This window comes from Leifsonia sp. AG29, from assembly GCF_009765225.1.
In the GTDB taxonomy this organism is placed as follows: Bacteria; Actinomycetota; Actinomycetes; order Actinomycetales; family Microbacteriaceae; genus Leifsonia.
Map to the genome: position 1 here is coordinate 1 of NZ_VMSF01000002.1, position 41,920 is coordinate 41,920.

General features: G+C 66.9%; 34 protein-coding genes, 1 tRNA gene, 4 pseudogenes and 1 other annotated feature. Of the genes and pseudogenes, 13 read left to right on the plus strand and 26 right to left on the minus strand.

Annotated features, from left to right (window positions below):
- The 5 genes and pseudogenes from FPT20_RS17590 to FPT20_RS17610 all read right to left on the minus strand — a co-directional run.
- Window positions 1-138 (minus strand): annotated as a pseudogene (locus tag FPT20_RS17590) (L-rhamnose isomerase); the annotation flags it as partial.
- Between the two features lie 40 nt (window positions 139-178).
- Window positions 179-2,446: an alpha-L-rhamnosidase gene (locus FPT20_RS17595; RefSeq protein ID WP_233265672.1), complete on the minus strand. Its 2,268-nt coding sequence runs from the start codon at window positions 2,444-2,446 to the stop codon at window positions 179-181.
- Between the two features lie 105 nt (window positions 2,447-2,551).
- A complete protein-coding gene (locus FPT20_RS17600) occupies window positions 2,552-3,421 on the minus strand; it encodes a carbohydrate ABC transporter permease (RefSeq protein WP_158868398.1) in 870 nt (289 codons plus the stop codon).
- A complete protein-coding gene (locus FPT20_RS17605; protein WP_233265673.1) occupies window positions 3,418-4,380 on the minus strand; it encodes a carbohydrate ABC transporter permease in 963 nt (320 codons plus the stop codon). Before FPT20_RS17605 ends, FPT20_RS17600 begins: the two co-directional genes overlap by 4 nt.
- Before the next feature lie 61 nt (window positions 4,381-4,441).
- The gene (locus FPT20_RS17610; protein ID WP_158868400.1) at window positions 4,442-5,698 is read right to left on the minus strand and encodes an ABC transporter substrate-binding protein; all 1,257 of its coding nucleotides are present in this window, start codon (window positions 5,696-5,698) and stop codon (window positions 4,442-4,444) included.
- Window positions 5,699-6,035: 337 nt separating this feature from the next.
- Here FPT20_RS17610 and FPT20_RS17615 point away from each other — a divergent pair, with 337 nt between their 5' ends.
- The gene (locus tag FPT20_RS17615; RefSeq protein WP_158868402.1) at window positions 6,036-7,034 is read left to right on the plus strand and encodes a LacI family DNA-binding transcriptional regulator; all 999 of its coding nucleotides are present in this window, start codon (window positions 6,036-6,038) and stop codon (window positions 7,032-7,034) included.
- 432 nt (window positions 7,035-7,466) lie between these two features.
- Here FPT20_RS17615 and FPT20_RS17620 read toward each other — a convergent pair whose 3' ends face one another.
- The 3 genes from FPT20_RS17620 to FPT20_RS17630 all read right to left on the minus strand — a co-directional run bounded on the left by FPT20_RS17620 (window position 7,467) and on the right by FPT20_RS17630 (window position 12,610).
- Complete coding sequence (locus FPT20_RS17620; protein WP_158868404.1) at window positions 7,467-9,545, minus strand: glycoside hydrolase family 36 protein; 2,079 nt, start codon at window positions 9,543-9,545, stop codon at window positions 7,467-7,469.
- 212 nt (window positions 9,546-9,757) lie between these two features.
- Window positions 9,758-11,620, minus strand: a complete 1,863-nt coding sequence (locus tag FPT20_RS17625) for a hypothetical protein (RefSeq protein WP_158868406.1) — start codon at window positions 11,618-11,620, stop codon at window positions 9,758-9,760.
- A gap of 699 nt (window positions 11,621-12,319) precedes the next feature.
- Entirely contained in the window at window positions 12,320-12,610 is a 291-nt protein-coding gene (locus FPT20_RS17630) for an integrase core domain-containing protein (RefSeq protein WP_158868408.1), read from the minus strand.
- 43 nt (window positions 12,611-12,653) lie between these two features.
- Between FPT20_RS17630 and FPT20_RS17635 the strand changes: the two genes are divergently transcribed.
- The 4 genes and pseudogenes from FPT20_RS17635 to FPT20_RS17650 all read left to right on the plus strand — a co-directional run.
- Window positions 12,654-12,980 (plus strand): transposase, encoded by a 327-nt coding sequence (locus FPT20_RS17635; protein ID WP_267902733.1) that lies wholly within the window; start codon window positions 12,654-12,656, stop codon window positions 12,978-12,980.
- Window positions 12,941-13,054, plus strand: a sequence feature (AL1L pseudoknot). It overlaps the preceding gene by 40 nt.
- Entirely contained in the window at window positions 12,980-13,729 is a 750-nt protein-coding gene (locus FPT20_RS17640; protein ID WP_158868412.1) for an IS3 family transposase, read from the plus strand. Its footprint overlaps the feature before it by 75 nt. The genes FPT20_RS17635 and FPT20_RS17640 overlap by 1 nt, the downstream gene beginning before the upstream one ends.
- 200 nt (window positions 13,730-13,929) lie before the next feature.
- On the plus strand, window positions 13,930-15,000 hold the full coding sequence (locus tag FPT20_RS17645) for an IS110 family transposase (protein ID WP_158868414.1): 1,071 nt from the start codon (window positions 13,930-13,932) through the stop codon (window positions 14,998-15,000).
- A gap of 16 nt (window positions 15,001-15,016) precedes the next feature.
- Window positions 15,017-15,256, plus strand: a pseudogene (locus FPT20_RS17650) (integrase core domain-containing protein); the annotation flags it as partial.
- A gap of 13 nt (window positions 15,257-15,269) precedes the next feature.
- Here the strand turns inward: FPT20_RS17650 and FPT20_RS17655 are convergent.
- The 7 genes and pseudogenes from FPT20_RS17655 to pheA form a co-directional block, all read right to left on the minus strand.
- Window positions 15,270-15,506 (minus strand): annotated as a pseudogene (locus tag FPT20_RS17655) (leucine zipper domain-containing protein); the annotation flags it as partial.
- Between the two features lie 208 nt (window positions 15,507-15,714).
- Window positions 15,715-15,799: transfer RNA gene (locus tag FPT20_RS17660), tRNA-Ser, on the minus strand.
- 216 nt (window positions 15,800-16,015) lie between these two features.
- A complete protein-coding gene (locus tag FPT20_RS17665) occupies window positions 16,016-17,326 on the minus strand; it encodes an LCP family protein (RefSeq protein ID WP_158868416.1) in 1,311 nt (436 codons plus the stop codon).
- A 175-nt stretch (window positions 17,327-17,501) separates the two neighbouring features.
- On the minus strand, window positions 17,502-18,356 hold the full coding sequence (locus FPT20_RS17670; protein ID WP_158868418.1) for an HAD family hydrolase: 855 nt from the start codon (window positions 18,354-18,356) through the stop codon (window positions 17,502-17,504).
- Window positions 18,353-19,618: a serine--tRNA ligase gene (gene serS / locus FPT20_RS17675; RefSeq protein WP_158868420.1), complete on the minus strand. Its 1,266-nt coding sequence runs from the start codon at window positions 19,616-19,618 to the stop codon at window positions 18,353-18,355. Before serS ends, FPT20_RS17670 begins: the two co-directional genes overlap by 4 nt.
- Before the next feature lie 83 nt (window positions 19,619-19,701).
- Window positions 19,702-20,316 carry a hypothetical protein gene (locus FPT20_RS17680; protein WP_158868422.1) on the minus strand — a complete coding sequence of 205 codons (615 nt, stop codon included), beginning with the start codon at window positions 20,314-20,316 and terminating at the stop codon, window positions 19,702-19,704.
- Window positions 20,317-20,361: 45 nt separating this feature from the next.
- Window positions 20,362-21,360, minus strand: a complete 999-nt coding sequence (gene pheA / locus FPT20_RS17685) for a prephenate dehydratase (protein ID WP_158868424.1) — start codon at window positions 21,358-21,360, stop codon at window positions 20,362-20,364.
- Window positions 21,361-21,426: 66 nt separating this feature from the next.
- On the opposite strand from pheA, the gene pgm reads away from it, so the two are divergent.
- On the plus strand, window positions 21,427-23,046 hold the full coding sequence (gene pgm / locus FPT20_RS17690; protein WP_158868426.1) for a phosphoglucomutase (alpha-D-glucose-1,6-bisphosphate-dependent): 1,620 nt from the start codon (window positions 21,427-21,429) through the stop codon (window positions 23,044-23,046).
- A 19-nt stretch (window positions 23,047-23,065) separates the two neighbouring features.
- Here pgm and FPT20_RS17695 read toward each other — a convergent pair whose 3' ends face one another.
- From FPT20_RS17695 to FPT20_RS17720, 6 genes are all read right to left on the minus strand, one after another.
- Window positions 23,066-23,476, minus strand: coding sequence for an ATP-binding protein (locus tag FPT20_RS17695; protein WP_158868428.1), 411 nt, complete (start codon window positions 23,474-23,476; stop codon window positions 23,066-23,068).
- Window positions 23,469-23,801 (minus strand): STAS domain-containing protein, encoded by a 333-nt coding sequence (locus FPT20_RS17700; protein ID WP_158868430.1) that lies wholly within the window; start codon window positions 23,799-23,801, stop codon window positions 23,469-23,471. Before FPT20_RS17700 ends, FPT20_RS17695 begins: the two co-directional genes overlap by 8 nt.
- The gene (locus FPT20_RS17705) at window positions 23,798-25,750 is read right to left on the minus strand and encodes a glycosyltransferase family 2 protein (RefSeq protein ID WP_158868432.1); all 1,953 of its coding nucleotides are present in this window, start codon (window positions 25,748-25,750) and stop codon (window positions 23,798-23,800) included. The genes FPT20_RS17700 and FPT20_RS17705 overlap by 4 nt, the downstream gene beginning before the upstream one ends.
- A complete protein-coding gene (locus FPT20_RS17710) occupies window positions 25,747-26,922 on the minus strand; it encodes a PP2C family protein-serine/threonine phosphatase (protein ID WP_158868434.1) in 1,176 nt (391 codons plus the stop codon). Before FPT20_RS17710 ends, FPT20_RS17705 begins: the two co-directional genes overlap by 4 nt.
- Window positions 26,923-26,964: 42 nt before the next feature.
- On the minus strand, window positions 26,965-27,804 hold the full coding sequence (locus tag FPT20_RS17715; protein ID WP_233265675.1) for a M15 family metallopeptidase: 840 nt from the start codon (window positions 27,802-27,804) through the stop codon (window positions 26,965-26,967).
- 68 nt (window positions 27,805-27,872) lie between these two features.
- Window positions 27,873-28,763, minus strand: coding sequence for an amidase domain-containing protein (locus FPT20_RS17720; protein ID WP_158868436.1), 891 nt, complete (start codon window positions 28,761-28,763; stop codon window positions 27,873-27,875).
- Window positions 28,764-29,063: 300 nt separating this feature from the next.
- On the opposite strand from FPT20_RS17720, the gene FPT20_RS17725 reads away from it, so the two are divergent.
- From FPT20_RS17725 to FPT20_RS17735, 3 genes are all read left to right on the plus strand, one after another.
- Complete coding sequence (locus FPT20_RS17725; protein ID WP_158868438.1) at window positions 29,064-31,121, plus strand: MDR family MFS transporter; 2,058 nt, start codon at window positions 29,064-29,066, stop codon at window positions 31,119-31,121.
- A 93-nt stretch (window positions 31,122-31,214) separates the two neighbouring features.
- The gene (locus tag FPT20_RS17730) at window positions 31,215-32,264 is read left to right on the plus strand and encodes a lipoate--protein ligase family protein (protein WP_158868440.1); all 1,050 of its coding nucleotides are present in this window, start codon (window positions 31,215-31,217) and stop codon (window positions 32,262-32,264) included.
- 105 nt (window positions 32,265-32,369) lie between these two features.
- Entirely contained in the window at window positions 32,370-32,741 is a 372-nt protein-coding gene (locus FPT20_RS17735; protein WP_199246077.1) for a hypothetical protein, read from the plus strand.
- On the opposite strand, the gene FPT20_RS17740 is transcribed toward FPT20_RS17735, so the two are convergent.
- Window positions 32,701-32,985 carry a GNAT family N-acetyltransferase gene (locus FPT20_RS17740; RefSeq protein ID WP_158868442.1) on the minus strand — a complete coding sequence of 95 codons (285 nt, stop codon included), beginning with the start codon at window positions 32,983-32,985 and terminating at the stop codon, window positions 32,701-32,703. The two genes, FPT20_RS17735 and FPT20_RS17740, sit on opposite strands and share 41 nt — an antisense overlap.
- A 56-nt stretch (window positions 32,986-33,041) precedes the next feature.
- Here FPT20_RS17740 and FPT20_RS17745 point away from each other — a divergent pair, with 56 nt between their 5' ends.
- Together FPT20_RS17745 and FPT20_RS17750 are read left to right on the plus strand one after the other, a co-directional pair.
- Window positions 33,042-33,947, plus strand: a complete 906-nt coding sequence (locus FPT20_RS17745; RefSeq protein ID WP_199246079.1) for a DNA-methyltransferase — start codon at window positions 33,042-33,044, stop codon at window positions 33,945-33,947.
- Between the two features lie 49 nt (window positions 33,948-33,996).
- Window positions 33,997-34,821 carry a phosphatase PAP2 family protein gene (locus FPT20_RS17750; RefSeq protein WP_158868444.1) on the plus strand — a complete coding sequence of 275 codons (825 nt, stop codon included), beginning with the start codon at window positions 33,997-33,999 and terminating at the stop codon, window positions 34,819-34,821.
- A 15-nt stretch (window positions 34,822-34,836) separates the two neighbouring features.
- Here the strand turns inward: FPT20_RS17750 and FPT20_RS17755 are convergent, their stop codons facing one another.
- The gene (locus tag FPT20_RS17755) at window positions 34,837-35,718 is read right to left on the minus strand and encodes an alpha/beta fold hydrolase (protein WP_233265676.1); all 882 of its coding nucleotides are present in this window, start codon (window positions 35,716-35,718) and stop codon (window positions 34,837-34,839) included.
- A 72-nt stretch (window positions 35,719-35,790) separates the two neighbouring features.
- On the opposite strand from FPT20_RS17755, the gene FPT20_RS17760 reads away from it, so the two are divergent.
- Complete coding sequence (locus FPT20_RS17760) at window positions 35,791-36,222, plus strand: MarR family winged helix-turn-helix transcriptional regulator (RefSeq protein ID WP_158868446.1); 432 nt, start codon at window positions 35,791-35,793, stop codon at window positions 36,220-36,222.
- Between the two features lie 5 nt (window positions 36,223-36,227).
- Complete coding sequence (locus FPT20_RS17765) at window positions 36,228-37,526, plus strand: MFS transporter (RefSeq protein ID WP_158868466.1); 1,299 nt, start codon at window positions 36,228-36,230, stop codon at window positions 37,524-37,526.
- 627 nt (window positions 37,527-38,153) lie between these two features.
- On the opposite strand, the gene FPT20_RS17770 is transcribed toward FPT20_RS17765, so the two are convergent.
- From FPT20_RS17770 to FPT20_RS17780, 3 genes and pseudogenes are all read right to left on the minus strand, one after another.
- Entirely contained in the window at window positions 38,154-39,683 is a 1,530-nt protein-coding gene (locus tag FPT20_RS17770) for a rhamnulokinase (protein ID WP_158868448.1), read from the minus strand.
- Window positions 39,680-41,716 carry a bifunctional aldolase/short-chain dehydrogenase gene (locus FPT20_RS17775; protein WP_199246081.1) on the minus strand — a complete coding sequence of 679 codons (2,037 nt, stop codon included), beginning with the start codon at window positions 41,714-41,716 and terminating at the stop codon, window positions 39,680-39,682. Before FPT20_RS17775 ends, FPT20_RS17770 begins: the two co-directional genes overlap by 4 nt.
- 5 nt (window positions 41,717-41,721) lie before the next feature.
- Window positions 41,722-41,920 (minus strand): annotated as a pseudogene (locus tag FPT20_RS17780) (L-rhamnose isomerase); the annotation flags it as partial.

The window sequence follows — 41,920 nt, forward strand, 5'->3', positions numbered from 1 at the left end:
GACCTTCTCGAACGGGTCGCGCGCGGTGCCGGGGGTGCCGAACACGCGGAAGCGCGTGCCCGAGTTGCCGAACGCCCAACTGGGCAGCTCGATCGCCTGCCGCGCCAACCGGTCGCGGATGTTGTCGGCGAGAGTCATGAATTCGCTTTCTTTAGAGCGGTGGAACGGTGGGAGGTTGTCAGACGCCGGCGGCGACGACGGCGGGCAGGTCGGCGGTCGCCGTGACCTGGCCCGCGCCGATGGCCCGCTCCGTGCCGTCGGGGAGCCGCAGGATGCCGTCGACGCCCTCGGGCAGCTCTGCGTCGACGGTGAACGAGCCGTCCTCGACGCGCCAGCTGACGGATACGCGGCCATGCGGCGTCTCGAGCGAGGTCGCCGCTTCGGTCAGTCCGCCGCCGGGCTGCGGGGCGATTAGCACACGGGCGTACCCCGGGGCCAGCGGCGCCAGGCCGCCGACGACCCGGTGCATCCAGTCGGCCACCGCGCCGAGCGCGTAGTGGTTGAAGCTGGTCATCTCGCCCGGGTTGATGGTGCCGTCCGGGCGCATGGAGTCCCAGCGCTCCCAGACCGTGGTCGCGCCCATGGTCACCGGATAAAGCCACGACGGACACTCGGTCTGCAGCAGAAGTCGGTAAGCATGATCCAGGTAGCCGCTTCGAGTGAGAGCATCCAGGACAAAAGGGGTGCCAGCGAATCCTGTCGAAATTACGAAGCCCTCTTCCTCCACTAGATGCGCAAGACGTGCAGCGCATTCTGCAGAGTCGGCAGGTGAAACAAGATCAAATTCGATCGCGAGCGAATACACAGTCACGCAGTCGCTGAGAATTGTGCCGGCATTCACATAGTGTCGATTGAAAGCTTCACGCAAATTCGCCGCAAACTTGCCGAACTCGGCTGCGTCAGATTCACGGCCTAGGAGTTCCGCAACCTTCGTCACGATGGTTGCCGAGCGGTAAGCGCAGGCGGTTGCCACAACCCCGGAGTCAGCTTTTCCGGCGCCTGGATCGTCCGGGGGCGCATCGGGGTCCAGCCAGTCACCGAATTGAAATCCTGTGTCCCACACACCACCCGGCGACAACAGCGTTGCCACCTTGCGCAGATGGGCCACCATTGAGTCGAACTGTTCGACCAGGACGCTGCGGTCGCCGTAAGCCTGGTAGATCGCCCAGGGAACCCAAACCGCTGAGTCGCTCCATAGCGCTGCCGTTTCCTGCGATGGCAGGTTTCCTCCCGATCCGACGAGCTTCATAACGTCGGGTACCACATAAGGAACTACTCCGTCGTGATGATCTTGTTCCAGCGAGAGATCTCTCAACCAATCGCGGAGGAACAACTCGCTATCAAAGAGGTAGCACGCCGTCGGGGCAAACACCGCAATATCGCCGGTCCAACCCAACCGTTCATCTCGTTGGGGGCAATCAGTAGGGATGCTGACGAAATTGCCCCTCGTGCCCCAGACGATGTTCTTGTGAAGCTGATTCAGCAACTCGCTCGAACTTTCGAAACGACCGATTCGACGCAAGTCAGAACCTAGGGCTATGGCCGTGAGATCCTCTAATTTAAGCTCGCAAGGCCATCCAGAAACCTCGGCGTATCGAAAGCCGTGGAAGGTGAAGGTTGGTTCGAATGTGTCCTTTCGACCACTCAGAATATAGCGGTCGGTAGCGAGCGCGCTTCGAAGCGGCCTCGTTTCTAGTTCACTATTCTCGATCACTTCGGCATGACGGATTGTCACGACGGTGCCGGCGGGACCCTCGATCGTCACACGGATCCATCCAACGAGGTTCTGACCAAAGTCCACCAGCGTCTTGCCAGACGCGGAGCGCCATGAGCTTTTTGCTTTGACTTCTTGCTGAGGCCGCACGGCGGGGGCAAAGGCTGCTTGAAGCGTGTTGTAGTCGAAGTCGACGAAGTGGACTCCTACCCAGTCCGCGTCGTCGAACTCGGTGTTTAGCCAGTCCGCACGGCGACGGGCATCAATGGTTTGGCCATCGTAGAGGTCGTTCATCAGTGTGGCGCTTGGTCCCGCTTTCCAAGTCTCGTCCGTACACACCAGCTGAGTTGCGCCGTCTTCGAACTCGATTCGAAGTTCTGCCATGGCAGCAAGCTCGTCACCGTACACGTGAGAGCGACCAGTCCAGCCGAGCCGCCCACGGAACCATCCATTTCCCAACGCAAGACCTACAACCGATTGTTCTGTCAGTAAGTTCGCAACGTCATACACTTCGTACCGTGTACGCCACTCGTAGCTGGACCATCCAGGAGTTAGCAGGTCAGTTGACACGCGCTTGCCATTGAGCCACGGTTCAATTAGACCTTGGGCGGACAACATCAGGTGCGCGGCAGTTATGCCGCCATGACCCGACGTAACGGTGAACTTCTTGCGCAGAAGGGGTGCGCCCGAGAATTCATGATCGGAGGCGATCATCTTCGCAGTCCACTGCATAGCTAGTTTTCCTTACTATTTCCGGGTACCTGCGCCGTCGCCCGCCAAGGGCCCCGGCGGGAGCAGGGTTGATAACTTAACGCCGATGGGTCGCGCGGGCTGGCGCTACTTGAGGGCCCCGCCGAGCAGACCGCCGACAATTCTTCGTTGTGCGATTACGAACAGCACAAGGAGTGGAAGACTCACCAGCAGGACCTGGGTAAAGATCAGATTCCAGTTGAGCGTGTACTGAGTAGCGCTCGCAAAGTTGTACAAGCCCAGCGGCATAGTCTGCTGAGAAGGATCCGACAGCAAGAAGAACGGCGTGAGGAAGTCGTTCCAAATCAATAGTGCCGAGATCACTGCCGTCGTCAGAAGTACCGGCCTGAGTGACGGAAGTACGATCGACCAGTAGACGCGGAGGGTGCTCGCTCCATCGACTCGAGCGGCCTCTTCTATCTCAATGGGGATGGACTTGACGAATCCCGTCATGACGAACACGGCCAGACTCAGCTGCGTGCCGAGATAGAACAGGATGAGAGCCGGTCGACCCGACAGACCAAGACTGCTCATCACTCGAAGGGTTGCCACGATGGCCGGCGGCAGCAAAATACCGCTAATCGCTACAAAATACACAGCGCCGACCGTCCGGGTGCGCCCTCGAGCGAACACCCAAGCTGCCATAGATCCAAAAAAGAGTATGAGAGCGATCGAAGGAACCGTAATCAATACACTGTTGACGAAGCCCGTGATCGTGTTGCCTTCTTGAATCACGGTGGCGATGTTGTCGAATAGAGCGAACCGTGATGGCAAGGACGCGCTGACGGAGGTGGCCTCTCCGGTCGGTTTAGAGGCGTTAACGAGTAGCAAGCTGAGCGGGGCAAGCACAACGACGGCAGCTGTAAACCAGAGGGCTGTTACCCGGGCGACTGAGACAACTTTGACGGGTGGGAGTCCGATCCGCCGAACGGTGCTAGGACGGCTATAGGTGCTCATGCTTCGATCTCCCGACGACGCAAGTATGTGATCAGCGGCAGGGCTATACAAACCACCGTTAGAAACAGGACCAGAGACATCGCGGTGGACACTCCGAAAGCTCCCGAACCGAACTGTTGGAATACGAACATGTTGAAAACCTGCGTTGTCGTGCCGGGGCCGCCGCCAGTCGTGGCGAGAATGACGTCGAAAGCGTTCAATGACCCGATGAGGGTCAGCGTGATGTTGACGGTTACAGCGGGAGCAAGCAGACGCCATTTGATGTACCAGAAGGACTGCACACGAGAGGCGCCATCAAGTCTGGCTGCCTCGTCGAGCTCTTCCGGTATTGCTGCCAAACCGGCGATGTAGATCAGCATCGTCAAACCGAAGTATTTCCATGAGTGCACGAGTGCAACGACGATGATCGTCCATGTCTCGGATTGAAGAAACGGAATATGAACAGGGTGTCCAGCCAGGGCCGTCAAGAAATGGTTCAGGGGACCGTCATAGCCCAAGATGCCTTTGAACAAATACCCGGTTGCCAGCGGAGATACGAGAACCGGCACAAAGAACACGGCCCTCAGCACTCCGTTATTCCTGGTGGTTCGTTGAAGACCGAGTGCAAGTAGCAGACCGAGGGCGTTCTGGATTATGGCCACTAACGACGCAAAGACGAGAGTGACCCGCAGGCTATTGAGCAGGGTCCCGTCATTCCACAGTCCAGCGAAGTTGTCTAGTCCAACCCACTTGACATCATCAGAATACGAATTCCAATTTGTGAGACTGAGGACGAAATTTAGGACATTAGGAAGTAGGAAAAAGACCGTGAACAGCGACAGAGGCGCGGCCAGCAAAGCAATTTGCTCCCGTCCGGTCAAGCGGCCCAGGCGAGCTCTACGACGTCCGGCTCTTCGCTTGTAGTTCGACCGCTCCGGATCGTTTCGCGGAGTCGCTGTTCTTTCATCGAGTTTGCTCACGTGAGCGTCACTTTCTCTGAATCGAGCGGGAGAGTGATTGCGCACTCTCCCGCTCGACTGTTCAACCCTGCAGCTTGCGCAGCTTGTCGAATGCGTCCTGATACTGACTAGCGAACTCCTGCGCCGTCAGGGATCCCGTCACCAAGGCCAGTGACAAGTCGGCGCGGTTGGATGGGCCGTAAGCGAGCTGGGTGTCCAAGCTGGGCAGGCTTTTGCCGCCAGCAAAAAGCGACGCCGCTTCCTTGAGGAGCGGGTTCACCTTTTCGGGATCAGGAACCCCCTTCATGATCGAAGGGCTGCCGAGCGCGGCATTGAGCGTCTTGTACCCTTGCCCGACCGTGATGTAGTCGACGAATTTGCGGGAGGCCGCCTCACGGGCACTGTCACCGGTTTTGGGGAGCTGCACTGATGCCACATTCCCTGACTGATACTGCACTGCCTCTGAAGTGGACGGCCAGGGGAAGAAGCCAATATCTGAGGTGTCGGTGAATGTGCCCGCCATCCAGGACGCCATCGGGTACATCGCCACGCTGCCCGCCTGAAGCTGCGCCGGCATTGCCGCGTACTGAGCAGACTTGTAATCCGGGTTTACCCACCCCTTGCTCACCCAGCCAGGGGCGACGCTGAAAGCATCGATCCATTTCGCATCGGTGAACTTCTCGGAGCCGTTGTTGATCTTCTTGACATCTCCGGCGTGAACAAGGTCGGTACTAGCTTCCATGAACGGGATTTGAGTACTCCAGTTGTCGCCGCCGGTCACGCCGAACGGAACTACCCCCTTTGCCTTCAGTGTGGCTGCGGCTGAGTCCAGATCGGCCACCGTTTTTGGGATGGCGATGTTGTTATCGGAGAAGACCTTCTTGTTGTAATAGATCCCGAAAACGGAAGGGAAGTCATATGTCGCGGTGTAGTGAACGCCGTCCATAGTTCCTGCGTCAGCCAACCCGAACTTGGTTTGCTGGACGAACTTCATGTCTCCGAGGTCCTGGAGATTTTTCTTGGCATTGAGGTTTGCGAGAGATGAAGGCGCAGGCTGGTAAAACAGGATATCGGGACGCTGCCCAGCTGCCCACTTCGTCTGCAAATTCTGTTCAAACGAGTCTGGAATCGTGACCACGTTCACGGAGATTCCGGTCGACTTCTTGAAGCCCTCCAATACTGACTTCATCGCGGAAGGGGTTGACTGGGCTTCCCATAGCGTCAGCGATTTGACTTCTGCGGTACTTCCATTTTCGGCTGCCGAGCATCCTGCTAGGCCTGCCGCCAGAATGCCGAGACCTCCCAGAACTGCGGCAGCACGAACAAATTTGAATCGCACGGGTACTCCTCTTTGAATACTGATCCGGCGGCCTCTGCTAGGTGCAATGGTTACTGTGGACGCCGGCCCCTCAGGGCGAGGTTGGCAGCACTCTACACAAGCGAGTTATTCGATTCAATAGTAGAACGGGATTCACTCGGAGGACTCTTGAGTAAGCAAACACGGGCGTACGGGCCGAATGATGCGTATCACAGCGTCGCTGATCTCGAATGTAAACTTTAACCGTTACAACGCGGGCATATGCTTCTGCGTGTGGGAGTTACCCAAACGCTCCGGTCCAACTGCTATCGAAGTGCTCTAGGGTGAGTCAGAGGGAGAACCTGTGCGTACAGTTCGTATGAGGGACGTAGCAGAACACGCGGGCGTGTCTACGGCTAGCGTGTCGAACTTTCTAAATAACCCCGGCCGCCTAACGGAAGCGACCAGAACCAGAATTGACAAATCAATTCAGGAGCTCGGCTGGGTTCCGAACTCGGCGGCGCGACAGCTGCGAGTCGGAACGAATTCGACGGTTGGCTACGTGACCTTCGAACTCACTAATGCGCACTCGGTCGAGATAGCCAATGGGATCGAACGCACCCTTGCGGCGCACGGTATGTATCTCCTCATCGCCAACGATAATGGTTCCTCAGAGCGAGAATGCGATTACCTCAAGATGTTCGAGATGCAGCGGGTTCGGGGCCTAATTGTAGGACCGATCGGCGATATCGACGAGCAGCTCGAACAGATGCGTCGGAGAGGTACCCCCAGCGTGTTAAGTGGGCGGCAATCGTCTAACCCCAACCAGCCTTACGTCTCGATCGATGATGTTCTGGGCGGTGAGCTCGCTGTGAGGCATTTGCTCGAGACTGGAAAACGACGAATCGCTTTCATTGGGTCGTCGCTTGACCTTCGTCAAGTTGGGGACAGAATGCGGGGGGCGCTTCGCGCCGTACAGACGGTGCCCGGCGCGTCCTTGCAGTTCATCAGTGCAGCTGAACGAACCGTCCAAAACGGTAGGCAAGCAGCATCTGAATTGTTGTCTCGCCCCAAAGATACTTGGCCAGACGGCATCTTCTGCGCAAACGACCTGCTTGCTATAGGGGTGCTCCAACACATCGCACTCGACTCGAGCGTGCGTGTACCTCACGATATTGCAGTCGTCGGGTATGACGACATCGAGTTTGCCGCCTCAAACCTCATACCTCTCACATCTATTCGCATTCCGCACGAGCAGCTAGGCAAGGCGGTCGCAGACATTTTGCTCAACGAGCTCGCCGACACGCCCATCGCGGATGGGGTTCGTCAGATTGAAACGCAACCTGAGCTAATCGTTCGCGAGTCCTCCCGCGCATAGACGCTTGCCTAGACGACCCGTTGTTCAGGAGCCTATCGCCCGTCCAAACCGACGTGCTCAACCCGCATCAGTCGCCTGTCTGCCCAGCCGCTGGCCCACGGACCCAAGGATAATGTCGCGACGGGGCACCCGAGGGCGCCCCAAGGAAGACTGGAACCGGGCGCGCCGGCGCGGCCAGCAGGTGGGCGAAGGGTAAAAACGTCCTCTCGCACTGAGCCACATTTCAGCTGCTGCCGTCGCACTACCACCAGGTACGACGGGATTTCTCGACTCCAGTCCACACAGTCGTGCCTCGCGGACCTCACCGGAGCTCTCAACCCCTCGCGATTCCATTCATGGTTGCGCCAGTGCGCCTCCGGCTCAGCTTACCTGCCAATGGGCAGAGCGCTCACGGCAGCTCGTCCCGGTCCGGTTTCCGCAGGGATACAACTTCTACGCCATCTCCCCGTGTACGACAAAGGTGCGCGCGTCCAATCCGGCCGGAATCGAGACACCCACAGAGCGCCCAGTAGGCAGAATATTGAGCTGCCATGGATGCAGCGAGGTGGGAAAAATCGGCTCGATCGAGTGAAGGCTTCCCGACACATCGATGTCTAGCACCAGCGATGTTGGCCGCTCAGATCTATTCCAAACAGTGACGAAGTGGTCGCCGCCGTCTCGCAAGCCGAGGACGATAACGTCGTCGCTCCAACCAGCTAATCCGAGCGGCCAGAACGGCTTCGCCCGTGCCAATTGATCGCGCACACCCTTGTATGCCTTGACCGCGGACTGTACGGCAGCGAAAGCCGGCGCGTGCAATTGATCTAGAAACCCTGAGAAGAAGAAGTTCCCCAGCATGGAGGTGCAGAGGCTGAATGTCAATTCCTGCGGACTGTCCTCTTTAGTTGGCACTGCCCAATTGCCGGCCGCCTCAGGAGGCATCATCATGGGTGCCGCGCAAGCAATAGGTGGATACAGCGCCGCAATCTGCTGATCGCTTGTTGACTGTAGATCTGTGCGCTGGATGAGCACGAAATCTTCCCGCATACCTCCTGATGCGCAATTCTCGAGGATGAGAGTGGGGTGTCTAAGCCGCAGGCGATCGAGCCATGCCGCCTGCGCGTTTGCGCTCTCCTGCAGTGCGGCCCCAAGGCTAGCGCTTCCTGGCGAGCCCCCATTGCTCGGGTCTACGTTGTCATCAAATTTGAAGTAGCCAATATTGAGGTCCGCGATGAGTGCGTCGATGGTCGCATCGAGGTAGTCGGAAACTTTGGGATTGGAGTAATTCAGGCAGTATCTCCCGTGCTCGACGACTGGCTCACCGTTTCGGCATAGCACAGCGTCTATCCCCAGAGCGCGGATGACCTCACTTCGGACGCCGAGAACCCCTGGTTCCATCCAAATTCCCGGCACCATGCCAAGCTCTTCAATGTATCGAGTGATGGCTTCTAGCCCTCTCGGGAATCGAACGAGAGATGGCTTCCAGGCGCCGACGGTATCCCACCAGCCGTCTCCATCCGAGTACCAACCGGCGTCGATGCAAAAAACCTCGGCGCCGGCTTCGGCGGCTGACGCGATCAGCGGTAAGAGCTTCTCCTCCGATGGGTCCGCCATCAATGTGTTCAAGTAGTCGTTGTACACGACCTTTGGTGTGCGTAGAACGCCGTGCTGTGCGCGAACGCGTCGACGGTAGGAGGTCATCGCTGCGGACGCCTCGAAGAAGGAGTTCCCAAATGAGATCGACGCCCGTACAGTCTCGAACTCATCTCCTGGGGCGAGCCGATAGTATGCCGAGTGATTCTCGTCAGTAGGTCCGGCGAGGACCGCAAAGGCCCCGGCGGAGTCCTCGCCTATGTCCCAGCGCCACGGTCCGTTGTTCTCGATCTGCCACATTCGAGCTCTCTTGCTTGACTCAATAACGGCGACGGGAAGGCTCGCCGAAGTAGACCAAGGTCCATAGCCGGCGCGGGTTATCGTGGCGTGACTCGCCGCAACGCGGTGCTCCGCGATCCCAACCTGCGGCAGTCCCGCGTCTCTGAGCGGCACCGTCTTCCATCTTCCCTCGGAGAGCCACGAGTTCTCGCCTGCGGTCAGTTTGAGCTCCTCTATGGTCTCATCTGCATGGACGAGACCAAACGCAAGCGACGAGGCCGACAGGACTGTCACCTCCCTGAATCCTTCACGAACCTCGACTTTGACCCATCCAACCATCGCAGACTCGTTTGGGTAGGTGAGCAGATTCAGAGTCGCGACTACTCCAAACTCGGCGTCTTCCGTGACCACCCTCAGTCGAGACCATCCGTCTATCACATCTGCCACGTGATCGACGTAGCGGAGTTGCGCGCCGACTACCGTTCGCGAGAGTGAGCGGCCCCAGGATCGGCCCGCGGATGCGATGCTGATTTCGATAGCCGGCTGTTCTGAAAGTAGCGGAGGATCGCCCGGTAGCCCCAAGCGCACGAACTTCATCGGGCTCGTCGGAGTGGTGGTCAGCTCGACACTCAGTTGATCGTGGCCCCAGACAAGCGTCACTGAGCGCCTCCAAGAAACGTGGATTGCTCAACGAGTTGGGGTGTCAGGGTACGCAGTCGCGTTGTTCCCTTTGAAGAGCTACCGTGCGTGATTTTCGGGTGACGTGACATATCTTCTTTCTGACGTGGGTGATCGTGCGGGATTAGTGGTGCACTAGGGGCCATTCGCAAAGCCCCTCGCACTCGACCGCGAATTAGGCCTCACCAATGTGACTACGGAAGGGTGACATTGATATATTTGACTCCGGTTGCATTGCCGGCATAGAACAACACGAACGACTTTCCCGTGTCGAAAGGGTTGCCGGTGGTGGCGGTGTTTGCTGGGGTGACGTAATAGCCGTACCCAAGATCGCTTTGTGCGGTGCCCGGAATGAACGGATTGGGCAATACAGGGACGGACGAAGACCACGTGACCAGATCCGTGCTGAAACTCACTTGCGGGATCGCAAGCGCGGCCGACTGTCGCGCTAGCGAATTGTTGTACGTGAACATCATGTACTTGCCGAGATAAGAGTTATAGCTGACGTGCGGCTGGAATCCGCCCTCAAAAAGCGGAGTCTCCTTACCTGCATTGGCGGACTCGGTCCAGCCACCGTTGTAGTACTTGGTCCATGTTCCCGGAACCTTCGCGCTTGAGAGCGGTGCGCGTGCCACATAGACTGCTCCGCCACCAGCCTGCGCGGAGCTGCTCACCATCGGGCTGTGCGCGATGCCGTAGTACATGTAGAGGTACGAGGAAGTTGCGTAAAGGCTGAAGTCTCCAGCACCGAGTTCAGCGGCTACGTCGGACGGCTGTCCTACGCCGAGCCCGGCGTCGGGGACGTATGCGTTGGTCCAGCTCTTCTTCTCGGCAGTAAGCACCCAGCTGTCAAAGGACCAGCTCTGCCCTTGATTAGTGGATGTAGCGAGACCTACGTGGCGAAAGTCTGGTTCGCTTTCGCCCGGGCCGGTGGTTGTGTAGCCCGTGCCTCCAGCTCCCCAGCCCGTTTCGTTGTGGAAGTAGAGGTAGAACTTTCCGTTGTTGTCGATCCAAAGCCCCATGGGCCAGATCGAGCCCCGCGACCTGGGTCCGTCTGGGTAAGTAACGCTATTGAAGGCTGTTCCCGCGGCGCCCAGCTGGAAATTCAGCGTCGGTTCGTACTGGTACGTCATGTTTGTCGATGTGGCGCCCTTCCAAACGGAAAGCTTGTAACGCGTGGTGCCTGTCTGCAGGCTGGTCTGCCCCATCACGGACCACAGGTTGCCGGCGCTATCGCGGGCCATAGCTTGGCCTCCGTCTTGATAGACAGTGTTCACGGCCTGATATGGGGTGTCGTATGACTGGTTGCTCGCGGTCCACCCCGCACCAACCATGGAGGAATCTTGCGCGTATGAATAGGTCACAATCGGGTTCCAGTTCGTGCGGTCGTTAGAATTCGTTGAACCCGCGCTAACGATGAACCGGAGCACGTCCCCGCGAGACACCCAGGCTCGGACGTCATGGCTCTTGCCGGTCGTATCTCCGGCGCTAATAGTCTGACGCCAAAGTATGAGGTGGTTCGGGTTTGAGGAGTACGCCTCGGTGATAGCTGCCGTTACGCCATCCCCACCGGTGCCGGCCATTGCGGCTGTTCCGGTGATTGCAACCATTCCGTCGTCGGGGGCTGTCCAGCTTCGGGCCACAGCGGAGGAGGCTCCAGGGTTCACCCAAGAAGAACCGACGAGAGCCTGCGGATCCGTCCCTTTCCAGCGCGTATTGGCTGCGTCGTAGGTCATTGGGGACCAAGAGGAGACTGTCTCGAAGGAACCATTTCCAGCCTCATAGCCCCACTGATACCAACCCTGATTGCTGGAGAAACCGGTAGACGCGAGCCAAGTATCTCCTGGTGCTGCGTAAACGTAAGTGAGTTTAGGGTCCCAGTTCGTGGTGTCAAACGAATTCGTGGTCCCCGGATCAACAACGAACCTGATAACGTCGCCTGCCTGGACTCTGACGCGCAGATCATAACCTCGGCCCACCGTGTCGCCGGCGGATAGGGTCTGCTTCCACAAGTTGGTCGTCGCGCTTCCTGACTTCACCGTGATGGCGGCGGTCACGCCGTCCCCGCCAGTGCCAGCCATTGCGGCTGTCCCGGTGAGTTCTACCGAACCATCGGTTGGAGCTGTCCAGCTACGCGAGACCGCGATCGAGGAGCCCGGGTGCTCCCAGTTCAACCCGATGAGAGCCAGCGGGTCCGTCCCGCTCCACCGACTATCTGCGCTGTCATAGGACATAGCGGACCATGAGGTCGCGGTGGCGAGTGGCCCGTTAGCTGTCTCGTACCTCCACTGGAAATATCCCTGGGTGCTCGAGAATCCTGAGGACGCCTGCCACGTATCACCCGGAGTGGCCGATGCGGGCAGAGCGCCGACAGCGATGATGGCCGCGATGCTCGCGAAAACGCCGACCGCGCGTGCCGCTGACTTTTTCACCGATCTCCCTTGATCAGAACAACCTAATTTGAGGCGGCGGGCGTGAAGATGCTCGGCGTCTAGGCGAAAGACTAGGACAGATTTTGCATCGGTTCAATAGAACGCATCGCCCAGCTTGCGTTACTTTAGACTGAATTGAAGCCTGTTTCGAACTCCGAAGGTTTAGCTCAAAGGGAAAGGATTTATCGATTAACCGTGATCCGGAGCTAGGTCCCGAGGGACAAGGGTCGACCCTGTGTCGGATCCGTACTGCTCGGTCGCTACAGGGGTAGCGAGGATCGCACCATTTGAGGAGCCATGATTTTTTGCGCTATCACTGGGGGACTAGATGTAGTTCCCCGTGAGGTTGTGAACGCGGGCTGCGGGTGTTGAGCCGCCGATGCCGGTGTGGGGTTGGTGGTGATTGTAGTGATGGAGCCATCGGTCGTAGTCGGCCGCTCGGGCTTCGTCGCTGCTGTAGGCGCGGGCGTAGGCCCATTCGGTTGCCTGGGTGCGGTTGAACCGCTCGACTTTGCCGTTGGTCTGTGGCCGGTAGGGGCGGGTGAAGCGGTACCGGATCGGGCCGAGTGCGGCGGCGAAGTCGCGTGAGCGGTAGCAGGCGCCGTTGTCGGTCATGTTGCGCCCCGGGTCTGGTGGAGGCTCCTGACATCCCGAAAGGATGAGGGGTACGCCGAAGTTGAGGAAGTATCCGCCTGAGTTGAAGGAGCGGGCTGTGCGGCTGGTTCTGGCCGCACGTGATGAAGATGGTGGCCGTCGTGGCGCGTGCACGCGGGTCGGGCAGCAGCTCGGGATCCCGTCGGACACGCTTCGCGGGTGGGTCCAGCGGGCCGAGGTCGATGGCGGCTTGCGGCCGGGCCGCTCCAGCGACGACGCGGAACACATTGCGAACCTTGAACGCGAGGTCCGCGAGTTGCGTCGGGCGAACGCGATTCTTCGCAGCGCGTCGGCTTTCTTCGCGGCGGAGCTCGACCGCCCACACAGCTGATGGTTGATTACATCGACGCGCACAAGGATGAGTTCGGGGTCGAGCCGATCTGCGAGGAACTGCCGATCGCCCCGTCGACGTATTACGCCGCGAAGACCGCGCCGCCGTCCGCGCGGGCGCTCAGCGATGAGCGCGCGTTGACTCAGATCCGCCGGGTCCATGCAGAGAATCTCGGCGTCTACGGGGCCCGGAAGGTGCACGCTCAGCTGCGCCGCGAAGGGCACACGCTCGCACGGTGCACCGTCGAACGGCTGATGCGTCGCGATGGGCTGCGCGGTGTCACTCGAGCTCGCGGCCCGCGCACGAAGATCGCGGGTGACCCTGCCGCGCTGCCCCTGGATCTGGTTGAGCGCGCCTTCACCGCAACACGCCCCGACCAGCTCTGGGTCGCGGACATCACTTACATCCGCACCTTCGCCGGCTGGGTCTACGCGGCGTTCGTGACCGACGTGTTCTCTCGACGCGTGGTGGGCTGGCAACTCTCCACCAACCTGCGCACCGATCTCGCTCTCGACGCCTTGGAAATGGGTATCTGGACGCGGGAACACGACGGCCACGACACCACCGGGCTCACCCATCACAGCGACCGAGGAGTCCAATATCGAGCGATCCGCTACACCGAACGTCTCGCCGAAGCCGGCGCGGTCGCCTCGGTCGCCTCGGTCGGCTCCCGCGGCGACTGCTACGACTGTCAGTCTGTTTCTACCGGATCCCGCGAGGATCGGGTAGTCCTGGCCGGCGCGGTCTGACCCGTGCTTATGACTGACCCAGATGGTGTCTTGGCGTTGATCTGTCGACCGCCCGGCCGGGCATGCAAGAACCGCTGCCGCCGGACGGGCGTGACCTAATAGGAGCCTGGAGCAGACTTTTGAGAGCGTCCCCGTGACAGTCCTGTCCACCCGCCGGCGACAGCGTGACATCAACGCTAACCGGCAGGAGACAGCACGCTATGACAGCCCTCGAAACGGCCCGCTCCGGGCACGTCGTTATCGGCATCGACACACATAAGCACATTCACGTCGCCGCCGTGATGGACACCATCGGAGGGATCCTCGCAACGCTGACGATCACGACCGACCAGGCGGGATTCAAACAGGTGCTGGAATGGGGTGCGTCGTTCGGAAAGATCCTCGCGCTCGGCATCGAGGGGACCGGCTCCTATGGGGCAACCTTGACATCGTTCCTGCGCCGCCACGGACACAAGGTCGTCGAGGCGGGACGACCCGACAGGCGGTCCCGACGAGTGAACGGCAAATCGGACACCCTCGATGCGGAGAACGCCGCCCGATCCGTTCTGGCCGGGTTCGCGACCGCGACACCGAAGACCGCGGACGGGACGGTTGAAATGATCCGTCAGCTCAAGATCGCCCATGATTCCGCGGTCACGGAGCGCTCCGCGACGATGGTCACGATCAAAGCAATGCTCGTCCACGGAGCCGATGAGCTGCGCCGGGAAACCAGCCGCAAGTCCCAGATCATGCTCGCCCGCCATCTCGCTGCGCTACGCCCGCGAGCGTTAGACACCCCCGACGACGCGCTGCGACACTCGCTGCGCTCCCTCGCTCGCCGCTGGCAGAACCTGGACGCCGAAGCAAAGGAACTCACCGCGATGATCGAGCAGCTCGTCACCAACACCGCCCCGCAACTGGTCGAGCAATTCGGCATCGGCATCGACACCGCAGCCGAGATCCTCATCGTCGCCGGCGACAATCCCGAACGCATCCGATCCGAGTCAGCATTCGCGAAACTCGCCGGCATCAGCCCCGTCCCAACAGGCTCAGGCATGACCAGCGGCAGGCATCGCATCAACCACGGCGGACACCGCCAACTCAACGCCGCCATCTATCGCACGGTGATCGTCCGAATGCGGTTCCACGAGCCGACAATCGCCTACGTCGCTCGCCGCACCGCCGAGGGCAAGAGCAAACGCGAGATCATCCGGTGCCTCAAGCGCTACGTCATCCGCGAGGTCTATCACCTCGTCAAAGCCAACCCGACGACCGGCGAAATCGGAAGTTGACAACTATAGGAGCGTCAACGCCCTCGCCGAGGCGTTCAACTCGCTCTTCAAAGCCGAACTCGTCCGCCACCGCGGCCCTTGGAGATCGATCGAGGACCTCGAGTTCGCCGTCGCCGAATACATCGACTGGTTCAACCACCGACGCTTGCACTCAGCGATCGGGATGATCCCGCCCGTCGAACACGAACAGCAGCACTACGATTCACACCGAACCCCCGATCGCAACAGCGAACGGGTCACCGCGAGCCTCCGATAAACCCGGGGCGCAACAACGCGACAATCCGATGCTCCAACCGCCTCGAGCACCGGTTCGGCGAGGACCGTGGCCGAGAAGACGGATCCGTCATCGACAAGCCTGAGCGAGCACGATCGACCCAGCGTTTCGCCGTGGCCGGCGAGCACTGGAACCGCTCCGCCGCCCGCCGCAGCGACCAGCCGCTCTCCAACACGAGCTCGACCAGGCGTCGGCGCCCCTCCGGCGTCAAGGGTGCATTAGCGTGAGTCACGAAGACCTCCGTTGGTGACTGTGAGTGTGGTAACCCACATCCTCCACGGAGGTCTTCGCCTACCTCAGCTGTTCACAACGTGTCGAGGAACTACACCTAAGTGCTCGGACTCGTTTGTTGTCAGTTTGTTGTCAAATCGTCTCGAACCAGAGGTTCGGCTGGGGGTGGATCCCGGCAAACAACTGGGATCGCGCCCCCTGATTCACTGCGGAGGGCGTGGGATTCGAACCCACGAGACATTTCTGTCCACCAGTTTTCAAGACTGGCTCCATCGGCCGCTCGGACAGCCCTCCCGGCGCCGGAGAACCGGCGTCGCCCGATTCTAGCGAACGGGGCCGACTCGTACGCGGACACCTCGGCGGGACGACCTCGGTCGCCGATTTATCCACAGCCGCCAGCAGGTCTCGGGCGATGAGCCGTCACTAATGGCCCCCTCAGGCCGCGAAATCGGGCGCGAAGGGGCCATTGGTGACGTCTCACGCGCCGGCCCCCGCGCCGCGCGGGCGGCTCTACTCCGAGAACGGCTTCGAGCAGGTGTACTGCGCCGCGGTCTGACCGTGAACGTCCGACGGCAGCTGCACCGTCCCGTCCGCCGCAGTCGCCCCGGAGCCTGACCCGGAACCGTCGGCGGAACCCGACCCCGTCCCCGGCGTCGCCGGCGCAGCCGACCCCGACGGCGCAGCCGGCGCCGGCGTCGCCGCCCCCGCCCCACCGGGCGCATTCGGGTCCGCCTCCGAGCCGATGCCCGTGTCACCGGTCAGCGACACCGGCCGGTCGTTCTTCAGCGCCGTGATGAGCGTGTCCGCCGCGTCGACCGTCGGCGCGACGCCTCCGTCGACGTAGTGGTTCGGATACTGCACGAACACGACCTTCGACACGTCGATGTTCTTGAGCGCCATGGCCATGGAGGCGATGGTGGTCGGGTTGTTGAGGCTCTCGGAGAGCGTGATGTTGCTCGTCGCGGCCTTGGCGAGGGCGTACACCTTCACCGGGTTCGCGAGGGTGTCCGCGCTCTTGATGGTGCGCACCAGCGAGGAGAGGAAGACCTGCTGGTTGCTGATGCGGCCGAGGTCGGAGCCGTCGCCCACCCCGTGGCGGGTGCGGAGGAAGGCGAGCGCCTCGGCGCCCTGCAGCGTCTGCTGGCCGGCCTTCACGTTCAGCCCGGTGTACGGGTCGTTGATGTTGCCCGCGACGCAGACCGGGACGCCGCCGACCGCGTTCGACATCTCGATCACGCCGTCGAACTCGATGACCCCCGCGTACGGGATGTCCAGCCCGGTCAGCTTCTCGACCGTCAGCACCGTGCAGGCGAGCCCGCCGTAACTGAGCGAGTTGTTGATCTTCTGCCTGCTCATCGCGTCGAAGCTGCCGCCCTTGGGGTCGGGGCAGGACGGGATGGCGACGAACATGTCGCGCGGGAAGCTGATGACGGTCGCGTTCTTGTGGTCGGCGGAGACGTGCAGCAGCATCGTGACGTCGTTGAGCGCCTCCCCGCGGGTGCCGTAGGCCGGGTTGCCGTCACCGGAGTCCGAGCCGGCGAGCAGCACGTTGAAGGCGCCGTCCATCGCGCCGACGCCGGGCGTCACCTCCTGGCCCTTGCTGTCCACGAGCTTGACGGACTTCTTGAAACTCGTGGCCACGTCGACGGCGGCGTACGCGCCGAGGCCGATCCCGCTGACCCCGATGACGGCCACGAGCGCCGCGACCACGGCCAGGACCGTCTTGAACGGGTGGTGGCGCTTGAGTCGTCCGTGCCGGATGGAGGGTCCGGCCGACTTCTCCTGGGCTCGCGCCTGGGCGCGGGTCGGGGTGTCGCTCATTCACTCCCTTTCGACGGGGCGGCATCGGCGGGCGGGCAGGCGCTATCGCGCTGTGACGCCGGCCGCTGCCCGTGGGGAGGACGATGACCGACGACGAAGGCGCGCGCCTGTGGGAGAGCGCACACCTCGAATCAGGATGCCACGGGAGACTGGCAGAAATCTGGACGGGGTGCCCTCACAGCGTGTCGAGGAGGTGTGCGACCCCGTCCTCGACGACGGCGCCGGTGACCCGGGAGGCGACCGCCTTGACCTCGTCGGGCGCCTGTCCCATCGCGACGCTCAGCCCCTCCTGACCGGCCCACTGCAGCAGCTCGATGTCGTTCCGGCCGTCCCCGACGGCGACGACGTTGCTGCGGGGGATGTCGAGCGCGTGCCGGACCCGCTCCATGGCGGTCGCCTTGTTGACGCCGTCGGGCGAGATGTCCAGCCACGCCGTCCAGCCGATCGAGTAGCTGACCCGCTGCAGGCCCATCCGCTCCACGATCGAGAGGAACTCCTCCTCGTCGTGCTGCGGCGAGACGACGACGACGCGCGTGGCGGGGCGCTCGAGGAGCTCCTCGAACGGCACCTCGGCGGCGTTGACGAGCTCCCAGTCGGTCATGCCCGCCGTGTAGTGCCGGAAGCCCGTCGGCCCCTCGACCATGAAGCTGCCGGTCGGGAGGTGCCCGCGGATCGTGCGCAGCACCTCCGCGGGGTCGAACACCTCGATGAACTCGCGCCGGTACCCGTCCGGCTGAGACTCGTCGCGCTGCATGGTCAGCGCGCCGTTGGCGCAGACGACGAACTCGCTCGTGAGCCCGAACCGCTCGTGGATGGGTCGAGCCGTCTCCCAGCTGCGACCCGTCGCGAGCATGACCTCGTGGCCGGCGTCGCGCACCCGCGCGACCGCATCGCGTACCGCATCGCCGACCGTCTCGTCCTCGTGGATGAGCGTGCCGTCCACGTCGAGTGCGATGAGGAGGCGCCCGTCGGCACCCCCGGGACGCCGCCCCGGGAGGGATTCGGCCGCGACCTGCGCCTCCTGCGTCACGGGGCGACCGGCTCCAGCACCTCGAGGCCGCCGAGGTACGGGCGGAGCGGCTCCGGCACGACGACCGAGCCGTCCGCTCGCTGGTGCGTCTCGAGGATGGCCACGAGCCACCGGTCGGTCGCCAGCGTTCCGTTGAGCGTCGCGACCGGCGCCGTCTTGCCGCTCTCGGTGCGGTAGCGGATCTCCAGTCGGCGCGCCTGGAAGGTGGTGCAGTTGGAGGTGGAGGTCAGCTCGCGATAGCGGCCCTGGGTCGGGATCCACGCCTCCACGTCGTACTTGCGGGCCGCGCTCGAGCCGAGGTCGCCGGCGGCGGTGTCGATGACGCGGTAGCTGAGGCCGAGCGCCTGCATCATCTCCTCCTGCCAGCCGAGGAGCCGGGCGTGCTCCGCTTCCGCCTCCGAGGGGAGGGTGTAGACGAACATCTCGAGCTTGTTGAACTGGTGCACGCGGATGATGCCGCGGGTGTCCTTGCCGGCCGACCCGGCCTCGCGCCGGTAGCAGGTCGACCACCCGGCGTAGCGGAGGGGCTGCGCCACGTCGATGATCTCGTCGGCGTGGTATCCGGCGAGCGCCACCTCGCTCGTGCCCGTGAGGTACAGGTCGTCGGCGGCGAGGTGGTAGACCTCGTCGGCGTGCGCGCCGAGGAAGCCGGTGCCCTGCATGATCTCGGGCTTCACCAGGGTCGGCGTGATCATCGGCACGAACCCGTTGGCGACGGCCTTGTCGAGCGCCATGTTCATCAGCGCGATCTCGAGCCGGGCGCCGACGCCGCGGAGGAACGAGAACCGCGCGCCGGAGACCTTGGCCCCGCGCGCCATGTCGATGGCGCCGAGGAGCTCGCCGAGTTCGAGGTGGTCGCGCGCCTCGAAGTCGAACGCGGGGATCCCGCCCACCGTCTTGAGCACGACGTAGTCGTCCTCGCCGCCGGCGGGCACGCCCTCGACGATGGGGTTGCCGATGCTCCGGAGCACGCGGTCGAACCGGGCCTCGGCGTCGTTCGCGGCGGCCTGCGCCTCCTTGACCCGGCCGGCGAGCTGCTGCGCCTGGGCGACGAGCTCCTTCTTCTGCTCCTTGGGCGCCGCCGCGACGGTCTTGCCGAAGGCGTTCTGCTCGGCCCGGAGCTCCTCGAAGGCGGTGATCGCGGCGCGGCGCTCGATGTCGGCCTGGATCGCCTCGTCGACGAGCTGCACGGAGTCGCCGCGCGCCTCCTGGGAGCGCCGGACGACGTCAGGGTTCTCACGGAGCAGGACGGGATCGATCACCGTCCCAGCTTATCGACCGGCGGGGAGGCGGGATGGGCGCAGCGGGTGAACGCCCGGCGTCGGCGCGGGAACGCCCCGGAGCGTCACCCTTCGCCGCCGCCCTCGGCCTCCGCGGGCGCGGCCTCGGGCCTGCGCCCGGCCACGGCGGTGAGGAAGAGCAGCCCGACGATCGTCACGAGCCCCACCGTGATGAGCGGCCCGGCGAGCATCCACCCGAGCTGCGCGAAGACGAGCGATCCGACGTCCGAGTTCGGCGTCGGGCCCGCATAGGAGACGGTGACCGACACGCAGTAGAGCACGATGCCCACGACCACGAAGCCGGCGCCCACGATCCACAGGGCGAGCATTACCGGGTTGCGGCGCGGCGACAGCTCGATCCGGTCCAGCAGCCCCGGGGCCGCGACGACGACGGCCGGAGCGGGCTCCCTCTCCGGCTCGATGGCGCGGGCGGGCTCGGCCGCCACCTCGGGCAACGACGCGATCGCCATCGACGGGCTCTCCGCGGCGTCGAGCTCGTCGTCGCCGAGGCCCCAAGCCGGCCGGGAGGGGCGGGGCGGCTGATCGTCGAGCGGGAGCGGCCTCCTCCGTGTGCGCGGCGACTCCCCGGGCAGAGCCCGGTAGCCGCGCTGGAACGCCGGGTCGTAGCGCGGGTCGAACCCCTCGGCGCGGCCGGAGGCCTGCTCGTCGTCTGCGACCATGCGTCCTCCCGAAGGGACCGTTCCTCCGGGCCCTTTCTGCGCAGCCTACCCCTGAGCGGGCGCGGCCGGACCGGTCTCTTCGGTGAGCGACGCCAGCCATTCGCGCGCCTCGGTGAAGACCTCGTCGCGGTAGCGCGGGTCGAACTGGATCCGCTCGCGATCGGCGCGCGGGTACGACCCGAGGAAGATGACCGACGGACTGAAGCGCCGGAGACCGAGCAGCGCGTCCGCCACCCGCTCGTCGCCGATGTGACCGTCCGCGTCGATGACGAACCGGTACCGGCCGAGCGCGTCGCCGATCGGCCGCGACTCGATGAGGCTCAGGTTGATGCCGCGCGTCGAGAACTGCTCGAGCAGTTCGAGCAGACCGCCGGGGCGGTCGTCGGGCAGCTCGGCGATGAGGCTCGTCTTGTCGGCGCCGGTCGGCGGCGGCACGGCCCGCGAGGTGCTCACCAGCACGAACCGGGTGACCGCGTTCGGGTTGTCGCCGATCTCGTCGGCCAGCACCTCCACATCGAGCCGGTCGACGATGCCGGGAGGCGCGATCGCGGCGTCCGCGGTGCTGCCCTCGAACAGGGAGGCGGCGGCCGCGACATTGCTCGAGGCAGGGAGGTGCGCATGGCCGGGCAGCGCGCGGTCGAGCCACTGGTGGCACTGCGCGTACGCGACCGGGTGCGCGTTGACGGTGCGGACGTCGGCGAGCGCCGTCCCGGGGCGGCCGACGAGCACGAACCGGACGGGGACGAGGTACTCGCCGATGATCCGCAGGCCGGGGATGGTGGCGAGGGCGTCCTGCGCGACCGAGACGCCGCCGTCGATCGAGTTCTCGATCGCGATCATCGCGGCGACGCTGCGGCCGGCGACGACATCGGCCAGCGCCTCCCCGACGTTGTTGACGGCGCGCCACTTCTTGCCGCGGGCCTCGGGGACCTGCGCGAGGGCCGCCTCCGTGAACGTGCCGGACGGCCCGAGGAAGCTGTACACCTCGTCGACGGAGGCGGGCAGCTCAGCGGTCGGTTCGGCGGGGCCGGGGGCGTCGGACATGGCGTTCAGCTTAGCGACGCGAGCCGCCCCTCCCCCGTCGCCGGACCTCGTGGAAGAGTAGTGCTCATGACCGATCGAGCAGGCACCCCCGCGCAGCCCTCCGACCTCATCGACGTCGACGCCCTCCGGCGCGCGTACTACGAGTTGAAGCCCGACGTCTCGATCCCCGAGCAGCGGGTCGTGTTCGGCACCTCGGGCCACCGCGGCTCGTCGCTGAACACCGCCTTCAACGAGGACCACATCGCGGCGACGACGCAGGCGATCGTCGAGTACCGCAACTCGCAGGGCATCACCGGGCCGCTCTTCATCGGTGCGGACACGCACCTGCTCAGCGACTTCGCCACGACGACCGCCCTCGCCGTGCTCGTCGGCAACGACGTCCGCGTGCTCGTCGACGAGTTCGACGACTACGTGCCGACCCCGGCGGTCTCGCACGCGATCATCAGATACAACCGCGAAGGCCATGACGACCGCGCCGACGGCATCGTCGTGACGCCGAGCCACAACCCGCCCTCCGACGGGGGTTTCAAATACAACCCGCCGCACGGCGGCCCGGCCGACACCGATGCCACGAAGTGGATCGCGGACCGCGCCAACGAGATCATCGCGAACGGCATGCGGGAGGTGCGCCAGGCCGAGCCGAGCGGCGTCGAGACGTACGACTTCCGCGGCGCCTACGTGGCCGATCTCGAGAACATCATCGACGTCAAGGCGATCCGCGACAGCGGCATCACCATCGGCGCCGACCCGCTCGGCGGTGCGAGCGTGCACTACTGGCAGCTCATCGCGGAGCACTACGGCCTCGACCTCACGGTCGTGAACCCGGAGGTGGACCCCACCTGGAGCTTCATGACGCTCGACTGGGACGGGAAGATCCGGATGGATCCGTCGAGCCCTTCGGCGATGGCGTCCGTGGTGGCGCGCAGCGGCGACTACGACATCCTCACCGGCAACGACGCCGACGCCGACCGGCACGGCATCGTCACGCCCGACGGCGGCCTCATGAACCCGAACCACTACCTGGCCGTCGCGATCGACTACCTGTTCCGCACGCGCACGGGGTGGCGGAAGGACGCCGCGGTCGGCAAGACCCTCGTGTCGTCCTCGATCATCGACCGTGTCGCCGAGTCGCTGGGCCGGCGCCTGTGGGAGGTCCCGGTCGGCTTCAAGTGGTTCGTCCCGGGCCTCATCGACGGGACCGTCGGGTTCGGCGGCGAGGAGAGCGCGGGCGCGAGCTTCCTGCGGTTCGACGGCACCGCGTGGACGACCGACAAGGACGGCATCCTGCTGGCCCTCCTCGCGAGCGAGATCCGGGCGGTGACCGGCAAGTCGCCCTCCGAGCTGTACCGCGAGCTGACCGAGCGCTTCGGTGACCCCGTGTACCAGCGCGTGGACGCTCCCGCGACGCCTGACCAGAAGGCGGCTCTCAGCAAGCTCGACGGCGACGCCATCACCGCGACCGAGCTAGCCGGCGAGCCGATCACCGCCAAGCTGAGTCGCGCGCCGGGCAACGACGCCGCGCTCGGCGGGGTCAAGGTCCAGACCGCCCGCGCCTGGTTCGCCGCGCGGCCGTCCGGCACGGAGGACGTCTACAAGATCTACGCCGAGTCGTTCGACGGGGAGGACAACCTGCGCGAGGTCCAGGAGGAGGCGAAGCGGATCGTCGGCGACGCCCTCGGCGCCTAGCTGCGGCCGCCCTCGGCGTTCAGCCGCGGGCCAGCGTCCAGCGGTTGCCGGCCGCGAGCGGCTCGTGCTCGAACCGGTCGACCAGCAGGCCGATGAGCGCGAGGCCCCTCCCCGACTCGCCGAGGTCCTCCGGGTCCGGCATGGCCGCGTCCGCCACGGCGAGGTCGACGGGAGGCGCGTCGTCGGTGACGACCGCCTCCAGCCCGCCCGGCGTGGTCCGGATGAGGAGCTCGACCTGCACCGGCCGCTCCTCCTCGCTGTGCTGCACGACGTTGGTGACGACCTCGACCACGGCCAGCTCGAACGCGCTCCGGAGGTCGCCGGTCAGGTCGGGGCGGCGCTCGGAGAGGCGCTCGAAGATCTCGTGCACCCGGCCGATGGACGCGAGGTCGGCCGGCGCCCGGAACGACTCGCGGAACGGCTCAGTCACGGTAGGCGTCGTCGGCCGAGGCGTGCACCCGCAGGATGCGGTCGAGGTTCGTGAGCCGCAGCACGCTCGTCACCTGATCGGCGGCCCCGGCGATGCGGAGGTCGCCGCCCGCCATGCGGGCGGTCTTCAGTCCGCTGATGAGCGCCCCGAGCCCGGATGAGTCGATGAACTCGACCGCGGTCAGGTCCATGGCGATGCGTGCGTGCCCCTCGTCGACGGCGCGCTGCACCTCGCGGCGGACCTCGGGCGCCGTGACGAGGTTGATGCGGCCCTCCGCGGCCAGCACCGCCACGCCGTCGGGACGGACGGTGGTCGTGATGTTCATCGGTGGAAGTTCTCCTTTCGCGCCGTGTGAGCGGCCGGTCCCCGGTAGAGCGCGGCCCGGGGGATGATGCTGAGCACGACGAGGTCGTAGACGACCCAGACGGTGTTGACCAGTGTGCCGACGCCATCGGCCGTCCCGGCGATGACGCGCAGCACGCCGACGACCGAGGCGATGACGAGGACGGCCATGGCCGTCAGCTGCGGCCAGATCTCGCGCCACGGGACCGGGGCGCGGCCGTTCCGCTCCTTCGGCGTGACGACGAAGCCGAGCGGCCGCCGGAACCAGACGTTGGCGGCCGAGGTCCAGCACGCCTTGATCCACAGCGGGAACAGCGCGAGGGCGTACTGCTGGCCGCGCCAGGTCCGGACGCCGTGCGCGGCGATGAGGAACATGAGCTGGCTGAGCACGAAGTACGGGATGAAGCGGGCGAAGAAGTCCACGCTCCACGCGGTCACGGGCATCACGCCCGCGAGCAGGTAGATCGCCGGGGCGGCGAGATAGACCACAGCGGCGAATCCGGCGAGGTAGCTCCACATCGTCGCGAAGTACATGATGCGCTGACCGGCGTCGAGGCCCCGCTTCGCGAGCGGGTTGTCCTTCAGCATCACCTGGAGGGTGCCCTGGGCCCAGCGGAGGCGCTGCTTGAGCATCGTGCCGAGGTCCTCCGGGGCGAGGCCCCGCGCGAGCAGCTCGTGGTGGTAGACGCTCCTCCACCCGTTGGCGTGCAGCTGCATGGCGGTGGCCATGTCCTCGGTGACCGAGATGGTGGCCATCGGCATGACGGGCTGCGCCTGGTCGGGCCGGTCGACGGCGAGCGCTTCCGTGATGCTCTGCACGGACTCGATCGCGCCGAGGGGCGACCAGTCGCGCTCGGCGAGCCGATCGAGCGCCGCGTCGTCGACGACGAAGGCGGGAAGCTCGGAGTCCTGCTCGAACGGGAGCTGAGCGATCGCGGCGAGGTCCTCCTCCATCGCCGTCAGGTGGCCGCGGACGGCGGCGCGGGAGATCTCGTCGACCTCCGAGCGGAGGCGGAAGGTCACCTCGCCCACGCTCTCGCCGGCGCGCAGCCGCTCGCTCGCTTCGTGCACGCGGGTCCGGAGCTCCGCGACGAGCTCCGCCGCCTCCGGCTCGGAGCGCGACGACCGGGAGGCGCGCGCGAGCATCCGCTCCGCCGTCCGGAGGGAGTCGCGCACCGTCTGCTCGACGTCGCGCACGTACCCCGAGATGCCGAGCTGCATGAGCGCCTCCCGGCGGAGCACGGCGTTGGAGCCGCAGAAGAAGGCGGCGTTCCAGCCGTCCTTGCCCTGCTGGATCGGGCCGTAGAACAGGGGCGCCTGGTTGCCGAGCAGGTCCGCGTCGTCGACGTTGGTGAAGTACTGGGGCGTCTGCACGAGCGCCACCTCGGGGTCGGCGAAGTACCCGAGGGTGCGGTCGAGGATCTGCGGCTCGGGGATCTGGTCGGCGTCGAGGATCAGCAGGAACTCGCCGTCGGTCTGGAACAGCGCGTTGTTGAGGTTGCCCGCCTTCGCGTGCCGCGGCTTATCGGTCCAGTCCTCGGTGCGGGTGATGTAGCCGATTCCCTCGCCCTCGGCGGCGGCGCGCATCTCGGGCCGGTCGCCGTCGTCGAGCACCCAGGTGGTGTGCGGATAGCCGATCCGCTGCGCGGCCCGCGCGGTCGCCATGACGAGCGGGATCGGCTCGTCGTAGGTCGTGATGAACACGTCGACGGTGCCGGCAGGAGGCGCGTCCGGGCCGCTCCTGACCCGGAGGCGCCACATGGTCATCGCGAAGAAGAACGTGTCGACGAGGCTGTACGTCTCGGCGATGACGAGCGGTACGGCGATCCACCACGCCTCCCAGTTCACCGATGCGAGCCAGCGCCAGACGACGTAGTTCAGCCCGGCGAGCACGGCCAGCAGTGCGACGACGCGGAGCAGCGCGCCCCTCACCGATCGCCCCTGCGGACGACGACCGCTGTCATGTCGTCGATCGGGAGGCCGGCCCGGGCCGCGCTCACGATCCGCGACACCGCTCCCGCCGCGGTCGCCGAGCTGCGGACGATCGCCTCCAGCCGCGGCAGCGCCCGATCGCCGCCCAGCGCGTCGAGGATCCCGTCGCTGAAGCAGACGAGGGCGTCGCCGGGTGCGAGGTGCGCCTGCCCGGTCTCGCGGGGCTCGCCTCCGGGGATGCCGAGGGGCATCGACGTCGCGTCGAGCCGGTCGAACCGCCCGGCGGCGCGGACGATGAGCGCCAGGCCGTGCCCCGCGTCGACGAAGCGCACCGACCCGTCGACGCCGACGCGCGCGTGGAAGAGCGTGACGAACGTGGACAGCTGGTCGAGGTCGTCCTCGACCACGAACGAGGCCGCATCGACAGCGCCTCCGACATCGGAGACGCTCATGGCGCCGCGAAGCGCTGTCCGGACGGAGGCGGCCACCATCGCCGCCGCCATCCCCTTGCCCATGACATCGGCGACGGTGACGCAGAAGTCGTCGCCCATGTCGTACCAGTCGTAGAAGTCGCCCGAGACGCCGCGCGACGGCTCGCAAGCGGCGGCGACGTCGTACCCCAGCGCCCTCGGCTTCCTGCGCGGGAGCAGCGCCTTCTGCGCGACCGTGGCGCGGTCCAGCTCGTCGTCGCGCTCCAGCTCGGCCTGGATCCAGTCGGCCAGATCACGGAGGACCCCCAGCTGTTCCGGGCTCAGCTCCCGGGGGACGGTGTCGAGCACGCAGAACGTCCCGACGGCCTCGCCGCCGGGCGCGTGGAGGGGCTCCCCGGCATAGAAGCGCAGGTGCGGGTCGCCCTGGACGAAGGGGTTCATCCGGAACCGCTCGTCCGCGGCCGCATCGGGGACGACGAGCGCCGCATCCTGCTGGACCGTCGCGTCGCAGAAGGCGCCCTCGCGCGGCGCCTCGGTGGAGAGCCCGACGTGCGACTTCCGCCACTGGCGCGGGCCGTCGAGGAGGGTGATGCTGACCATCGGCACGCCGAACAGCTGCTGCGCGAGTCTCGTGACCCGGTCGAACCGCGCCTCCGGCCCCGAGTCGAGGATGCCGAGCCCGGCCAGCGCGCGCTGCCGCCGGCTCTCTGTCTGCTGTAACGCCTCCGCGTCGACGACCATGGCTCCCACTGTACCGATCCGTCTAGTCCCGCCGCTGCCCGGTCAGCGGTATTCGGTGCCGCCCGGGAGCCCGAAGAACTCCTCCAGCGTGGTCACTCCCGTGGCGTGCAGCTCGGCCGCCAGCGACGTCCCGATGTAGCGGAAGTGCCAGGGCTCGTAGGTGAAGCCGGTGACGGCGACCTTGTCGGCCGGGTACCGCAGCAGGAAGCCGAATCTCCAGGCGTTGGCGGCCAGCCATCGGCCCTGCGGGGTCGTTCCGAAGCAGGCGTCGAGCGAGCACGCCGCGGGGACCGCGCTGATGTCGACGGCGAACCCGGTCTGGTGCTCGCTGTGGCCCGGGCGGGCGGTGTCGCCGTCGGCATACGCCTGGCCGTGCTGCGCGACGTCGGCGTCGTACACCCGCTTCTGCGATTCGAACGAGCGGTAGGCGCTCTGCACGGAGAAGTCGAGCCCCGCCTCCGCCTTGCCGGCGCGGAACATCGCGACGAGCGCCGCGGCGGTCTCAGCGCGCATGGGCTGATGGTTGATGTTCGGGAGATCGGGGTACGTCAGGTCGGCCGGCGCGTAGTCGAGCGGGGACAGCGGGCGCTGCTTGTTGACCACGACCCACGGACTGCGCGGGTCGCTCACCGACGAGGCGTACCGGTCGAAGGCCGGCGTGGGGGACGCGGTCGGGGTCGGCGTCCCGAGAAGGCGCGACTCGGGTGTCGGCAGCGCCGTGCGTCCCGCTCGGTGGGGAGGGAGGGAGGCGTGCGACGGGCTCTCGGAGCTCGCAGCGCTGCAGCCGGCCAGCACGACGGCGACGGCGAGAGCGGCCGCCACGCAGGAGCCGCGCCGCACGAGCGCCCGTCGGTACCCGGCGAGCCCGGTCACCGAGATCACGCGATGAGCCTAACCCGCGGAGGAGTCGCCTCCGTACCGCGGCACCCCCCTCTTCGGGGGCGTCTGCGTTACTTGGAAAGGCTCCAGAAGTGCCCGGTGCCACCCGGGTGGTCCACCGTGATCGCCTCGTCGAGGTCGCGGTAGTCGCTGTCCTCGTTGTGGCCGGCCATGAGGATCTTGATCTTGCCGTTCACGTTCTGCACGCCGGACACGATCTGGACGTGGTCGAGGGAGTCGTTGTTGTTCCAGTCGAACATGACGATGTCGCCGACCTTGATCTTGTCGCGCTGGTCGAACGAGTACTCGGTGAGCCCGAGCTGGGCCGCGTTCTCGCGGAAGTAGTTGTCCATGGCGGGCACGTAGCCCCAGGCCGGGCTCCAGCTGGCGGCCGCGTTGCGGTTGTACCACTCGCCGTTCATCTGCCACCCGCGCGCGAGGAGCGTCTGGCTCACGAAGTTGGCGCAGTCGCCGCCGACCGGGTTGAGGTCGCCGAACTGCGCGGTGTTGTAGTTCTTCCAGTATGTGAGGGCGTACTGGAGCTGCTTGTCGACCGGGGTCTGCACCTGGTAGTCGTACGTCTTGCCGTCGGTGGGGACGGGCTTCCCGTCCTTGGCGGTGACCGTCACCGGTACCTGACCCGGCTGGAAGTTCTGGGCCGCCGGGACCTGCGCCACGATCTTGTCGGCGCTCGTCTCGGTCACCGTTGCCGGCTGGCCGCCGATCTGGACCGCTCCGATGGAGGCGAGCCCGCTGCCCGTGATCGTCACCGTGCCGCCCGACACGCTGCCTGCGGCGGGCTCGATCGACGAGACGGCGGTGCTCTGGGGCGTCGGCGTGGTCGCAGCGTGCGCGATGGCCTTGGTGACCGGCGAGGGTTCGCCGGCGCAACCCGTGAAGACGAGAGCGACCGCCGCGGCGACGGCGGCCGCGGAGAGGATGCGGGTTCTGAGAGGACTCATACGACCTTTGGGCGAATAGACAGACACGGGTACGGCCGCGCCCACGGTACTCCCGCTTCCTTTGCGCCACCTGGATGGGGGACGCGGCCGGGTGTACGACGGTGGTGCCGCCGCGGGAAACCGCGGGTCCACGGGCCCGTTCGCCCCTGGCGAACGGGCCCCGGAGGCGGGGTTCACGCGTTGCTCGACAAGGCGCACTGGGTGTAACTTTGCAGTCTCCGCAATTTTCTTTCGGCCCCACACCGGTGTGACGCCCCGCGTGCTTCGGGCGTCCCCTGACGACTCTCGACTCGGAGACTGATGTCCAGCGAAACACGAGCGGCGACCGCCGCACCCCAGCCGATCATGTCGCACCGGGAGATCCTCTTCGTGATCTTCGGTCTCATGGCCGGCATGTTCCTCTCCGCCCTCGACCAGACCGTGGTCGGCACGGCGATCCGCACCATCGGCGACGACCTCCACGGCCTCAGCCAGCAGGCGTGGGTGACCACCGGCTACCTGATCCTCTCGACGATCTCGACGCCGATCTACGGCAAGCTCTCCGACATCTTCGGTCGCCGGCCGCTGTTCATCATCGCGATCGTCATCTTCATCGTCGGCTCGATCCTCGCGTCCTTCTCCACCTCGATGATCGAGCTGGCCGCCTTCCGGGCCATCCAGGGCCTCGGCGCCGGCGGTCTGATGTCGATGCCGCTCGCGATCATGGGCGACATGCTAGCGCCGCGCGAGCGCGCCCGCTATCAGGGCTACTTCCTCGCCGTCTTCGGCATCTCGAGCCTCGTCGGCCCGCTCGTCGGCGGCCTCTTCGCCGGGGCCGACCAGATCCTGTGGATCGCCGGCTGGCGCTGGGTGTTCCTCATCAACGTGCCGATCGGCATCATCGCCCTCGCCATGGTGCTGCGCTTCCTCCACCTGCCGAAGCGCTCGCGGGGGTCCGCCCGCATCGACTGGTGGGGCGCGGCCGGCGTGATCGTCGCCCTCGTCCCGCTCCTCCTCGTCGCCGAGCAGGGCCGCGAGTGGGGCTGGGCCAGCGCCGCGTCGATCTCCTGCTACGTGATCGGCGGGATCGGCATCATCGCCTTCATCCTGATCGAGATCGCCATGAAGGACGACGCGCTCATCCCGATCAAGCTGTTCCGCTCGAGCACCTTCTCGATGGCCACGGTCATGGGTGTGCTCGTCGGCTTCGGCATGTTCGGCGCCATGCTGACGCTGCCGCTCTACCTGCAGATCGTCCTCGGTTCGACGCCGACCGTGTCGGGCCTCCAGCTGCTGCCGATGATCCTCGGCCTCATGATCTCCTCGATCGCCTCCGGCCAGATCATCTCCCGCACCGGCCACTACCGCCAGTTCCCGATCATCGGCACGGCGATGCTCGCGGGCGGGTTCTTCTACCTGACGTTCCTCAAGTACGACAGCTCGTACTGGTTCGTCGCCGGCGCGATGCTCCTCATCGGCCTGGGTCTCGGCCAGTTGATGCAGACGCTGACGATCGCGAGCCAGAACTCGGTCGGGCTGCGCGACATGGGTGTGGCGACCAGCGCCTCCACGTTCTTCCGCCAGATCGGTGGAACGCTCGGTACGGCCGTGTTGCTCTCCCTCCTGTTCACGGTCTTCCCGGCGAACATCCAGGGCTCGCTCGCCGACAAGGGGACCCTCAGCGACGCGCTCGACGCCGCGCTGACCCCGTCGGTCGCGAGTGCCCCGGAGAACAAGCAGATCATGGACACGATCTACTCCAAGTTCACGGTGCCGATCGAGAAGAACGCCCAGGCCGCCGCCCACGCGGCCGGTGTCCAGCAGGCCGTGGCCAAGGGCGTCCCGCAGAGCGTCGCGGAGCAGGCCGTGCCGGCCGAGCCGATCGACTTCTCGAACGAGACGCAGCGTCAGGCCGTCGTCGACAAGGCCGTTCCCACCATCCAGGCCCAGTTCGACAAGGCCGGGACGTCGTCGAGCACCAGCTCGTCGATCAACGACACGTCGTTCCTGAACAACGCCGACCCGCGGCTCACCAAGCCGTTCCTCGTCGGATTCAGCGAGTCGGCCGTCCAGGTGTACTGGGTCGCCATGGTCGTCGTGCTCCTGGCCTTCATCCTGTCGCTGTTCTTCAAGACGCCGCCGCTGCGTGCGAAGTCCGCGCTGCAGGAGGCCGCCGACGACGCCGCGTCCGAGCGCGCTGCCGCGGAGGATCGGGACCGCGTTCCCGTCGGTGCGGTGGCCTCGGCTGCCGACGACGACGAGGAGTACGACACCGGCATCCTGGCGAATCGCGCCGCGAACGAGCTCGGTGCGCTCGTGGAGCCCGGAGCCGACACCGCGTCGGTCCGCGCGCAGCGCCCGCGGCCCGCGATCGACTGAGCCGCACCCCTGCGGAACGGCCGTCACCCCTCGCGGGTGGCGGCCGTTCCCGTTTGCGCCCGACGAGCAGCGCAGCGGTCGTAGGCTGATCCCATGCACGGTGAGTACAAGGTCCCCGGGGGCAAGCTCGTCGTCGTCGACCTCGACGTGGTCGATGGCCGGATCGCCGACTTCCAGCTCGCGGGCGACTTCTTCCTCGAGCCCGACACGGCCCTGGAGGCGATCAACGGCGCGGTGGAGGGCCTCTCCGCCGACACCGACGCGAAGACCATCGCGGCGGCCGTCCGCGACGCCCTCCCCGACGGGGCGCTCCTCCTCGGCTTCTCGCCCGAGGCCGTCGCCGTCACCGTCCGCCGGGCGCTCGCCCGCGCGACGAGCTGGCGCGACTACGACTGGGAGATCGTGCACTCGAAGGCGGTCTCGCCGCAGATGCACCTGGCCCTCGACGAGGTGCTCACGAACGAGGTCGGCGAGGGCCGGCGCGGTCCCACCCTCCGCATCTGGGAGTGGGAGGAGCCGGCGGTCGTCATCGGCAGCTTCCAGTCCGTCAAGAACGAGGTCGATCCCGAGAACGCCGCGAGGTACGGCATCCAGGTCGTGCGGCGCATCTCGGGAGGCGGCGCCATGTTCATGGAGGCGGGCTCGGTCGTCACCTACTCCATCTACGCGCCGGCCGACCTCGTGCAGGGCATGAGCTTCGCCGACAGCTACGCGTTCCTCGACGAGTGGGCCATCGTCGCGCTGAAGTCGCTCGGCATCGACGCCGTCTACCAGCCGCTCAACGACATCACGAGCCCGTCGGGCAAGATCGGCGGCGCCGCGCAGAAGCGCCTCGGATCGGGCGCGGTGCTCCACCACGTCACCATGAGCTACGACATGGACGGCCAGAAGATGACGGAGGTGCTCCGGATCGGCCGCGAGAAGATCAGCGACAAGGGCATCGCCTCCGCCGTCAAGCGCGTCGACCCGCTCCGCAGCCAGACGGGCCTCACCCGCGCCGAGATCATCGAGCAGCTCAAGCTCACGTTCCGCAGCCTCTACGGGGCGATCGACGGCGACATCACGGACGCCGAGTACGCCGCCGCCGAGCGGCTCGTCGCGGAGAAGTTCGCCACCGACGAGTGGCTCTACCGCGTGCCCTGAGCCGCCGGGCCGCGGGCCGGGGCGCGGAAACACGCCGCCGCCGCACACAGCATCCTCAGAGGATCCCCAGAGGGGACGGCTACCCGCCCCGGTAACCTGGACGACGTGAATTTCTGGGTCGTCGGAACACTCGTGGTGCTCATCGCCGTCCTCGTCGTCGCCGCGAAGCTCGGCTGGATCGACCTCTCGAACAAGTCGAAGCGCGGGTCCGGCACCATGAGCGGCGCGATCGGAGGGTCGTTCGACGAGATCTTCGCGCCGGCGCGGCACGAGGCCCAGCAGGAGCTCGACCGGCAGTCGCTCCTCCCGGCGCCGGCGCCTCTTCCGGGCGACGGCGACAAGGGCGTGTGGGACGGCGGCAAGATCACGATCGACGTCGGCACGGCCGGCCGCGGCCAGCGCGCGGAGGGCCGGGCGCCCAGCGAGGACGGCCGCGCTAGCGCGCCTGCAGGTCGGCGTAGTCGGGATGCTCGCTGATCCAGTGCCGGACGTAGGGGCACGCGGCGATCACGCGGAGCCCGGTGTTGTCCCGCACGTCGTCGAGCGCGGCCTGCACGAGCGTCGACGCCATGCCCTTCTCGCGCTTCTCGGGGTCGACCTCGGTGTGCGTGAAGACGATCGCGTCGCTGCGATGCTCGTACTCCGCGACGCCGATCACCTCCCCCTCGCGGACGATCACGTAACGGGACTGCTCCGGCTGGTTCTCGACGGTCAGCGTCATGGGATCAACGCTAGCCCCTGCCGACCCGGCACCGCCCGGTGGGCGAGAATGGGAGCATGTCGCAGCCCCTCCCCGCGGATCGGACCGCACCCGGCCGGCCGCCGGCGTGGCGTGCGGACGGCCCCAGCACGGTCGTGCGCGGCGACAACCTGGAGGCGGTGGCGACCCTCCCCGACGGCGCCTTCCGCCTGATCTACCTCGACCCTCCCTTCAACACGGGGCGCTCGCAGGCCCGGCGCAGCACGACATCGGTCCGGTCGGAGGGAGGAGCCGGCTCGGTGATCGGCTTCAAGGGCCGCAGCTACGAACGGATCAAGGGCGACCTGCTCCAGTACGACGACCGGTTCGACGACTACTGGGCCTTCCTCGAGCCGCGGCTCATCGAGGCCTGGCGCCTGCTCGCGACCGACGGCACCCTGTACCTCCACCTGGACTACCGGGAGGCGCACTACGCGAAGGTGCTGCTCGACGCGCTCTTCGGCCGGGAGTCGTTCCTCAACGAGATCATCTGGGCCTACGACTACGGCGCGAAGCCGAAGAACCGCTGGCCGGCGAAGCACGACACGATCCTCGTGTACGTGAAGGACCCCTCCTCGTACCTGTTCGACTCGGCCGCCGTCGAGCGGGAGCCGTACATGGCGCCAGGCCTCGTCACACCCGAGAAGGCCGAGCTCGGCAAGCTGCCCACGGACGTGTGGTGGCACACCATCGTCTCGCCCACGGGCCGCGAGAAGACCGGCTACCCCACGCAGAAGCCGGAGGGCGTGCTGCGCCGGATCCTCCAGGCGTCGAGCCGCGAGGGCGACTGGGTGCTCGACTTCTTCGCCGGGAGCGGCACGACGGGCGCGGTGGCCGCCGCGCTCGGGAGGCGGTTCCTCCTCGTCGACAGCAACCCGGCGGCGATCGAGGTCATGCGCGCGCGCTTCGCGACCGCCGACCCGCCCGTCCTCTTCGCCGATTGAGGGCGTCCTTTCCGATGTCGTTCAGGACCTTGTGGGAGGGTGGTTGACTATGCGACCCGGTCTCCGAGCCCTTCCTTTCCTGTGGGGAGCCCTGGCAGCCGCAGCCGCGTTCGCGGTCGTCTACCTCGTCTTCGTGCAGAGCTACATGGGCCAGGTCATCGACGAGAAGGCCTTCGCCGGGGCCGACGCCTGGAAGGGCGGTCTCATCGACTTCGCGCACACCTTCCTGAACGCGCTCCCCATCGCGGCCGTCGTGATCGGCGCCGTGCTCGCCATCATCATCGTGCTGGTGCGGCGCAACTGGCTCGTCTTCGCGATCGCCGTGGGCGCCGCCATCGCCGCCAACGTGAGCACCCAGCTGCTGAAGTACACCGTGCTGTCGCGTCCGTCGAAGGGCGTCGACGTCGGCCTCTCCAACTCGCTCCCCTCCGGGCACACCGCCGTCGCCGCCTCCGCCGCGCTCGTCGTGTTCCTCGTCGTCTCCCCCCGCTTCCGGCCGCTCACCGCGGTGATCGGGTCGGTCTTCGCGATCGCGGCGGGCGCCTCCACCCTCGTCGAGCAGTGGCACCGCCCGAGCGACGTCGTCGCGGCCATGCTCGTGGTTGCGTTCTGGGGCTGCATCGCGGGGATGCTGCTCGCGAGCCTGCGACTGCCACCCGCCCAGCCTCCGGTCCGCAGCCGCCTGTGGCCGCTCGTCTGGGCGGCGGCCGTGTGCGCGATCGGGTCGATCGCCGCCCTGGCCGTCACCTTCTTCTCGGCGAAGACGGGGTCGTCTCACCTCTTCATCGCCTATGCGGGCGGCGTCGCCGCCATCGTCGCGACCGGGTTCGCACTCGCTGCCGGCGGCAACCGGCTCTACCGGGCGCTCGGCTGACGCTGGAGGCGCGCGTCAGCCCCGCGAGGCGAAGCGCGCGTCGAGCCAGGCCGTGAGGTCGGCGAAGACCTCGGCCCGGTTGGTCTCGTTGTAGACCTCGTGCCGCGCCCCCGGGTAGACGATCGCCGTCACGTCGCTGAGCCCGGAGCGCACCCGGTACGCGCGCTCCAGCTTGCGGGCGCTGGCCTCGCCTCCCAGGGGGTCGTCGGAGCCGACCTGGATGAGCAGCGGCAGGTCGCGCGTCAAGTCACGGGCCGGTCTCCCGAGCAGACGGGCCGCGTCGGCCATGCCGAAGAGTTTCTGCAGCGGGGTCAGTGTGGTGAGCGGGTCGTCGATGAACGCCTGTGCGACGGCGGGATCGCGGCTCAGCCACTCCGCACCGGTCGCACCGAGGTGCGCGTGCCGCTTGTTGAGGTCGCCGCTGTTCATGGAGCCGACCACCCGATAGGCCGTCCCCGACAGGACCGCCGCGTCGTAGTCCTCGCTGTGCCGGTTGAGCACCATCTGGGCCATGAGCGAACCCCAGCTGTGGCCGATCAGCACGAGCGGGAGGTCGGGGTTCTCGTCGCGGATGAGCGCCGTGAATCCGCGCAGGTCGCGGATGGCCGCGCGCAGCCCCCCCGGCCCGAGCCTCCCGAGCCTGGAGTGGTCGCCGCCCCACTGCTCGAGCCCGGTCCGGCCGTGGCCGCGATGGTCATCGGCGTAGACGGTGTACCCGGCCGCGGTGAGGTGCTCGCCGAGCGCGCTGTAGCGGCCCGCGTGCTCGCCCACGCCGTGCGACACCTGCACGGCCGCGCGCGGCCCCTCCTCCGCGCCTCGGGCGGCGTACACGTCGTAGTGGAGGCGCACCCCGTCGTCGGCGACGAAGATGCGGTCCTTCTCATCCTGCTGCTGCACGGGCTCATTCTGACGCACGCCGAGGGCGAACCCCGTTTATTTAGCGACGCTAATTTGTTAGGCTAACTATCCATGAAGGCACGACTGTCGACGCACGATCTGAGCAGCGCGCTGCGCGTCGCGGTCGCGCGACTGTCGCGGCGCCTCCGTGCCGAGAAGGCCGACGACGAGCTGAGCGACTCGCAGACCTCGACTCTCGCCTACCTGGTCCGGGAGGGGTCGGGCACGATCGGGAGGCTGAGCGACCACGAGCGCGTCAAGCCCCCGTCGATGAACCGGACCGTGAACCACCTCGAGCAGGCCGGCTACGTGCGCCGGACCGCCGACGACGCCGACGGCCGCCGCGTGGTGGTCGTGCCGACGGACGCGGGCGTCCAGCTCGTCACGGAGACCCGCCGCCGGCGCGACGCGTGGCTGCACCAGCGCCTCCGCACCCTCACCCCCGAGCAGCGGGCGGTGCTCGCCGAGGCCGCGACCATCATGAGGGAGCTCGCCGACTCGTGAGTGCCATGTTCCGTTCGCTCTCCGGCGTCAACTACCGCATCTGGGCCGCCGGAGCCATCGTCTCCAACGTCGGGACCTGGATGCAGCGCACGGCGCAGGACTGGATCGTCCTCACCCAGCTGACCCACAACAACGCCTCCGCGGTCGGGATCGTGATGGCGCTGCAGTTCGCGCCGCAGCTGCTGCTCCTCCCGGTCACCGGCTTCGCCGCAGACCGGCTCGACCGCCGGAAGCTGCTCATGGCGACGCAGGGCCTCATGGGGCTGCTCGGCCTGGGGCTCGGCATCCTCACCGTCACCGGTGCGGTGCAGCTCTGGCACGTGTATGTGTTCGCCCTGCTGCTCGGCTGCGTCGCCGCCTTCGATGCGCCCGCCCGCCAGACCTTCGTCTCGGAGCTCGTCGCGGGACCGAACCTGTCGAACGCGGTCGCCCTCAACTCGGCCTCCTTCAACGCCGCGCGCCTCATCGGACCGGCGGTCGCGGGCCTCCTGACCGCTGCTGTCGGGGCGGGGTGGGTGTTCCTCATCAACGCGGCGACGTTCGGCGCCGTCCTCCTCTCGCTGGCGTTCCTCCGCGTCGACAAGCTGTACCGCAGCGAGCGGGCGAGGCGGACGAAGGGCAGTCTCGTCGACGGGTTCCGCTACGTGCGACGCCGCCCCGACATCATGGTCATCCTCGTGATGGTGTTCCTGATCGGCACGTTCGGCCTCAACTTCCCGATCTTCATCTCGACCATGTCGGTGAGCGTCTTCCACCAGGGCGCGGGCGAGTACGGCCTCCTCTCGTCGGTGATGGCCATCGGGTCGGTCGTCGGAGCCCTGCTGTCGGCGCGCCGCGATCGCCCGCGGGTGGCGCTGCTCTTCGCGGGCGCCGCCTTCTTCGGGGCGGGCTGCGCCCTCGCCGCCGTCATGCCGAGCTACTGGCTCTTCGCCCTGTCGCTCACCGTCATCGGCGTCTCGTCGCAGACCCTCATGACGACCGCGAACGGCACGGTCCAGATGACCACCGACCCGCTCCTCCGCGGCCGCGTCATGGCGATCTACATGGCGATCTTCATGGGAGGCACGCCCATCGGCGCTCCCATCGTCGGCTGGGTGGCCGACACCTTCGGCCCGCGCTGGGCGCTCGGCGTCGGAGCAGCGAGCGGGTTCGTCGCCGCCCTCGTCGGGGTGGTCTACCTCGTCAAGTACCGCGGGCTGCGTGTCCGGTTCGCCGGGCTGCGGCCGAGCGTCGTGCTGGTGCCGCGCGAAGAGGTGCGGGAGGAGCTCGAAGGGGCGGAGGCGACCGCGACGCGGGCGTCGTGAGGGGCGGCGGCGTCATGAGGTGTGGCGGCTGCGCCAGGCAGCCTCGGGCCAGTTCTCCACAGCCGGCGACGGCTTTCGGTCGTTGAGGCGTCACTCTTGGCCCCCTCAGGCTCGGAAAGCCGGGTCGAGGCGGCCATTGGCGACCGTTCAATCGTTCACGTGGGGCGAGCGGCGGGAGTGGCCGGGTCGGAGGGAAGAAGGGCTCAGCGGCCGGTGAGGTGGCGAACGCGGTTCGTGGCGGGCCGCGCCTCCGTGAGCCCCGCGCGTCGGGCAGGCCGCGCCTCCGGAGCAACCACCCTCGAGGCCCGCGCGTCGGGCAGGTCGCGCCTTCGGACCGAGCTCCCTCGAGGCTCGCGCGTCGGGCAGGTCGCGCCTCCGGACCGAGCTCCCTCCAGGCTCGCGCGTCGGGCAGGTCGCGCCTCCGGAACCCCCTCGAGGCTCGCGCGTCGGGCAGGTCGCGCCTCCGGGCCGAGCTCCCTCGAGGCTCGCTTACGATTCGGGCGCGAACGCTCCTCGGGTCGCAGTTATCCACAGCGCAGGGTCTGCGTGCCACGGTGAGACGTCACTAGTGGCCCCCTCAGTGACCGGAAACCGGGCTGAGGGGGCCACAATGGACCGTTCAACCGTTCAATGCGCGCCGCGCGCGGGAGCGGAGGCCGCGCTAGCGGAGGCCGCGGAAGCGGAAGCCGCGGCAGCGGACGCCGAACCCGCAGCCCCGCGCAACCCCGCCGGCTCGTAGCGCGTCAGCGGCACGGTCGCCGCGACGAGCGCCCGCAGCGTCTCGAGGTCCCCCTCGATGAATCCGACCGCCCGCGCCTGCACCAGCGCGTTTCCGATCGCGGTCGCCTCGACGGGGCCCGCCACCACGGGCACCCCGGCGCGGTCGGCCGTCGCCTGGCACAGCAGCGCGTTGCGCGATCCGCCGCCGACGATGTTGATCGTCTCGACCGGCACCCCGGTGAGCTCGGCCGCCTGGCGCACCGTGCGGGCGAAGGCCTCCGCGAGGCTCTCGATGATGACCCGGACCATCCCGGCGGGGCTCGCCGGAGCGCGGAGGCCTCGCTCGGCGAACCACCCGGCGATGCGGCCCGGGAGGTCGCCGGGCGCCAGGAAGCGCGGGTCGTCGGCGTCGAACAGGTCGGCCGGGCGGGGCAGCGCCGCCGCCTCGGTCAGCAGCGACTCGAGGGTGACGGGCAGGCCCCTCCGCTGCCACTCCCGCAGCGACTCGCTGAGCAGCCAGAGCCCCATGACATTGTGGAGGTACCGGACACGCCCGTCGACGCCGCCCTCGTTCGTGAAGTTGGCGGCACGACCCGCGTCGCTGACGACGCGGTGCTCGAGCTCGACGCCGACGAGGCCCCACGTTCCGCACGAGATGTAGGCGGCGCGGGTCGGGTCCATCGGCACCGCGACGACGGCCGAGGCGGTGTCGTGCGAGCCGACCGCGGTGACCACCGGACCGTCCCCGTCGAATCCGAGATCGAGCGAGGGCAGCAGACGCCCGACCCCCGTGCCGGCGTCGACGAGCGGCGGGAACAGGTCCCGGCGCAGGCCGAGCCGCTCGATGAGCCGGTCGTTCCAGCGTCCGTCCGCGGCGAGCAGGGCGGTGGTGGAGGCGTTGGTCCGCTCGGCGACGCGCTCCCCGGTCAGCCAGTAGGTCAGCAGGTCCGGGATCAGCAGGAAGCCGTCCGAGCGGTCGAGGTCGCCCGAGTCGCGGTCGACGGCCAGCTGGTAGACCGAGTTGAACGGCAGGAACTGCAGGCCGCCCTCGCGGTACAGCTCCTCCGGCGGCACGGCGCCGTGCACGAGCGAGACTCCCCGCTCGGTGCGCTCGTCGCGGTAATGGTACGGCTCGCCGACGAGCCGTCCGCCGGCGAGGAGGCTGTAGTCGACCGCCCACGAATCCACCCCGATGGAGGCGAGCCCCGGCTCGGACCGCGCGACAGCGGCGAGCCCGTCGAGGACGTGCCCGAACAGCCCGGTCACGTTCCAGTGCAGGGCGGCGCGGTCTCCCTCCCACAGCCGCACGGGCGTGTTCGCGAAGCGCGCCGCCTCGGTGAGCTCGAGCGTGCGCGCGCCGACCCGGGCGTGCATGACCCGTCCGCTGGTCGCGCCGAGGTCGACGGCCGCGACCGAGCCGGCGCGCGACCCGGTCATCGCAGGAACGCCGCCGCGACGCCCGCATCGACGGGGATGTGGAGCCCGGTGGTGTGGTCGAGGTCGCTGGAGCAGAGCACGAAGACCGCGTTCGCCACGTGCTCGGGGAGCACCTCCCGCTTGAGCAGGGTGCGCTGGGCGTAGTACTTGCCCAGCTCCTCCTCGGGCACCCCGTAGACCGCGGCGCGCTTGGCGCCCCAGCCGCCGGCGAAGATGCCGGAGCCGCGGACCACACCGTCGGGGTTGATGCCGTTGACGCGGATGCCGTGGTCGCCGAGCTCCGCCGCGAGGAGGCGCACCTGGTGAGCCTGGTCCGCCTTCGTCGCCGAGTAGGCGATGTTGTTCGGCCCGGCGAAGATCGAGTTCTTGGACGAGATGTAGACGATGTCGCCGCCGAGCTTCTGGTCGATGAGGACCTTCGCCGCCGCGCGCGAGACGAGGAATGAGCCCTTCGCCATGACGTCGTGCTGGAGGTCCCAGTCGGCCGTGGTCGTCTCGAGCAGGGGCTTGGAGATCGACAGACCCGCGTTGTTCACGACGAGGTCGAGACCGCCGAAGGCGAGGAGGGCGTCGCGGATGGCTCCGTCGATCGCCTTCTCGTCGGTCACGTTCGCTGCGACGCCGAGCGCGACGTCCCGGTTGCCGATCTCGGCCGCCGCAGCCTGCGCCTTCTCGAGGTCGAGGTCGGCGATGACGACGCAGGCGCCCTCGGCCGCAAGACGCGTCGCGATCGCCTTGCCGATGCCGGAGGCGGCGCCGGTGACGAGCGCGATCCGCCCCGCGAGGGGCTTCGGCTTGGGCATCCGCTGGAGCTTCGCCTCCTCGAGCGCCCAGTACTCGATCCGGAACTTCTCCGCCTCGTCGATCGGCGCGTACGACGACAGCGCCTCGGCGCCGCGCATCACGTTGATGGCGTTGACGTAGAACTCCCCTGCGACCCGGGCGGTCTGCTTGTCCTTGCCGTAGGAGAACATGCCCACGCCCGGGATGAGGATGATCGCCGGATCGGCTCCGCGGATCGCAGGAGAGTCGGGGGTCGCGTGCCGGTCGTAGTAGGCCTGGTAGTCGGCGCGGTACTGCTCGTGCAGCTCCTCCAGCCGCGCGACCGAGTCCTCGATGGAGGCGCCGGCCGGCAGATCGAGGACGAGCGGCTTCACCTTCGTGCGGAGGAAGTGGTCCGGGCAGGACGTGCCGAGCGCCGCCAGGCGCGGGTGCTCGGACCGCGCGAGGAAGTCGAGCACCGCCTCCGAGTCGGTGAAGTGCCCCACCTGCACCCGGTCGGTGGAGGCGATGGCCCGCAGGTGCGGTGCCAGCGCAGCGGCCTTGGCCCGGCGCTCCGCCTCCGGCAGGGCCTCGTAACCGGGCAGGACGGTTCCGAACGGGTCGGGGCGCCCGTGCTCGGCGATGTAGTCTGCCGCGGTCTTGATGATCCAGAGCGAGTTGGCCTCGGCCTCCTCGGAGGTGTCGCCCCAGGCGGTGATGCCGTGACCGCCGAGGATCGTGCCGATCGCCTCCGGGTTCGCCGCTTTGATCGCCGCGATGTCGAGCCCGAGCTGGAACCCGGGCCGGCGCCAGGGCACCCAGACGACCCTGCCGCCGAAGATCTTCTCGGTCAGCGTCTCGCCGTCGGCCGCGGTCGCGATCGCGATCCCCGAGTCGGGATGCAGGTGGTCGACGTGAGCGGCGTCGACCAGGCCGTGCATGGCCGTGTCGATCGACGGGGCCGCGCCTCCCTTGCCGTGCAGCGTGTAGTCGAAGGCCGCGACCATCTCGTCCTCGCGCTCGACGCCCGGGTAGACGTGCTTCAGGGCCCGCAGCCGGTCCAGGCGGAGCACGGCCAGACCGGCCTCGGTCAGCGTGCCGAGGTCGCCGCCCGAGCCCTTCACCCAGAGCAGCTCGACCGGCTCACCCGTCACCGGGTCGGTCTCCGTGCCTTTGGCGGAGGTGTTCCCGCCGGCGTAGTTCGTGTTCACCGGGTCGGCGCCGAGGCGGTTCGAGCGGGCCAGCAGGGCCGCAACAGTCTCGTTCGTCATGCTGGTCACGCCCCCCATCCGGCCTGGGTCCCGCCCACGCGCTCGGACTCGATCTTCTCCTGGTAGCCCGACGCCTTGTAGGCGGCCATCGGATCGGCCGGCAGGCCGCGCGACTCGCGGTAGGCCGCGAGGTCGCCGCGGACGTCGGTGTTGAACGCGTCCATGAAGACGGCGTGGGCGGCGAGCACGTCGTGCTCGCGCTGA

What these genes read in the sequence shown, in the direction of transcription:
- FPT20_RS17595 (WP_233265672.1), bottom strand. Translation starts at nt 2,446, where the DNA reads ATGCAGTGGACTGCGAAGATGATCGCCTCCGATCATGAATTCTCGGGC.
- FPT20_RS17600 (WP_158868398.1), bottom strand. Translation starts at nt 3,421, where the DNA reads ATGAGCACCTATAGCCGTCCTAGCACCGTTCGGCGGATCGGACTCCCA.
- FPT20_RS17615 (WP_158868402.1), top strand. Translation starts at nt 6,036, where the DNA reads ATGAGGGACGTAGCAGAACACGCGGGCGTGTCTACGGCTAGCGTGTCG.
- FPT20_RS17630 (WP_158868408.1), bottom strand. Translation starts at nt 12,610, where the DNA reads ATGACCGACAACGGCGCCTGCTACCGCTCACGCGACTTCGCCGCCGCA.
- FPT20_RS17635 (WP_267902733.1), top strand. Translation starts at nt 12,654, where the DNA reads ATGAGGGGTACGCCGAAGTTGAGGAAGTATCCGCCTGAGTTGAAGGAG.
- FPT20_RS17640 (WP_158868412.1), top strand. Translation starts at nt 12,980, where the DNA reads ATGGTTGATTACATCGACGCGCACAAGGATGAGTTCGGGGTCGAGCCG.
- FPT20_RS17645 (WP_158868414.1), top strand. Translation starts at nt 13,930, where the DNA reads ATGACAGCCCTCGAAACGGCCCGCTCCGGGCACGTCGTTATCGGCATC.
- FPT20_RS17665 (WP_158868416.1), bottom strand. Translation starts at nt 17,326, where the DNA reads ATGAGCGACACCCCGACCCGCGCCCAGGCGCGAGCCCAGGAGAAGTCG.
- FPT20_RS17680 (WP_158868422.1), bottom strand. Translation starts at nt 20,316, where the DNA reads ATGGTCGCAGACGACGAGCAGGCCTCCGGCCGCGCCGAGGGGTTCGAC.
- pheA (WP_158868424.1), bottom strand. Translation starts at nt 21,360, where the DNA reads ATGTCCGACGCCCCCGGCCCCGCCGAACCGACCGCTGAGCTGCCCGCC.
- pgm (WP_158868426.1), top strand. Translation starts at nt 21,427, where the DNA reads ATGACCGATCGAGCAGGCACCCCCGCGCAGCCCTCCGACCTCATCGAC.
- FPT20_RS17700 (WP_158868430.1), bottom strand. Translation starts at nt 23,801, where the DNA reads ATGAACATCACGACCACCGTCCGTCCCGACGGCGTGGCGGTGCTGGCC.
- FPT20_RS17710 (WP_158868434.1), bottom strand. Translation starts at nt 26,922, where the DNA reads ATGGTCGTCGACGCGGAGGCGTTACAGCAGACAGAGAGCCGGCGGCAG.
- FPT20_RS17720 (WP_158868436.1), bottom strand. Translation starts at nt 28,763, where the DNA reads ATGAGTCCTCTCAGAACCCGCATCCTCTCCGCGGCCGCCGTCGCCGCG.
- FPT20_RS17725 (WP_158868438.1), top strand. Translation starts at nt 29,064, where the DNA reads ATGTCCAGCGAAACACGAGCGGCGACCGCCGCACCCCAGCCGATCATG.
- FPT20_RS17730 (WP_158868440.1), top strand. Translation starts at nt 31,215, where the DNA reads ATGCACGGTGAGTACAAGGTCCCCGGGGGCAAGCTCGTCGTCGTCGAC.
- FPT20_RS17740 (WP_158868442.1), bottom strand. Translation starts at nt 32,985, where the DNA reads ATGACGCTGACCGTCGAGAACCAGCCGGAGCAGTCCCGTTACGTGATC.
- FPT20_RS17745 (WP_199246079.1), top strand. Translation starts at nt 33,042, where the DNA reads ATGTCGCAGCCCCTCCCCGCGGATCGGACCGCACCCGGCCGGCCGCCG.
- FPT20_RS17750 (WP_158868444.1), top strand. Translation starts at nt 33,997, where the DNA reads ATGCGACCCGGTCTCCGAGCCCTTCCTTTCCTGTGGGGAGCCCTGGCA.
- FPT20_RS17760 (WP_158868446.1), top strand. Translation starts at nt 35,791, where the DNA reads ATGAAGGCACGACTGTCGACGCACGATCTGAGCAGCGCGCTGCGCGTC.
- FPT20_RS17765 (WP_158868466.1), top strand. Translation starts at nt 36,228, where the DNA reads ATGTTCCGTTCGCTCTCCGGCGTCAACTACCGCATCTGGGCCGCCGGA.
- FPT20_RS17770 (WP_158868448.1), bottom strand. Translation starts at nt 39,683, where the DNA reads ATGACCGGGTCGCGCGCCGGCTCGGTCGCGGCCGTCGACCTCGGCGCG.
- FPT20_RS17775 (WP_199246081.1), bottom strand. Translation starts at nt 41,716, where the DNA reads ATGACGAACGAGACTGTTGCGGCCCTGCTGGCCCGCTCGAACCGCCTC.